We start from the raw sequence: 47,035 nt of genomic DNA, 5'->3' as shown, positions 1-47,035 counted from the left end.
TTTACTAGCCAAGAGTCACTACAATCTATGATGATGTAATTGAACTGGCGACAATGAGCTACTAACATCAGTGTATTATTAGACCTCTTTTATAAACACTTTACTAGCCAAGAGTCACTACAATCTATGATGATGTAATTGAACTGGCGACAATGAGCTACTAACATCAGTGTATTCTTAGACCTCTTTTATAAACACTTTACTAGCCAAGAGTCACTACAATCTATGATGATGTAATTATTCAGATAAACCTCTGCAATAACATCATCCTTAATGGTGACAACACCTTTAACCGTATAATCGCATTTATGACCACCAGCTTATGGACCAACTTAAAAACGATAAGGGAAGCGTAAACTAATTTGATAATCCGGTGAATCTTCAGTTAAACCGGCACCAACACTAGTCACCATTGAGAAGTTTTCTGTTAAAGCCAGTGTTGCCCCTAAACCTAAATTCGCTGTATTGGTGTCGGTTCGAGCAATATCTTGCCATTCACCACCAAGAGGCCTTTGTTGAGTCTTAGTGAAAAATCGCTGGTTAAAGCTCATACCAATGCTCATCCGCTCAGACACAGCAAAGGCCAATCCAAAGCTGTAATCGATGTAATCACCCAGATCTATCTCTCCAGGTGAAAGACCCGGAAGGCCCGAAAGATCGCCATATTCTTCTGGCAAGAAGGTGCCATAATTTAAGTTAAAGAAGACAATAGCCGGATCATAGGTTTTAGCTAAGCTAAATCCAGTTGAAAATCCCCATACGCCAGCACCTGTGGCAATTTGGTCTGGATAAGTCAGATTGCCAGACTCTGACGACTCTAAGTTAATCCCAAATGGGTCAGTACCTGTAGGCATACGCGCCCTAACATTCCAAACCCAGTCAGGCCATCCATTACCTTCGGTCATGATTCGATAATAAGCAGCAACACTCATATCGCCAATCTGCCCGCCTTCCACATCGGCAGATTCATAAAGTTGACTCGAGTTACCTTCGCCCACCGACTCATACTTATTCAGGCGGTACACAAATGGCATCGCCATTTCAAACTGCCAACTATCGTTTAAGGTATAACGCGTAGTGAGATCGAGCTGAACCGTATTTGAACGAATTCGGTCTAAATTTAGGTTACCCAAGAAAATAGCATCCAGTGCTAAAAAGCCACGCAAGATAAGATCTTTACGACCGTAATAGCTGTAAGTCAAAGAAGGTTCTATTGTGAGTTTACGGTCAAACACGTTGTGGGCTTCTTGCAGTACATCTTCAGTACTGCGAGAACGTTCAGGTTCTTTCTTAATTTGGGTTTCAGTTGCTGCTTGTGAACTCGCTATCTGTGTCCCCTGCTGAGGTGGTCTTGCTACAGATTGAGCCTGTGCTTGTGCTTGTGCTGCTTGTGCGCCATTGTTTTGCGTCAATGTAGCCTCTTTGGATAACACTTTCTGTGCCATCTGGTTGATGGCTTTTTGCTGCATCTGTAATTGCTGATTTAGCAAAATAAGTTGCTTTTTTAGCAACTGTAGCTCTTCAGCTTCTGTCATCGCGGCTTTAGGGCCATCAGCCCCGAAGCTAGAAAAATGCAGGCAAGAAATGGAAACAAGTAACGCCACTTTAGTCCATTTAAAATCCATTTTTGTCATCCTTTATTATGCTTTTAAAAACTATAGACCAATCCCGATAATATCGCGTACTTGTTGACCGAGTAATTGGCGCTCTTTAACACCAAGATCGATACCTTGATAACGGATCAATGACGTGTTCGATATTTGATGAAAAGCCCCTTCAACTTGAATTGATTGAACTAGCTGTCCGTTACCGTTTTGGGAGCTAACGCCTTGCCCAAAGGAGGCCGATGACATGCCCACGTGGTAACCCAATTGCCCATTCGCCGTAGAGTAAACAACCTCACCACTGCTATTCACTAAATTTTGACCTATGACAATCTCTACGCCATTGGCGAGTGGGTTTAAATTACCCTGCTCAAAATTCAATTGATTATTAACCTGATTAAAATCACCAGCAATTTGGATCCTCTGCTGTAAACCCGTTTGCTGACCACTGGCCGACAAGTCAAGGCTATCCCCCGTTGAAGAAACGGCATCAGCTACAGTAATTCGCATTGCTGGACCACTGCTGGCATTGGACATTTCAACCTGCATCTGTACTTGCTGCGTCACTCCTTGCTCGTTGATATAGTGTGTTTGCATGTGTAGGCCAAAATAGAAGTCCTGACCATTTTCAGTGTACTTACCTCTTAACTCAGCTAATTCTTCATCTAATAAGGGAGCCTTACCCTCAAAAACCTCCAAGGGCGTATTAGATGCAAATACCGAATTAGCTAACAAAATCCCTGTTATCAAGCAAAATCTCATTTTGCCTCCTAGAGCATGTCTGCATACTCAAAGCCAAACTCTAATAGCTCGGCGTCTGATAGCGGTTGCATAGGACCAAGCGTGTTATAAGTCAGCTGAGCCCGTGGTTGAAGTAGCGGATTATCTTTAATGTATTCGTTACCGATAACGACAAAGACAATACCATTCCACTTTTCGGTAAATTCGTCATATGTTAAAATCCGATTACCCAATGCAGGATCACCCAAAAAAACTTGTTTTTCAGTGAACCTTCTCATCACAACAAAATGGCTATAGCCCCCATCGTTTAACAACACAATCGCGGGGATTTTTAACTGCCGTAGTTCTTTAACGCCAACACGGTAACCCCGGCCACGCATATTTTGCGAACCCAAATACCGCTTCATATCCAACAAAGAAAAACCTTGTTCCTGCACAATAGCCATGTCAGAAACCTTTAACATGCCCAACAGCACATGTTCTTCAGTTATGTCAGCTTTGCCGTAGCCGTATTTGAGAATGCTTGCCAAGCTTGCGGCGCCACAGGAGAAGTCGGTTCTTTGCTGCACCACAAACTCAAATTTTCGCTCTCGTATACTTTGGATATTTTTACTGTAATTTCCCATTCCGGGGATCATGCCTGTTAACATGATTTCAGCAGCAAACAAGCCTGGAGAAATCCAAGCTATTACACCAATAAGTAGATATTTGTTCATAACACATCCTTGTAGCAGTAGCCTGAAACCAACTCAGGCTACTGTGGATACCAAAATGAAGATTTATGGATTTTCAGAAACGATTGCTCCTCCTGTCATGCTGGTTAGTGATAAGTTATTAGACTGTAAGTTACCGTGACCAGAAGCCATATTTACGCCAATGTTGCCCGACGCATTTTGGAAGGCACTGCCACCAATTGATGCTGTGTTGGTGGTTTTTTGGGTGACAGTTTCGATGTAAATAGGTAGCTGACCACTCACTGTACCCGCCAATGCCATGTCACCACTCTCATCAAAACTCAAGCCATCAGCTCCGGTTGGGTTTTGATTATCCATATCAATATGACCCCATATAGACGCACCAGGAGTGTTATGTGCACCGTCACTATCCTTCCAGATCTCAGGATAATAAGCGGCATTTTGATCTGACGTACCAGAATATGTACCTGAAGCATTCAACGCAAAATTAACCGCAACAGATTCAGTCGTATTTTGCACAACACTGGTATTCATTACCTTGCTATAACCGGTAGACTGGGCGTTCAATACTGTCGCTTCTCCCATGCTGCCCTTGTGAGCTGAAGCCGCCATATTATTGGCCTGAACATTGTTGCCACCCGAAGCAACGTTTACCCCAATATTACCCGAGGCACCTTGGAAAGAACTTCCTCCCACACTAGCACTGTTAGTCGAGGCATAGTTATCGGTGTAGTTGCCCATTGCAGATTGAGTACTAAAGATTTCAGCGTCACCCGCCCCAAAGGCAAATGATGCATCAATAGAGGCAAGAGCCGCCGAATTAGCCTGCACGTTAAAATCACCAGCCGCTTGGTTGACACCAATATTACCGCTGGCGCCATTAAATGCAGAACCAGATATACTGGCATCGTTCTCTACATAAGAATTATCAATCCAGTTTGGCCCTGCAGACTGTTTATTTTCAACTACCGCCATGCCCAAGCCATCGACTTTAATGACACCTAAAACAAGGGCGCCACCTTTAAAAGTCACATCTTTTGTGACTTCAACATCTTTGGTTAAGGTCACGCTACTATCTGACTCACCATTAGAACCGCCGTTATGCTCCCCGTTAGCAAAGGCACTACCACTGATTGCTGCACCAATACAGATCACTAGGGTTAATTTCTTCATTTCCATTTTCATATCTCCATTTAAGTAACTTAATTCCCACTAGGTAACTGCAGCGAGAACTGATTTATGGCGCTGTTTCCATCACCAGAAATTTGATTGATTTGCACAATTCCTTGAGCATTTTCAAAACTATCTGAAGCAATAACGGTAAGGTTCGTATCGTGATGTTCGAGTGGCAAAGCGGTAGGGCTTACAATATTATCAAGTGCACTATCATCTAATCCCAAGCCAATCACGGACTGCAAAGCAATTGCGCCAAGATTAGCTTGAATATTCCCCTGCCCACTCACCTGATTAACGCTAATAAGACCTTGTGTATTTTCAAAAGCCAGTGCTTCAATATATGAAAGGTTTTGTCCATTAGAGGGTTCAGCTAACGATAGGTAGGGATTTTTTTGATCTGATAATATGACAACTCGATCGCCAATAGCATGGCTATTGGATTGTAGATTGCTGCCGCCTGCAGCCTGATTGATTGCGATACGTCCACTGTTGTTGCTAAAAGACTTTGTACCGATCGTCGCATTATTATCAACATGTTGAATGAGGGTGGTATTACCGCCGTTCGACCAGGCAACAGATGCAAAGCCTGCTAGGCAAAGAAATACTCCTCCTTGAATACTGCTTAATTTCATTCAACACCCGACAATTTACTAAAACCGTACAGAGAGTTAGCAATCACCAGGCCAAACGATCAAAAGTAATGATTTCAGAGAGTTAAGATTAAACAACTCAGCACTTGTCTCAATTGTAAGACTAATAAAAGCTAAGTTGTTGATATTGAAGTAATCACAAATGGTGTTCGCGATCTCACTATTGAGATCACGACTCTAGAGAGCTGATCTCATGTTTATCAATGAGTCGGTATAACGTGGCTCTAGAGATTTGAAGGTCTCGAGCAACACGTTCCATTTTGCCGTTATAGCGCTGAATTGCAGTCACGACGGCATTTTTCTCGACCTCATCTTTGATATTTTTTAAGCCTTGAGTCAGCTCCGAGCTAACGAGTTCTTCATTTAGCTCCAAGTCTGCAGCTTGAATAATGCCGTTTTCACATAAAATAACCGCACGGCGAATTTTATTAATCAGTTCTCGCACGTTACCAATCCATGCATGCTCGAGCATTGCGCCCTTAGCTTGCTCACTGAAACTGCATAGCCGTGTATTAAACTCACCAACGTATTTCTCACAGAAGTGATCGGCCAAAGGAATAATATCTTCTTTACGTTCTCGTAAAGGGGGTAACTCTAAAGTGATCCCATTGAGGCGATAAAACAGATCTAAACGAAACTCACCGCGCTCAATCGCCGCCTCGAGATCGATATGGGTTGCCGCCACGATACGTACATCAGCAGTTTGGGGTTTGCTGCCACCGACACTATCAAATGTCCCCTCTTGCAAGAAGCGCAGCAAATTGACTTGCTGCTCAAGTGGCAGGTCGCCTATTTCATCTAAAAATAACGTGCCACCATCGGCTTGCGAGATCTTCCCCTTATGACTGCTCACAGCCCCGGTAAAGGAGCCTTTCTCATGCCCAAACAGCTCTGACTGCACTACGCCTGAGCTTAATGAGCCACAGTTGACCGCAATAAAGGGGCCACAGGTTCGGGAAGAGTCTTGATGGATTTTCTTGGCGATAAGCTCTTTTCCGGTACCACTTTCACCACGGATAAGAATCGGGATATTTGTCGGTGCCGCCCTACTAACCTGTTTACTGAGTACCTGCATTGCATTAGAGTTCATCACTGTCTTAGCATCATCACATTGGTATTGTTGCTGCTCATTTTCACATTGCTGACGAAGCCTTACCAAGCCTAAAGCATGACCAATCAACCTTAACAATCTATCAACATCCAATGGCGCGGTGTGATAATCCCAAGCATACAAACTAATCAATTTTTGCGTGTAAGAAGATCTAAGTTGGGGACGTTCGATAAGCATAATCACCAATGTCGCCTTGTGGCACAGCTTGATTATTTCTTCAGCCCAACGGGTATCTTCCTTGCCCCTCAAATCAAGCAACAATAAATGGCAGTCAGAATTAAACTCGTTAAGGTTAGCGCTATTGTAAAAGTCTACATATATCCCTTTTCTCTTTAACTGTTGACACAAATACTCATCATATAGATGCCCTATCACGCTTACGTATTTCATCATCTACTCCTTAGACTCACATCTCCTTGCACACAAGCAGCCCATCAACCGTTTAATTCTCAGCAGCTAACAAACTCTTTTGTGGTCACTAAGCCCGCCAATCCTCTCCAGTCATAATCTGAAAGCTCATAGAGTATAGTTATCAAATCGACGATAAGATAAACAAGTCTGTAAATTTTAGCGCTAGTAAAACGGTTGCACAACCTGAAGCTAAATACGATAAACAGTGGGCTATAGCCTGTTAACCATCAGAATTGAAAGTTAAAAATGGCAAGCAACAGTGTCACTTTCAATACCGTTTATAGTGGTGCATACTGAGCAACTTAATCTCTCGAAAAACAATATAAAACTGCAACTTATCCAGTAGAAAAATAAATAGCGATATAAAGTTGTAGCAATAATAAGAAAGGACTTGGCAATGACCACTTTCAGCACTGCAATACTTGTTAGCGCGCTGACCTCTGTAACACTCTTTCAACCCGCGTTTGCAACACTTGATGCTGAGGAATCGCGCCTACCAACGGCAACTCAAGCGATGCCCGATGTTGTCAGTCGCTATCAGGCATTTATCGGAAGTTTAGGCGAAAAATATAGCCAACATTCTGATGAGTTAAAAATCACTCAAATGGTCGCTCATCAGGGGCTTAGGTTATGGCAGCAAGCAGTTAGAGACGTGCAGTCTGGCCATTTAGATGATCGCTCTTTATATTGGAATCGCTTAGCGATGCGGGAACTTCTGAAGACGCACAAACCCAACTTTAATATCGCAGGCTGGCAACGGGATATTTTGCTCAAGGCAGTCGAAAAGTCATCTCGTGGCTTTAGCGACCTGAACTTCAAAGATGACGCCCAGATAAAAATTCTACTAACAGGCTTCGACCCTTTCTTGCTTGATCGCAATATAGACCAGAGCAATCCCGCAGGACTCGCAGCGCTGGCACTAGACGGTTACCGCTTTAAAATTGATGGCAAACAAGCACAAATTGAAACGGTAATGATCCCAGTGCGCTTTGCCGATTTTGATGAGGGCATGATTGAATCCCTGCTCACGCCTATCTATCGTGATAATAGCGTGGACATGATCTTTACCGTGAGCATGGGCCGTGATGATTTTGATATTGAACGTTTCCCCGGTCGTAACCGCAGTGCGGCGGCCCCAGATAACCTAAACGTACTCACCGGCGCAACCAAACAGGCCCCTATCGCGCCGAAGTTCAACGGCGGCACACTCAATGGCCCTGAATTTGTCGAGTTTTCATTACCGATTGCCGCGATGCAAACAGTAAAAGGTCCATGGAAAGTCAACGATAATCACACAGTATCGACATTAGAACGTGGTGAATTCGAAGCTAGCTCATTGGCACAACTACAAGCTTCTCAGTCAGTTGAAGGTTCAGGTGGCGGCTACCTATCAAATGAAATCTCTTACCGCGCTATTTTGCTGCAAAAACAGTTTAACAGCGGCATTCCAGTTGGGCATATCCATACTCCACGTATTGCAGCGTATGATGTCAAAACCGAAACTGAGATCGTCAATCAAGTCAGAGACATGGTCGTCGCAGCCGCAACAAGCCTCTAGCTGAATAGGATCGATACCGTCCAATCGTACCGGGTTTTGCTGGTTCACCAAACCACTCTAGGTTAAAATACAAGGCTCATACTTTATATAGTGTGAGCCCTGTCTTTTATGGCAACTGTATTTACGGAGACAGTATGTTACGAGGAGGGTATTTTTACTGAGTACGAATAGGCTAACGGAGCAATAAGGTTTAATGTTCAAAGCGATTAACCCATTCAAGTCGTTACAAAATACGAGGCAAACAGCTAATAGCCACCCTGTCATGACATTTGTCGACCCACTGCAACAACACATCGCGCAGCAAGTTGAACATTGCTATCAAATTGCTGAAAACACACTTAGCAAACGATTCCCAAGGCCTGTAATTAGTTTTGCTCTGCGGGGAAAGAGCGCCGGTACTGCCCACCTGCAGCTAAACAAGCTACGCTTTAACGCTAAACTGCTTAACGATAACCAACAAGCCTTTTTAGATGATGTCGTGCCTCATGAGATCTGCCACCTTTTGGCCTTCCAACTCTATGGCCGAGTAAAGCCACACGGGCTTGAATGGCAATATCTGATGCAGCATCTGTATGGCAGAACGCCACGCACCACCCACAGTTTCGATACCACAGCTGTGGAAGGCAAGACATATGAATACCACTGCCTTTGCGGGCCTATCAAGCTGAGCATCCGTCGCCATAACAAGGTGCTGCGCGGCCAAACCCATTACCGCTGCCGTAAATGTGGCCATAAGTTACACCCCAAGTAATAGCAACTGATATCATTTCCAGTTGATCCCCAAAATTGATCCCAAAAATTGATATCACCCACAGCTAAGCAGGATACATTGCTGTTAATTAACCCTATTATCTCCCCTTTGCATCGCTAGCATTGCGACAAAACGACGCCTCACTTACAATCCCCCGCCAGCGAACAATCGATTCGTGATTACCGTATTTTTTTAGGATTTTTTAGATGTCATTTATCAAGGTGCTTACATTAGCGCTTGGCCTTATGTGGCTGTTACCCCAAATAGCTCAGGCTTCACCAGCTCACCCAACCAGCTTTAATCAAGCCAAGAAACACGCAAGAAATATCTACCTTAAGCACTTGCCCCAAACCAGCTTCTATTGCGGCTGCGATATTAAAGTTAAAGGTAAGAAATGGACCACAGATTTTGCACGCTGTGGCTATGAAGTACGCAAACAAGAAAAACGTGCAGCGCGCATCGAGTGGGAACACGTAGTTGCTGCATGGGAATTTGGTCATCAGCGCCTTTGCTGGCAAGAAGGCGGACGTAAAAACTGCGGCCGTAAAGATAAAACCTTCAAAAAAATGGAGTCTGATCTACATAACTTAGTGCCAGCCATTGGCGAGGTGAATGGCGATCGCAGTAATTATCGATTCAGCCAGTGGAACGCTAAACCAACACAGTACGGTCAGTGCCAAGTCAGTGTTGATTTTAAAGGCCGTAAAGTTCAACCACCAGCACATACTCGTGGCCAAATCGCACGAACCTATCTATACATGCAAAAAACTTATTCGTTGAAAATATCCAGCAGCCAATTAAAGTTATTTAAAGCATGGGATAAAACCGATCCAGTTGATACTATTGAATGTCGACGCGACAATGAGATTGCCAAGGTTCAAGGCAATCACAATGAGTTTGTACAGGCTCAATGTCAGCGCTTAAAAGACTCGCAAACATACGCAGAATAAGGCTAGTAATATCATGAGAGTGCCAAGAATTTATCAAGAATCAACACTAATTGTCGGCCAGTCGGTAGCATTAGATGATGAAGCGGCGGGTCATGTTGGCCGCGTACTGCGCATGTCTGTTGGCGAGCAGGTTAGTCTTTTCAATGGCGATGGTAATGACTACCTTGCAGAAATTGTCAGCGCCAGTAAGAAAAATGTCGAAGTAAAGGTCCTCTCTTGCGAGGCCAATGACAGTGAGTCACCACTAAATCTACATTTAGGCCAGGTGATCTCTCGCGGCGATAGAATGGACTTTACCATTCAAAAATCAGTCGAGCTTGGGGTCAACACTATCACCCCACTGTTTTCAGAACGCTGCGGCGTAAAGCTTAGCGGTGAGCGCTTAGAGAAAAAAATCCAGCAGTGGCAAAAGATTGTTGTCAGTGCATGCGAGCAATCAGGCCGCAGTGTCGTGCCTGTGGTTCGCCCCGCCATGCAGTTAGCTGACTGGTGCGCGGAGCCATCTATTGCGGTAAAGCTTAACTTGCACCCGCGTGCCTCTCACGGGGTAAATGGCCTATCGCTGCCCAATAATCGAGTCAGACTAGTGATCGGCCCTGAAGGCGGATTGTCTGCGCCGGAAATCGCCATGACCGAAGAGCACCACTTTACCGATGTGTTGCTTGGCCCTCGCGTACTGCGCACAGAAACTGCCGCACTAACGACAATCAGTGCACTGCAGCTCAAGTTCGGTGATATAGGCTAAATACTCAAAGTTCAGATAAACCCAGACGCGGTGGCCAAGATTGGACATCGCCAAGTACAAAATGAGTCCGTTAAGCGCTAGAAATCGGGCGTTAACGCCCCCATATTTATCGTTGAAACGAATACAAGATAAGGAATACGCTCCATGATTAAACTCGGCATCGTGATGGATCCCATCGGCGAGATCAACATCAAGAAAGATTCTAGCTTTGCAATGTTAATGGCAGCGCAGTCTCGTGGTTACCAGCTTTTCTACATGGAGATGAAAGATCTTGCCATGGTCAACGGCCAAGCAATGGCAACCATGAGTGCATTGACCGTTAAAAACGATCCACAGCAGTGGTATCAGCTTGAAGAAGCCGTTGATACGCCACTTGCCGATCTAGACGTGATCTTGATGCGCAAAGACCCACCGTTTGATACCGAGTTTATCTACGCGACTTACATGCTTGAACGCGCAGAAGAGCAAGGCGTGCTAATTGTTAATAAGCCGCAAAGTCTACGTGATGCTAACGAAAAGCTGTTCACCGCTTGGTTCTCTGAGTTTACTCCTGAAACCATTGTGACCCGCTCAGAGCAGCGTATCCGCGCTTTTCATCAAGCAAAGGGTGACATCATTCTTAAGCCTCTCGACGGTATGGGCGGCAGCTCTATTTTTCGAGTGAAAAAAGATGACCCTAACTTAGGCGTTATCATCGAAACCTTAACTAGCGAAGGTCAGCAATACGCGATGGTGCAGGCCTTTATTCCCGATATTACAGCTGGCGATAAACGCATCCTAGTCGTCGATGGTGAACCAGTTCCTTATTCGTTAGCGCGTATTCCGCAAAAGGGCGAAACTCGCGGTAACTTAGCTGCGGGTGGCCGAGGTGTGGCGCAGCCATTATCTGAGTCTGATTGGCATATCGCTCGCACGATTGGCCCAGAACTTAAAAAGCGCGGCCTTATCTTTGTCGGCCTGGATGTGATTGGCGACAAGCTCACCGAAATTAACGTCACTAGTCCAACGTGCATCAAAGAGATTGAAGCTGCATTCGATGTGGATATCACTGGCATGTTAATGAACGCCATTGAAGCCCGTATTAATAAATTAGCTTAGCCAAAGGATCCGGCATGAACCTAACAAAAACATTAACTTGGGCCATTAGCGCCCTCGTTGTGTTACCTCTATTTGCATCGGCTAACGTCGATATTCATGACGTGCCCTCGCGTCCAAAAAACATGATTATCATGATAGGTGATGGGATGGGTCCGGCGTATACCAGCGCTTATCGCTATTACCAAGATAACCCTGACACCGAAGAGATAGAGCAAACTGTTTTTGATCGGTTACTTGTCGGCATGGCGTCCACCTATCCTGCAAGACAAAGCGGCTATGTGACTGACTCTGCCGCCTCTGCGACAGCGCTTGCCACTGGCGTTAAGAGCTATAACGGTGCCATCTCTGTTGATGTAAACAAACATCCGCTCACCACTATCATGCAGATGGCAAAACAGCGTGGCATGGCAACCGGAGTGGCGGTGACCTCTCAAGTTAACCATGCAACCCCGGCAGCATTTTTGGCCCATAACGAAAGTCGTCGCAACTATGATGAGATAGCCAAAAGCTACTTAGCATCAGAGGCTGACGTCATCTTAGGTGGCGGTCAAAAGTACTTTCCAGAGGAGTTGTTAGCGCAATTTAAAGCTAAGGGCTATCAATATATTAGCCAGCTGAATCAGCTCGATACGTTAACTCAAGGCAAGGCGCTAGGCTTATTTGCTGAGGTACAACTACCTTGGGTAATAGACCAACAGGACTCAACGCAACTAAGTGTGCTAACCCAAAAAGCCTTAGATCTATTATCGCAAAATGAAAATGGTTTTGTACTACTGGTTGAAGGTAGCTTGATTGATTGGGCCGGGCATAACAACGATATCGCGACCGCTATGGGTGAGATGCACGGGTTTGCTAACGCCATTGAGGTTGTAGAGCAGTTTGTCCGCGCAAACCCTGACACCTTAATGGTGGTCACTGCCGATCATAATACTGGCGGCTTATCTATCGGTGCCAATGGAGAATATGCCTGGGATACCGGCTTACTTCAGGGGATACAAGCAAGCCCAGCGGCTATCGCAGAGCAAGCCATCGCGGCTGATGACTGGCAAGTTCTGCTCAAGCAAAAACTAGGCTTTGACGTTAAGCCAGATGAGCTACAACGCCTTAGCAATGCACGCATGCAAGGCAAAGCCGCATTGGAAACCAGCTTAAAGCAGCTAATCGATACACGCAGCTTTACGGGCTGGACAACCAGCGGACATACTGGTGGTGATGTTCAAGTCTTTGCTGCGGGGCCGGCGGCCGATCTGTTTAAAGGTAATCAAGACAATACCAATATTGCCGAAAAGATGATGAGTTTATTGCCAAGAACACAATAAACCCTTGATGTGACTCGCCCAAATTAGTGCTATCAAATAAGGCCGCAGCATCTGCGGTCTTTTTTATACTGATTGGTATTGCCACCAAACTCGCATTCGAAAGCGGTTGGGGTATAATTGCAGGCAATTACACTTCGACCTTGAATACTCATGCTAACCAACGCTTCGCAAGTCCTCCTCAGAAACCGTGATTTAGTCAAAGACCAATCAGTATTGGTGCTTAACTATGAAAGCGACCATCTCCCAAAAGAGCTATTAAATACCGCGAGTAGCGTATGTGGATTAGCATTAGATTATCACCATCATCTGATGATGCTGCCTTATGCCGCAGCAGATCTAACCCTGCATTTTGGCCATCAACTCCCCAACGATGAGTGTTTTGATACGGTTATCGTTTACTTCCCTAAAGCCAAATCCTTAGCGCCGTATCTATTTAACTTGGCGGCAAAACACTTAAAGCCGCAAGGACAGCTAATTGTTGTCGGGGAAAATAAAGGCGGTATTAAGTCACTAGCTAAACTGCTTCCTAGCTACTTTGATGCACCATTTAAAGCAGATAATGCACGCCACTGTATCGTATTCTTAAGCGAGCTGAACAGCGAAGCACCTGAGCTTAAGCTCAAAGATTGGCAAACTAAGTATCAACTCGATACCCCTCAAGGGCAGATTACTATTTGTAATTTAGTCGGTGTTTTTAGCGAGAAAAAACTTGATGAAGGCACAAAACTGTTACTCGAAAACCTACCCAAAATGCGCGGTAAAGTACTCGATTTCGGTTGTGGCGCAGGCGTTATCGCCGCAGCATTACTCAAGGCTCAGCCAGAGCTAACACTAGAATGTGTTGATATCAACGCCATGGCACTAGCCTCTTGTGAGCTCACACTAGCCGCTAACGGTTTTAACGCTAAGGTATTTGCCTCCGACGGTTTAGACCAGACCAATACTCGCTATGACGGTATTATCTCGAATCCACCATTCCATGATGGTCTTGCTAGCACAACGAGTATTGTGACTAATTTTGTAAAAGATAGCCTAGCAGCTCTAGCTTCTGGTGGATTATTTCATATCGTCGCTAATCGCCATCTACCGTACTCAGATACGATTGCTGAAAACTTCGGTTCAGTGAATGTGGCTGCTGAAAATAATAAATACAAAATTTATTCCAATAAAAAGTAATTATTCCCCTTCAAACTCTCTATAGGTCTAGTGAGCCCAACGATCACTCACTGGACCTGAAACATCTGCTTAATTATTTGATTCACAATATTTGACTGTGACACTTTTTAACCCGTCTTTTATATGGTACTACTCCCTTAGTAATCCCTAAAAATAATAATTAAAGACGGGAATGTTATGCTGCACCCAGAGCTCATAGAGTTAAGCCAAGACAAGCACAAAGCCGAATTTAAAATCGTTCCGAATAACCACGGGCCGATTACAGAAAACGATCTGCTGCAACTATTAGCCTTGCCGGGCTTTAGTTGCCTATTTCCATTACAGCCCCAAATCACCCAAGCGGTTATTAAAGTCAATCAGCTACACCACCAAAAAGGCGGAGACATTGAACTTTTTTTCGAGCTTGCCGATAGGCGCAACGCAACAATAAGCTTTGATATCTCAGACGATAAAATGCATGCCAGCATGACATTGACCGCTGCCTATGGCGGGAAAACGCTTGGTATCAGAGATGTGCTGCAAAATCTCAAGCTGCAACGAGTCAGCATGGGCCTCAGTAAGCCGAAAATCGACGCATTATTAGCTGAATTTGCCAAGCTATCCCCTGGAGCGACATGCTGCAGTGTTATCGCTAATGGACGCGCGCCTATTAATGGCAGCAGCGCAAAATTAGATCGCAAAGTGTCTCTCGCGAGAGAGCGATTACTACAGCCCCAATCAAATAGCGACGGCACCGTTGATATGCGTAACCTTGGCGCGATGATCATGGTCAAACCGGGCAATGTGCTTATAGAGAAAACTCCTGCTACTCAAGGAATTGACGGGTATAACGTCTACGGCGAAAAGTTAATTGCAAAACCAGGCAAGGATTTTAAACTTACCGCGGGTAATGGCACCGAGTTAAGCAAACAAAACCCAAATCAACTGATTGCCACCGTAGCCGGACAACCCGTTGAAACCCTGACCGGTATGCAGGTCGATGACGTACTACAAATTAAAAATGTCGACGTGGGTTATGGCCATGTCGACTTTAAAGGCAGCGTGCTGATTACGGGGGATGTCGGTGAAGGCATGGTAGTTAAGAGTGCTGGCGACATTACCGTAATGGGCTTTGTCGACTCAGCGACATTACTAGCTAAGGGCGATATTACGGTGAGTAAAGGCGTTATAGGCAGGCAATTAAAAGACTTAAGCTTATCGACTAAGTTAGTTGCTCGAGGCCAAATTAGTGCTCAATTTGTACAATATTCTCAGCTTGAAGCACAAGGCAACATCTTGGTGACTAAGCAGCTGTTACACAGTCACACTCGCACTCAACAGCAGCTGATCGTCAGCGATGCTAATGGCCGTCGTGGTGACCTTGTTGGTGGTAAGGCCGAGGCGAATAAAGGCATCAAAGCCGTGGCTCTCGGTGCAACGGCAGACACAAAAACTGAAGTGTACTGTGCAATGGAACTAACTGATTTAAAGCTGCAGCTAAAAACGTTAGATCAAAGTATTAAATCAATGGTGGTGGCTACGCTCAACATTGAGGCGCAGCTCAGAAAACTGCCCCCAAAAGCTCAGTGGCAAGATGACGCCATGATGGTCGAACAAGTCACTGTGATGCTTGATGAAAAGCGCAGAATCAACACAACAAGGGCGCAAGAAGAGCTCGAGTATGACAGCCTAAAACTTGAAGTAGAAAACTACTACAAATATTACCGTATCGATGCGCTCAAGCATGTATTTTCCAATGTTGAATTACATATTGGTACCGCCTTTCAACGCACCCAAAGAGAACACGGCCCCTGCCATATCCGCAATCAAAACCAAGAGGTTAGCTTCGATTATAGCCTTTAACGCTTAAGAACTATCGACTAAGAGGGATTCCAGAGCCTTTCGACTTTCCTTAGGGTGTGGATTCACGGCATAATTAGGCGACTTTTTGCCTTTGAGATATGACGTGGAATTATTGAAAATCGATTGCCTTGGAAAACCGCTACGCCTAGAAGGCTCGCTTGCGGGATGGCAACAACTGTTTTGGGGTGACTCCTTAGTCTCTGTTATTCAAGCCAGCCCTGATAATGAAGGACTTAAGAGCCATAGTTTTGAATTATCGATTCAAGATCCAGCCCTTGTACCCGCCATTGATGGCGAGCCGATACCATTGCAGACAATCAAAATCACCTTAGAGACAGACTTACAATGGCAACCCTTTGTTATTGATTATCGCCTGCTCAAAGGTGATGAAGTGCTCACCACAGGTCAACGCACCACCAAAGACATTGAACGCCAAACGCCAACGGCTCCAATTGCCGAAAAGCGGCAATTTAGTGTGGTTGGTCTCGCTTCGCTGGGCTTTAAGCTACTCAAGAGTGCCAAGGTGATTAAGGTGCTATTGGCAGGTGCCAGTGTCGCGGCTTACTCTTGGTTATTTTCATTCCAATTTGCTCTAGCCCTTATCGCCTGTTTAGTCTTTCACGAGTATGGCCATATCAGGGCGATGAAATACTTTGGTATGAAAACCAAAGGCATCTACTTAATTCCCTTTATGGGCGGCTTAGCTTTAAGTGATGAGAAAATTAATACCCGCTGGCAAGATGTAGTGATCTCTATCATGGGTCCAACCTTTGGCCTATTTATGTCGCTAGCCTCTCTCGCCGCCTACTGGGTAACTGGAAATATCTTCTTTGCTGGTTTAGCCACGTTTAATGCCTTGTTAAACCTATTTAACCTACTGCCGATTTTGCCGCTTGATGGCGGTCATATCCTGAAAAGCATTAGCTTTTCAATGAACAGCAAAATGGGATTAGTGGCCTGTATTCTTGGCGCTGCTGTTGGTGTGTATATCAGCTATTCATTAGGCCTGGCATTACTGGGCTTCCTACTGCTTATCGGTAGCGCGGAGATTGTGTTTGAATGGAAAACCCGTCATCAAAGCCATTTACTGCCACTCGATAGATATGGCCAGATATTTTCAACGGTTTGGTACCTAGCAACCGTAGGCGCCTTGATTGGCATCATCTGGTACTTTGCCGGCAGCGGCGATGAGATGCTAGCGCTACCGCTTGAGATCTTAAAGAGTTAGCAGTCCTACTTTCATCTAAACATAAACCGGCCAAGTGCCGGTTTATTTCATTAATCGTTTCAGCCTAGAAACGAATTTCAACTCGACGATTACTCGCTCGCCCTGCTGCGTTGGTGTTACTGGCTATTGGCTCAGCTTCCCCCGCACCTTTAAGGCTTATCCTCGATGCACTGATGCCCTTAGCGTTAAGGTAATCAGCAATCGACCCTGCGCGAGCTTTTGACAGTGTGAGATTGTAAGTCTGTGGGCCAACTGAATCCGTATGATCAACTATCATCACCTTCAAGGCATTAGTAATAAGCAGATAAAATTGCAGGTACTGGATGATGAAAGATTGCAGGGAAGGTGCGCTAAGCCTAGCATAGCCAAATTTCAGGCATAAAAAAACCTGCTCGATGGCAGGTTGTTTTGTTGATAATGGTACCTGAAGACGGACTTGAACCGTCACTCCTTTCGGAATCGGATTTTGAATCCGACGTGTCTACCAATTCCACCACTCAGGCATTATCAATAACACTCACTTAAATCTGCTCGACCTCAGTAAGTGAACGGAATTATACCTACCAGCAGATGAATGGCAAGCACTTTGAATTGAGTTTTGCATCAACTGAGCATTTTTCAGGCTTAACTGCCACTAAGTGGCTACTATCCACGCAAAAACGATTATATTTAGTGATTCATACTCAATACCACGTAAATTAGCAAAACGCGATCTACATCATAACCATTAACAATAAAACCCCATGCATTTAATAACCGAGAGCCTTTTTGATTGAGATCAAAAAACGCACCGCATGCTAGGCGTATTGTTAACAGGAATTAAAAAGAAAGAGGATTTCGCAAATGGCATTCTGGTTAGATTTGATGTTCGGCAACCCAATAGGCTTGCTCTCGATGATAGTAATCTTTAGTACGATTGGCATCATGTCGTATCTAATGTGGATGTTCTATACCAAGTCTGCGGATCCCGAGAATTAGTTTTCTATCATCTTTCTAATGCAGGGGGCTATCAGCCCCCATTTTTTTGTCTATTTGTTAAGCGAGGTTCTGTACGTCAGCAACATTAAGCAGCATGCTTTCGTGGAGTAACAAAACTATTGACGAAGTGTGGGCGCGCCTTAATCAAGTTCTTCATATCTTCAGGGCTAGGCTCTCCGACAGGAAAGCGTAACACTTGACGGTTAAGGTGAACACGAGCTCGCATTGAAATCTTAAAATCAGCGGTCGACCCTTGGATAGCATAATGTTTTTGGTTACCTAGATTCTCTAAGATACCCGTCTTTAGTAAGCTTTTAACTGCTGTCTCTTGCTCTGGTAGGGTCAAGATTGTTTCACCTTGTAAGAAAAACTCCCTTAATAAGGCTCTCTCTGTTGGGTCTAGCAGCTTTACTTTTTCCTCAATAATTTCGATAGAACGCTTGTTACTTAAGTGACCAATCGCCTCATCTAGAAAATAATTTAAAATCTGCGTCAATAAAAAAGCAGCACCAATGATTAAACCCAAGCCAATAAAATGCGCATGCTGTTGTGAAAACTCATTAAGGCTCAATGAGGCCAACAACGCTTTAGGGGCAAATAATAATGCAGCGCACGCCAATGCAAGCCATAGCATTGCTGTAAAAATTAACTTTTTAGGCGACATCATTTGAAAAGAAGTTAGTTTGAAAGCCACTTTTTGCATACCCATATACCCAGTGTCAGAAATCTGTTCCTACCTAGATAAAAGCAAAAATAGTGCCAACATTTAATAGTAAGTGGCTAATGTTTAATAGCTAATATTTAATGGTCAATGCTCAATATTACATTTCATCCAAAGAGGATGACCTTTTTCCTAAAAAGTACTGCTTCCTGGCTGGAAAACAAAAAGGCGCCTAACAGGCGCCTTTGTATATTAGAGACTCGCTTCTGCTATGTATTGGCTTTTGCTGCTAACTTAGTTAACACCCGACTTGTTGCTACAAATCCAAAGGTTCCTGTCACTACAGTCACCGCACCGAATCCTGATGCACAATCCATTCTCATGCTTCCCTCAGCCGTAGCCTTGGTGCTGCATACAGAGCCGTCAGCTTGTGGGTAAACCAGTTGCTCAGTTGAAAACACTGCTTCGATTGAAAAGCGGCGAGCAACATTTTTAGAAAAATTATATTCACGCCTTAACTGGTTACGTACTTTAGCTAATAGCGGATCTTGGTAAGTCTTAGCCAGATCAGCAACCTGCACCTGAGTGGGATCCATCTGCCCACCAGCGCCACCAACAGTGACAATGGGTAACTTTTGGCGTTTACACCATGCGATCAAAGCTGTTTTAGCTTTAACAGCATCAATACAATCCACGACGTAATCAAGATCCCCGCCCTGCTTCTTGCCCTGAAAATATGTAGATAAGTTTTCAGGAGTAATGAAGTCTTCTACTTCATTAACGATACATTCAGGATTGATCTGTTTTAGGCGCTGCGCCATGACTTCTACTTTTGACTCACCAATGGTGTCTTTTAACGCATGAGCCTGTCTATTAGTGTTAGTCACACAAATATCATCCAGATCAATCAAGGTGATCTGGCCAATACCGCTTCTTGCTAACGATTCTGCTACCCAAGTCCCCACACCACCAATGCCAACAACAACAACATGGGCCGAAGCAAAAAAGCTAAGAGCTTGCTGACCATATAGACGACCTATCCCAGCAAAACGATTTAAGTAAGCGTCAGACAAAGTGTGATTATTCAAAATGATACTCAATGTAGAAAATAGAAAGCGAAACTGCGTTGATATTTTATCTTAAACACAACGAAAACTCTAAAAAAATAAACTAAGCGGCCGTAACATTTGTAAATCAACATAAACAACGTAAGCAACTAGACACCTGAATTGTTCCTCATGTTAAAGCGCCACTAAGACATTGTTTGTTAACGGTAAATAGCTATGACTAACATCACGATTCTTACGCGAAATGCGACCGGCATCACAAACTGAAATTCACATTCCGTGCCAAAATCTCGGCCGACAAATACAGCTTCACTTTTGTTGGCTCACAAAATAGGGCTGACGAATATTGATAGCCTGCAACTATAAATAGCGATTCGCTACGGGAAGATGAAAATGAAAAAAACTGTTCTGTCTGCCACTATTATTTCAGCACTAGCCGCCACCTCTTTTACAGCACTAGCTGATGGCCCAAATTTTTATGGCCGTGCCGATCTTGCAATCACTAACTCAGACTTAGGTATTGCGACGCAAAATCAAAAGTCAGGCACTGTCATTGAGAACAACTTCTCATGGTTAGGTGTTAAAGGTACTGAAGCTATCAATAGTGAGCTTGAAGTGGTTTATCAAATGGAGTTTGGTGTTAGCAACTTCGATAACTCAGGCAACACTTTCTCTGCACGTAACACCTTCCTAGGCCTGAAATCAGCGACTGCTGGTACTATCCTTGTGGGTCGTAACGACACAGTATTTAAAGCATCTGAAGGTGGCTTCGACCTATTCGGTAACACTAACTCAGATATCGATCTATTAGCTGCTGGCCAATCTCGTAGCGCCGATGGCTTTACTTACTACTCACCAAAAATTGCTGACTTAGTGACATTAAATGCAACCTATTTGATGGACGACAACTATGCTCAAGAAGTTGACGGCAAGAAAGTTGACGCTGACAACATGTATGCTCTGAGTGCAACAGTTGGTGACAAGGGTCTTAAAGCACAGAACTACTATGTTTCTGCTGCATACAACGACAGCATCGACAACGTAAAAGCTTACCGTGGCGTGGCTCAAGTTAAACTTGGCCAAGTTATCCTAGGTGGTTTCTACCAGAACAGTGAGCACGTAGACAGCAAGTACTCAAACCTTGAAGGTAATACTTACTTCGTCAACGCTGCATATGTTATGGGTGACCTAAAACTTAAAGCTATGTACGGTAACGATGATTCAGGCTTAGGTAAGTATGTAAGTCGTTTTGTTGGTAGCACTGACGGCGCTAACTTAGAAACAGTTAGTGATGTTGGTCTACAGCAGTTCAGCGTGGGTGCAGACTACCGCCTAAGCAAAAACACCTTAGTATACGGTCACTACACTAAGTACGATGGCGACATGAAGTTGAGCGGCGCGAAGCAAGATCTAAGTGATGATATCTTCACTGTTGGTATGCGTTTCGACTTCTAAGTTGTTGCTTAGCGAGTCAAATAGACTCAAACAAATAAGCTTTAATAATTAAGCTTTAATAAATAGACTTAAAAGGCAGCACTCGCTGCCTTTTTGTTTTAGCGTCACAGCTAAATCAATACCTCGCCTTTCCCCGCAAAACATGAAAAAAAACAAAACCCCAAAACGTGACTTTAAAATAGCCATTACTAAATGAAATGCATTTTATAGATGATTTAATTCTAGGTATGGGCAAGTCACCAGCGGACAAGAGATTCACAACAAAAACTTAACATTTAGTGCTATTCCCCCTAGTTTCTACTTAAAACCCTCACAGGTTAATTTTGCAACAACAAAATATACCCAAAAACAGCTCGATTTCAGCCTTAGCAAACACTAAATAAGCAAGAGGCGCGTACTTGCACCCTACAAAAATACTACTTTAGTGATAGTTCGAAGTATTTGTTTCTATAGAAATCACCAAATAAACAACGAAAGCTCTCCAATCGTCACAAAAAAGTAGCAAATTAATCTTGAACCCCTAAAAACATGATCTAGTCCACATTCTTCATGCCATAAAACTGTAATATTTAGCCCCACAATTGTTATGAGCTCGGATGCTTGTAGCAAAAACAAAAGTTTATGTAAGAAACCATAAGAAACGAATAGGAACTTAGGTTCTGGGAGCAAATGAAATGAAAAAGACACTAATCTCTGCGTCAGTGGCATCAGTTTTAACCCTAGCTTCTTTCGGCGCGCTAGCCGATGGTCCAGGCTTTTACGGTCGTTTAGATCTAGCTGTAACTAATGCAGATACGGGTGCAACGACTCAAAATGGTAAAGAAGGGACTGTTTTCGAAAACAACTTCTCTTTCGTAGGTGTTAAAGGTACTGAAAGCCTAACTAACAACATCGACGTTGTTTACCAGATGGAGTTTCAAGTTGAAAACACAACTAACTCTGGCGAAACCTTTAAAGCGCGTAACACTTACCTAGGTCTTAAGTCTCAGGCAGGTACTGTACTTGTTGGTCGTAACGACACTGTATTCAAGCAGTCTGAAGGCGGCGTTGATATTTTTGGTAACACTAACGCCGATATCGACCGTCTAGTGGGTGGTCAATCACGTTCTGCTGATGGTATCTGGTACTACTCACCAAAGATTGCCGATCTTGTGACGCTAAACGCGACTTACCTAATGGAAGACAACTATGTTGATGCTGATGATAAAGACGCTGTTAAGTCTTATGATGCTCAGTACGCATTAAGTGCAACTATTGGTGATAAGAAGCTTAAGGCGCAAAACTACTATGTAGCTGCGGCTTATAACACTATCGGTGGCATCGATGCATACCGTGGTGTAGCGCAAGTTAAACTAGGTGAGTTTAAAGTGGGTGGTTTATTCCAGAACACTGAAAGCCAAACTACAGACCAAGAAGGTAACTCTTACTTTGTAAACGTTGCTTACAACCTAAACGGCGTTAACCTAAAAGCTGAATACGGCATGGACGAAGGTGGTTTTGGTAAGTACTACCAAAACTCTGTAAAAACAGATGCTGGTAAACTAATTGGTGATGATATCAGCGTTCAAGTAATCACAGTTGGTGCTGACTACAAGATCTCTAAATCAACTATGGTATATGGCCACTACGCTATGTACGAAGGCGACCACAAAGTGGGTACTGCTAAAGTTGATCTAAAAGATGACAACGTATTCACTATCGGTATGCGTTACAACTTCTAATCGATTGGGTCTTAAGACTCTGTAACGATTTTAAGCCATAAAAAAGCGACCTTAGGGTCTCATGCCGATCATTTAGTGATTTATCGTTCGGTTGACTGATCTTCTAGATGCTTCAGAATCCGAGTCCTACTCATAGGTCTCGGATTTTTTATGGACGTTTCTCAAGCTCTCAATATCATCAACGAATGGAAACCTAATCAGGTTTAAACATTAGCCGATTTACTCCCGCTCGAGTTAATTGGTGAAGCATATTCGCTCACTGATACCGTCACCATGCGCAAACGTAAGTTGGCGCATTGACCTCAATGGAATGGCCTAACTACCCTAAGTGTTGATGGTGTTGTTTGGCGCCCCCCTGATAGCCTACAGAATAACCCAGTATTTTCTCGTCAAAAAAACACAATATCCTCAAGTAAGAATGGGATGTCAGATGGCATTGAGCAGTCACTTGTTCACAGGTAGCGCCTTCGATGATTATAAAGTCAATGAGATGCTGCTTGCTGAGAAATGGATAGAGACCACGCCAGATCACAGTGTCACCTTGTTCGACAAAGGCTTTTACTCATTAGAACATCTACATAAATGGCATCAAACAGGTACTGAACGGCATTGGCTTATTCCGCTAAAAAAGAACGTTCAATATGAGGTTATTCAAGCACGAGGGCGTAATGATAAGTTAGTCGCTCTACGCAGTAATCTTAGAGCGCGTAAGCTTTGGCCAGAGTTACCCGAAACCCTAGTAGCACGTCTTGTGACTCGGAGAATAAAAGGTTTTCACAATATGACAGAGAGCTTAATTCTAGAGGGACTGCGAGAGAGAACAATCCCTCGAGCAGTGAAACCTAGGCCACAAGGGTATGGCAGAAATAAAAATGCCGCTCACCTTAAGTGAACGGCATTAGCTAAATGGCGGTTTTTTTTATGTATTACTTAAGTAAGAATTAGAATACTAATTCTTAAAATACTAATTCTTAAAATACTAATTCTTAAAATACTAATTCAACACCAGCAAAGTAACCTTTAAACTGCATATCAGCCGTTACGCCATCGAAACCATTAACGTCAAACTTAAAGTCACGGTAACCGGCGCGAATACGGTAATCTAATGCTGTGCCATCAAAATTCCAGCCAAGACCCAATGAGTAGTCATAAACGCTAGACTCGTCAACGCCCATCATGATGTCTGCAAAACCATAAAGACCAAGGCCAGGAACGCCTACTTGCGCGTCGATATAACCCATAACGATGCCGCTATCGATATTTTTAGTTTCTGGGTGACCAGCATCAGATACGCGGAACTTTCCATCCATCTTCTTATAAGCCGCACCTAAATCCAGCGCTACGATATCGTTATCTAGGATCTCGTAGTAAAGTACGAAGTCGGTGTTGCTTAAATCAGTGCTGGTATTCACATCACCTTGAAAGTTATGACCGTTATAGCTGAAATCGGCACCGCTCATCTTGCCATCAGCATCTAAGCTATTTTGTCTAATCTTCACATTTGGCACTAGCGGAATTGGATGCTCAACAGCAACCCAGATGCTTCCTTGCGAAGAGTCTTTATAATTAAACTCTTGCTGCGCTTGACCCTTCTCAGCAAAAGTTCCATTAGTATCAGCCTTCCAGTAGTCGCCACCGACTTTAAAACCTAAAACAGTAGCAGCCTGAGCTGAAGTGCCCATAAATGAACCTAATAGGGCACATACCAATAACGTCTTTTTCATAGTTAACCTTGAGTCAATAAGTTAGTTAGATCGATAACCGCTGCATTTGCGCGGGAGATGTAGTTTGCCATCACCAGAGAGTGATTGGCGACAACCCCAAACCCAGAACCATTAAGGATCATAGGGCTCCATATAGGTTGTTGTGTTTCTTCTAGCTCACGAATAATCTGACGTAGACTAATTTGAGCATTTTTCTTTTCTAGTACATCGGCAAAATCAACTTCGATTGCCTTCATAAAGTTCAGTAACGCCCATGTGGCACCGCGTGTCTCGTAAAAGACATCGTCAATCTCCCACCAGCTGGTTTTAATCTCTTGCGCATCATAACCAGGTGTTGATTGCCTTGCAGAGCTATCGCCTGCTAAATCAGTATTTAATCGCTCCTGCCCTACACTTGCTGATAACCTTTGAGACATGCTACCTAAGCGCTTTTGCACCTCTTTAAGCCACTCGTTGAGGTTATCGGCGCGAGCATAAAACTGGGCATCAGGGTTTTCTGAGGCCGTCATTCTGGCACGATAAAGCTTTAACAACTTTACTGCGTCACGGTATTCACTTTCAGCACTAGGAACAAGCCAACTTGTATGTTCAATATTCAGTTTTGAATGCGCCGCTAATAAATCTTTATCAGCAGTTGATTGGGACTGTGAACGGCTAAACTCTTTGCGCATGATCAAGGCTAAGTCTCGCGTTTGCTCAATAGCACCGAACTCAAATGCAGGCATGTTATCCATAAAAATAGCAGGAGGAGTCACATCATTTGACAGCCATCCACCAGGCTTATCTAGCAAGCCTTCAATAGTCAAAATCAATGCACTCGTTGTTGCATAACCAATCACATTGTCGACACTCTGTTGGTTATATGCATTTGGCTCAATAGGATCGGGCTCTACACTCCACCAGACACTAATTAGATAACCAATCAAGAAAACAACAATAACGGCCGCTAAGACTTTCTTCCATGTCACTTGCATTTGACTTGCTCCTTAATGGTGGTGATGCTGATGAGCACTATCATTTTGCGGTGCTTGCTTCTTAACGGGTAAGCTAATCTTTTGCTCTGACCCATCCACAAACTTAAGCGTCATATCAACTTTAGAATCAATCACTAACGGCGATATTAAGTCCATTAACATAATATGGTTTCCAGATTCAGATAGTTCGAGACGACCATGAGAGTCTATGTCAAAGCCGTCAACTTGGCGCATTTTAACCATGCCGTCTTCTTCAATCAGAGTGTGTAATTGTGCCTCTTTAGCGAAGGGAGCATCGACGGCGACTAATCGAGTCGCATCACCATGATTCTCCAGAGTAATATATGCGGCGCTGTTCGGCACGGTTGCAGGCATAGCACGTACATAGCCATCAACCAATACTACTTGCGCATAGGCAGTAAAAGATAGGCAGCTTAAAAGACCAAGGTTAAACAGTTGTTTGAATATTAGCTTCAATGTCATAAACTCCATGTAAACCCAATTCGTAAAATGAGGACATCACGAATGAGCACGATTCAAGTTAGGGACGATAATGGGGTACGTATTATTACGTTTAATCGTCCGGATAAGCGTAACGCGCTTAACCTACAAATGTATACACAGCTAACAGAATACCTTATCCAAGGTGAGTCGGACAATGAAATTCGAGCCTTTATGTTTCGCGGTCAAGCAGATTGTTTTACTTCCGGTAATGATGTTGCTGACTTTTTACAAAATAGTGGTTTAGGTGCTGAACACCCTGCTTTTCGTTTCCTATTTTGCCTGTTAGACCTTAAAAAGCCAGTCGTTGCAGCAGTAACTGGGGCAGCCGTTGGCATAGGTACGACCATGCTACTACATTGCGATTTAGTTTATGCCGATAATAGCGCTAAATTTCAACTGCCTTTTGTACAACTTGCTCTCGTCCCTGAAGCGGGCGCCAGTATGTTACTGCCCCAAGTGGTAGGGCAAGCAAAAGCGAGCGAGCTGTTGATGCTGGGAGAAAGCTTTAATGCTACTCAGGCTCTGTCTTACGGATTAATTAACGATATCATCGACAGTGAAAGCATTTTTGATTTTGCTTTTAGCCGTGCACAGAAATTAGCGGCCTTGCCACCTATATCGCTGCAAACAACAAAAAAATTGGTACGCTATAACAAAGAAGCCGTGCGGGCGCAGATGGAAAAAGAACTGATAGAGTTTGAGGCTAGACTTGCAAGTGATGAGGCCAAAGCGAGATTTGCTGCATTTTTAAATCGTTAGTGAGTTTAGGTTTAATAAATGTACTTCAATGCCCTTGCGCTTAGTAGACTTGATACGGATGCTAATTGTCGATTGTTAGCATCCGTGTTAAATGGAGTATTATCACTTGAGAATGACAATGCGCTTGATAACGAATTGAGGCGATGTTTTTCAAGCTAGTTAGTACTCTCATTCAATTTTCCTCTTGATCACTAGGCTATACGCTCGCATTAACATGACTTTTCCCATTTAGGCAGCACTAAAGCTAATACAAAATAGGTGACTAAGCCCATTGCAGGGTTACAAAATATCGCCACAGCGCAAACGACTCGGGTCCACATGCAAGACCAATCAAACTTATCAGCCATTGCAGCCGTTACACCGCACACCAATGAACGTGGATCTTTTAAACGTTCAACAAAATCACTCATTTCAAACTCCCTTTCTATTAATCTTCTAACTTGTGCCACTCAAGTGAACACACTAAACAAGCAAACATAACTAAACTAATCACGGGCAGTAGTAGCAATGCTATAAACTGAGCAAAGAACCACATAGTTAATCCTTAATGACAGCGCTTGTTACCAATGATTTATTATTCTGAGTCGCGGTTAACTGTTCATTAGTGAGTTCATGCTCAGTGTCTAAATCGAACATCATTTCAGACATTTGAGATTGAATAGAAAGACTCAATTCCGTTTGCGCTTTACTCATCATATCTTGCATTTGCGAAGAGATATTCTTCTCAATATTGTTAGCGACATCGCTAATGATAGAGTTTTCAGCTTGAGCAGTAGCGCTTGCACCTAACAGTACTGCGGTTAATACAGAAGCTTTAACAGTTTTTAATACAGTTGAATTAAACATAATGGATTCCTTTTCTAGTTTGGCTAATTACAGGGTTCTTAATTACAGAGTGTTAATTACATCTTTCTCTAAATTACATAAGAACTAATACAAGCAGTGTGCCAACTTTTACAAACCAGCTTAAGCCACTGTTTTAAAAAGGGAATTGATATATAGGGGAGTTAAGGGGGATTGGTGGCTATTTAAACAACAAAAGATAGTTAGTGAAATTCACCATGGGCAGGTGAATTTCACTAAAGTAGATAATTACAGACTTACAATACCATTCATTTCGGCTCTAGCTTGAGTCACAACCTCAATACCTGCACCTTGTTTATGGGCATTTTCACTAAGATAACGGCGCCATACCCGCGAGCCCACTTCACCTTGATACAGGCCTATGATGTGGCGAGTGATATGATTTAGACGGCCGCCTTGCTGCAGATGTTTCTCTATATAAGGAAGTAGTTTCTCCAAAACAGCATCTCGACTCATAACCGGCGTATCCATGCCACAAAGCTGTTGATCGACTTCAGCCAGTATATACGGATTTTGATAGGCTTCACGGCCAACCATAACACCATCTAAGTGCTGCAAATGAGTCTTACATTCTTCTAGGGTTTTAACACCACCATTAATGCTGATGTTTAACTCTGGGTAATCACGCTTAAGCTGATACACGCGCTCATAATCAAGAGGCGGAATTTCGCGGTTCTCTTTTGGACTCAACCCCTGCAGCCACGCCTTACGGGCGTGAATAATAAATTCTTCACAACCAGCCGCCTTAACAATGTCGATAAACTGAGTTAAAAACTCATAGCTATCTTGCTCATCTATGCCAATACGGGTTTTAACGGTAACCGGGATATCAACCACTTGCTTCATCGCCGACACACACTCGGCGACCAGCTCTGGCTCAGCCATTAAACACGCGCCAAATCGTCCGTTTTGCACTCTGTCTGATGGGCAGCCCACGTTAAGGTTAATCTCATCGTAACCGCGCTCGGCAGCAAGCTTGGCACAAGCCGCTAAATCAGCAGAGTTTGAACCACCTAATTGCAAGGCAAGGGGATGCTCTTCTTGGTTATAAGCGAGATAATCGCCACGTCCATGCAAGATCGCACCAGTCGTTACCATCTCGGTATATAGCAAGGTTTGAGAAGACATCAAACGTGCAAAATAACGGTAATGCCTATCAGTCCAATCCAGCATGGGGGCGATTGAGAAGGTGCGGTTGATTGGTGTAACTGACATAAACTATTTATCCAACTCTATATAATGACTTTTCTCACCGAAACCTAAGGGAGTGTCTATTTAGTAAAATACTCGCTCCCTAACCAAGCCTTGATAGAGACCAGGGCAACAGGGTTATCAGGGAAGAGTAAAGCAGGCGAAGCGCAATAATGGCGCATTATAGCACTACATCCCGAGTTAGAAGAAAGCCTCACCGCGAATGTTTTGCAACGCATAACGAGGGGCTACTTATGAGACTTCACAATATAGGCCTCTAACGTCTGTTGTAGCCACAAAGGAGCAATCACCTTTTTATCCAGTGATCGTTTAAGCCACAGATACACGGTGGGATGAGAAAAACCTTCCAATAAAGACTTATCTTGGCTGTACTCTATTTTACTCACATGTAAACCGTTAATGTTTGATAAGAAATCTACAGCACTCTTCACACCAATAATCATAAACGCGTTTGAATTTAGCAAGCTGCTTGCCGCACTGCCTAAATCTGGCGCCGTCGCGTATACCTGCATTGGCTTATCTTTCGCCTTAGCGTAAACCCCTATCGGTGAGTTGTTAGCAGGAAAAGGCATAGTAACCAGCTTTACCATGGGATAGTCAATCATATTGTCGATAGTTGGAGCATCCCAAATAGGGTGCTCGGCTCGAGCAATTAGATGGCCACCTCGATGCTGAATAATCGACTTTGATAACAGCTCTTTTCTCGTTGATGGCTTAAAGCAAATAGCGGCATCAACGTCACCATCAACCAACTCTTGTTCAGTATTCTCTGACCACGCAACTGTCGAAATAGCAAAGCTGGGATTGACACCATGATGAGCGGACTCTCTGATAACTTGTTGAGCTAAGCCTATTTCTAATTGAGGTACCGTGCTAATCACTATCGGTGGCTCTGGCACTGCAATACTGTTAATAGCTGCGGTTTCTACCGAAGTGGTACATGACATAATTTCAGAGAAAGAGGGATATAAACTATGGGTCAGCTCAGTAGGTACCAGTTTATTATTTTTACGAATAAACAAGGGATCATCGAACACCTCCCTTAACGCATTCAATGCGCGACTGACTTTAGGTTGTGATAACCCTAGTGTGTTAGCCACATCTGTGGTGCTATTTTTAAGGTATAACTGACATAGAATTTCAATCGTACCAATATTGATACTAGTTAGCTTTTTCATTATAACCTCCACCTTGTGAGGCCATGTTGGCTTTTATATAGTCTTCAATCTCGTTACAAATCCAATCAGGGTAAGTGTTATTTTTTCGCTCTTGCGTTAAATAGTAGTGATAACGGCCACTTCTTTGGTTTATCAATTCGCTAAGCTCTGAGCCCAGCTTTAGCGCACCTATATTCCCTCGCTGACATAAAAATGCAATCGCATCTCGATGGCACAAGAGCGTCACCGCATGACTTTGCTCCAGTTGCAACATCAGATCGGCCAGCAAACAAACCTTACCCATCAGGTTTAACTCTCGCTCAGCATCTAGGGCGTAACATTCTAGAGGAGTCGTCACGTCATCGTGCTCGTCATCAGAAAAACTGATATAGGGATGATCAAATATATCGTCAACCTGCAAAAGCGGACTCGTGTTCAACAAGGGATGGTCTCGCCTAGCAACCAGCACATAAGCGTCTGACTTCGCGATTAAACTAGAGGTCAATTGCTCTGTATTATAAGCGCTATAGGTCACTGCGATATCCACATATTGCTGCTTGATAAGTTCAGCAACATTGCTAGTACAAGGCTTAATATGAAACAGATAGTTTTGCCGTTCTTGAGTCGCCCTTTGTTGCAGGTGGCGCAAAAGGTTGAGTGATAATGTGGGCGGACAAGCAATAATCACCTCACGGGTTCTGGTGTCATCGTGGTTAACATCTATATGCTCACACATTTTCGCTAACTCAATGATCCGCTTCATTTTTGGATAAATTTCGTTAGCTAAATCGCTTCTCTCAAACCCCTGCTGCTTACGTATAAACAAGGGGGCATGCAGTGAATGCCTTAATGACTTCAAACTCCGACTGACTTTAGAGCCGGGAACCTCTAAGGTTTGGCTAACCGTCGTGGCGTTTAATGATTCGTACAATAATACAAATACTTGAATATCAAATAAGTTATTAGCGTTTAGCTTATTCATTCAACCTCAAATCAAAGTCGTAAATCATTATTAGTTAATCTAAAGCAATCCTCAAAGCTTAGGTATAGACTCCGTCAATTTTCGCGATGCTAATATTAGTTAATACTCAATTTTGTGACCCCAGTTTAAGGTTTTACACCGCTTATAGGTCTCAACTTTCAGATTTGCAAAATATGAATTTTACATTTCCACACCCCGCAATACAGACAAAACAACCAACACGCAAGCCGCGCTCAATCGTTAACACTAGAATGCGCACCTTAAAGCAGCTCAAACACGACAAGCAGTGAGCAGGCGCAGTGTAATCGACCGATAGTAAGCAAGTGAGTAAAGTGATCAACTTCATATCAAGCAAACGTCATTATCAATAACATTTTAGCAACCAAGAATGGTTGCCTTTAAGGAACGTATGATGATGATGATAATGAAAAGAAAAACATCGTTAGCCCTGTTGATTAGTTCTGCATTTCTAATCTCTGGCTGTTCAGATGGTGAAGATGGAAACAATGGAGAGGATGGCGCGCCAGGTGGCGGTGGAGAACCTGGTACTTCAGGCCTTCATATTGACATGGCTGCAGAGGCAATGGCTGAAATCAGCAATGCAACCTATGCAGACGGTATCATTACCGTTGATTTTGATCTGGAAAATAAAGAGGGTGTAGGTCTACATGGTCTTAGCGCTGAAAATGAGTATCATGATTTCCGTTTCTCATTAGCCCAGCTAAAAACCAATGATGGTTCAGATCTTAAACAGTGGATCTCTCTGTTAAATGACGCAACAAACGATGCTGGAACCACTTTCGAGCAAGGATTTGAGCAGATAAAGAACTGTGCTGAGTGCCTAGTTGATCATAAAGATGGTACTTATACCTATACCTTTAACACCAACTTAACCACTGCGGTTGATCCTGCTGGAGTGGTATTTGATGCATCCTTGACTCAGCGGATTGCTATCGAGATGCAGTTCGAATATGCCTCGGGTCATGAGCTCGCTGAAAATGCCCATTATGACTGGATCCCTGCAACGAATTCGACAGAAGGCGTTGAGACTCGCGATCTCGTCACACTCGAAACTTGTTATACCTGTCACCAACCGGACAGCCTAAAGGCTCACGGTGGTCGTAGACTTGATCTGGAAAACTGTCAGTCATGCCATAACGGCATAGTGTCAGATCCAAATGATGTGTCTGTTGAACTAGGACACATGGTGCACGCCATCCACATGGGTCCTAACCGTGAAGGCAAAGACGCCGAAGGTAATGTGGTTGCAATGCCTTATACCATCGCAGGTTACGGTGGCGATCATGCCTTTGACTACCCAGCATTCCCGACAAAACCCTTTATGGATTGTGCGACTTGTCACGTGGAAGATGAAACGCTTGCCGATAAAGACTTATGGTTAGCCAATGCCAACGCCAATGCGTGTACCGGTTGTCATACCGACTCGCCAGCACAGCATAAATCAGATAAGAACCCTGAGTTGGTTTGTACCGATTGTCACAGCGCAGCAGTTCATACGGATCATAAGAAACCTTATGAGGCCGCTGAAAACTACGACGTTGAAGTCAGCAAAGTGAGCATAGACGCTGCTAATCTGATTCAGTTTGACGTAAAAATAATGGATGCAGATGGTGCACTCGTCACTAAGGAAGAAGTCTACAAGCAAGGCTATAGCAAGCCCTATATGGTTGTAAGCTGGGATGTAGAGAAAGATTATCCTGACTACAATCAAGCCCCTTATAGTGAGCGCCGTATCGACTTAAAAGATGAGGCCAAAGCCACTTGGAATGCCGACAACACAGTAAGCGTTGCGGTAACTATGAACTTCCCAAGCGACATCGCTTCTCGCTCTTTAGAAGTCCTACCTGTACTTAAGGTCTGCTTTGAAGAGGGCACTGAAATACGTACAGACTGTAGTGCAGACAACGCCTACCCAGCTTATGTGCAAACTGAAGCTTACAGAGCAGTACTTAGCGATGCTGATGCAGTCGTTGCCGAACGCCGTTCTATCGTAGATACAGCAAGCTGTTTTGGCTGTCACAGCAAAGAGTTCTACCATGATTCAAATGGAGTGAACTGTATAGCTTGCCATACTAATGACAAGAGCCTTAAAGGTAATGGCGAAGCCAGCAATGGCGTTGCATTATTGAAATCGACTAGCTTCATGTACAAGGCGCACAAAGCGACTGGACATGATAATGGCCACGGTGGTAGCGGTACTATCTTGAAGACAGATTGTACGACTTGTCACTCTGCAACCGAAGGCTATGGTGGCTTGAAGTATGGCTTCGAGTTAGGCCGTAATGCGGGTCAAGCTCATACCATTCCTAACACTCAAAGCCCTGCAGCCGATGAGGAAGTTGTACCTTGGTACGCCTCTTCTGATGCTGCTGCATGTATAAGCTGTCACCAGAAATACCTGTCTGATGCTGCCATGTCGCATATGGAATTAAATGGTGCTTACATTGGTGTCGACAAAGCAATGGCAAAAGAAGCTAAAGAAGCTTGTGCAACCTGTCATAGTCCACAAAAAGTCATGGAGCATCACGGTTTTAGCTTATAGCTTTATGCAACAATTTTTACCATGTAACTTTTTTCTTGCAACTCCCTCCAGTAAAACCCTGAGGTGCTAATTAGTCCCTAGCGCCTCAATAAGTTCCATCCCCTGCAAAAGTCAAAGGCACCGAAAGGTGCCTTTTTTGCGTTTTCAATGAACGAATCTAATAACCACCTTAGAATGGTTGATTCACCATGATCCAGAATTGGTTTGATTCTTCGCTAAACGCGAACTCCGCACGCACAACGATACTTTCAACTTCAAATCGCGCGCCAAAACCTGCCGACCACTTTAAGTCATCATGTAACGCGTTGGCGCTAAAGTCATCACTCACCTGCCCCGCTTCGGCAAATGCCACCCACTGCCACCAAGGCACATCATATAAGTTAAACACTGGCCACTCTTGCAATGGCTGCCATCTAGGTTGGACACGATATTCGGCACTGTAAAGCACAGCTGAACGGTCGGTAAAGCGTTTGCTGGTGTAACCACGAAGACGCTCAAAACCTCCTAAGCTCACGCCGGCAAAGCTAGGCGGACGATGGAAATCACCTTGCGAATCAGAGGTCCAAGTTGGGGTGTCGGCTAAGTAAAAGTTAAAGGCCAGAATTTGCTGACCAAACCATTCATTGGAGTCGATAGAAACAAACGCGCTCTGCTCAAACTCCCAAGTGGTCCAGCTATTGCGCGACCCCGTACCAAAGTCTCGGGTCATTTTTAAGCTTGTTTGCCCACCTTGAGTGCTGTTTTTACCGTTATCACGGTTATCCCAATCAAGCTCTACTGCAAGTCCCTTAGCTTGTTCTGGTAAAAATTCATAGCCTTCTAGTTCACGACTATGGGTAAACGGGCTGAATTTAACGCTAGTCACACCCGAGTCCAGCGGGTTCCAGCTGATATCACCTCTTGCACGGCCAAGGCTGCGTACCGCACCTTGACTACCTCGACCAATAGGCAAAATATATCTGGCATGAAACTTAGTGTAAGACTCATCACCAAGCGTGATTACTCTCTCACTGTCACCATAAGGCGCGGCTTGTTCAGGCACATAATAGACCCCCTCTTTAAAGCGGGCTTGATACGTTTCTAACGAAAATAACCATTGGTCAACAGAGGGGAGCTGAAAGTCATTAAAACGCAGGTAGCTTACCCAGCTGTTGTTAGTGCTATATACGCCAATGCCCAAAATAGAGGACTGGATCTGCCCGGCATGTTTGAGTACACCGGCACCGCCAAGAGCAGTGCTCAGGCTTTCGCTCGAAAACACAAAAGGTACCGCGGCAAACTCAGCTTGGTAATCCGGTATCTGATCTTCGGGCAACTTAGATTTAGGTGAAACCGACTCTGAAATAATGTTTTCTTCGCCAAACTGCTGAGCATCATCCATCTCTGTCGGTGCGGAGCCAGCAAATGCCAGCGGCGACATCAGGCCAAAGGCCATAAATACGCTGTGTAAATTAATTTTCAATTTAAGACATCTTCTACTGTAACGGGCATCCCGCCTCAAATTACAGCATCACATAAGTTGATTATTTGCTCAGTCTAGGCAAACAGCGACTCGTGGAGTCAATTTTGTAACAAGCTCGTAGGCGATTGTCCCGATATGCTCTGCCACCTCCTCTACTGGAAGGTCTTTCCCCCAAAGCACGGCATCATCACCAACGCAATCTCTAGCATCGGCACCAAGATCCACCGTCAACATGTCCATTGAGACACGACCAACGATAGGCGCTAATCTACCATTTACGAGTACTGGAGTACCCAAAGGTGCGTTGCGAGGATAACCGTCACCGTAACCAATAGCCACAACGCCGAGCTTAGTGTCTTTATCTGCAATCCAATAACTTCCATAACCAACGGCTTGCCCCGCTTTATGATCGCGAATAGCGATAAGCTGTGACACTAATTCCATCGCGGGGATCAGCCCATGCTTAGTGCCGAGATCACCAACAACAGGCGATACACCATAAAGTGCGATACCCGGACGGATCCAATTAGCTTGGCTTTGTTGCCAAAACAATGCTCCCGCCGAATTAGCTAATGTTCGATCACCTGGCAAATCTTTGGTTAGTGCATCAAAAGTGGCTAATTGTGCTGCGGTGTAAGGATTATCAGGCTCATCAGCACAGGCAAAGTGGGTCATTAAATTAATTGGCTTTGCAATATTATCGCAAGCCAATAAGCGCTGATACACGCGATGAAACTCATCTGGTACGAAGCCTAAACGATGCATACCAGAATCGACTTTCATCCATACGGTAACCGGGTGGCTTAACTTGGCTTGCTCAAGCATTTCAATTTGTGACTCATGATGAACCACAGTCTCAATATCATGCTCAACTAAAGTGATTAAATCCGTAGCACGAAAGAAACCTTCCAGTAATAACAGTTTAGCGTTAATGCCGCCAGCACGAAGCGCCAATGCTTCTTCTAGGCGCGCTAAACCAAAACCATCGGCATTATCTAAGCATTGAGCCACATTGAGTAAGCCATGACCATAGCCATTAGCCTTTACGACCGCCATCACTTTACTCGATGGGGCAAGTTCATGCAGTCTGGCCAAATTATTCTTTAATGCCTGGCGACTAATTTCTGCTCGTGGGAATGGTTTCACAACTGACCTTGTTCTATCTAATCTAAAAATAAGAGCCTCATCGAGGCTCTATTGTAGGTAATCATGGTCCTAAAAGGCACTTATAGACAATAATTAATCTTCTTCAAATTGCGGACCAGAGTAATTATCAAAACGCGAGAATTGACCTTGGAAGGTTAAGCGGACACGGCCAATTGGACCGTTACGCTGCTTACCAATAATAATTTCTGCCGTGCCTTTGTCTTCAGAATCATCGTTATACACTTCATCACGATAAATAAACATGATCAAATCAGCATCCTGCTCAATTGCACCCGATTCACGCAAATCGGAGTTAATTGGGCGTTTATCAGCACGTTGCTCCAATGAACGGTTAAGCTGAGATAGCGCGACTACCGGAATTTCGAGCTCTTTTGCCAAGGCTTTAAGTGAGCGAGAAATTTCAGAAATCTCTAAAGTACGGTTATCTTTAAGCGCTGGCACCTGCATTAACTGAAGGTAATCGATCATGATCATCGACAAGCCGCCGTATTCACGTGCAACACGTCTTGCACGGCTACGAACGTCCGTCGGCGTTAAACCAGAGCCATCATCGATATACATCTTACCTTGCTCTAGCATGATCCCCATGGTTGAGGAAACGCGTGCCCAATCATCATCATCTAACTGACCGGTACGAATTTTAGTTTGATCGACGCGGCCGAGTGAGGCCAACATACGCATCATGATCTGCTCCGAAGGCATCTCCAAACTAAAAATAAGCACGGGTTTATCTTCATTCAGCGCTGCCTGCTCACACAAGTTCATCGCAAAAGTGGTTTTACCCATAGATGGACGCGCTGCCACAATAATCAAGTCACCAGACTGGAAACCTGCGGTCATTTTATCTAAATCACCAAAACCGCTTGATACCCCTGTGACACCGTTAGTTGGGTTATTGTATAGCTGTTCGATTTTATCTACCGTTTTTTCAAGAATCGTTTTTATGCCTTCAGGGCCTTCATTGGCATTAGCGCGCTGCTCGGCAATTTTAAACACTTTGGTTTCGGCTAAATCGAGCAATTCACTCGAATTACGCCCTTCAGGGTTAAAGCCCGCATCAGCAATTTCGTTGGCCACTTTGATCATATCGCGAACAACGGCACGCTCACGCACAATGCTGGCATAAGAGAGAATGTTACCGGCGCTCGGTGTGTTCTTGGCAATTTCACCGATATAAGCAAAACCACCGACATCTTCGAGTTGATCTTCTAGCTCTAGCTGTTCAGAGACGGTAATTAAGTCAATGGGTTGACCCGCACTGACCAAAGTCTGCATCGCGGTAAAAATCATGCCATGGGCACGCGAATAGAAATCTTCTCTTACTACAGCTTCAGCCACTCGGTCCCAAGCATCAGAGTCCAACATCAACCCACCGAGAACCGATTGCTCAGCTTCAATTGAATGCGGCGGCATCTTCAGCGCGTCCATCTGAAGATCTCTTGGTTTCTCTTTGCCCTTAAAGGCGCGTTGTTGTGACATTAAATCTCCAAAATTCCAACGTTTAAGCAAAATGTGGTATAAAACTGGGGTCAAACAAAGCAGGCATGTAACATCTAACGACCTGCAACGAAAAAACACTATAACAATATTAAGGAACGAACATGCGCAATGCATTGATTGCCGCCATCGCTCTCTCGACAGGGATGCTGCCATCAGCCGTAGCATTGGCCGATGAAGGACAATGGCAACCCTACCAAATGCCGTCTATCGCCGATAAGCTCAGCGAACGTGGTATCAACATTCCAGCTAAACAGTTAGCGGACTTAACCCGCTACCCCATGAATGCGGTAGTCGGACTGGGCTATTGTACCGCCAGTTTTGTTTCGCCCCAAGGCTTAGTTGTGACAAACCATCATTGCGCCTACCGTGCTATTCAATATAACAGCAAAAAAGAGCATAACTATCTTGCCGATGGCTTTTTAGCTAGCAGTAAAGATCAAGAGCCGACAGCGGGCCCCAATGAGCGCCTGTATATTACCGAGGCGGTCACCGATGTATCCCAGCAAGTCAAAAAAGATATTGGCGAAGATCCATTAAAGCGTTATGAAAATATTCAAGCTAATCGCAAGGCACTGATCAAAGAGTGTGAAAGCGATGATAATTACCGCTGCTCAGTCAGAAGCTTCCATAACGGCCTTGAATACTACCTAATCAAACAGCTGATTATTCGCGACGTACGCTTAGTATACGCACCACCTGAAAGCGCTGGGGCGTTCGGTGGCGATATCGACAACTACGAGTATCCACGTCATTCAGCCGATTTTACCTTCTTACGCGCATACGTAGGTAAAGATGGCAGACCTGCCGCCTTTGCCGAAGACAACGTGCCTTATGTACCTAAAAGCCACTTAAAGATTAACGCCGATGGCGTTAAAGCCGGTGACGGTGTATTTGTAGCGGGCTACCCAGGCTCGACTAGTCGTTACCGTTTAACCAGTGAACTTAAGTTTGCTAGTGACTGGTTATACCCAACGCTCGCGACTCGTTATCAGCTACGCATTGACACTATCGAAGCCATGAGCGCTAACGATAAAGACGTTAAGATTAAATACGCAGGCACATTAGCAGGCATGGCAAACCGTATGAAAAAATATAACGGTTTGTTAGATGGCTTTAAAGCCACCGATATCGCAGGCATTAAGCAAAGCCGCGAAGATGATTTTCGCGCATGGCTAGCAAAAGATGCTGAGTATCAATCATTTCAAACTCAGTTTGATGAACTAGAAACCTTACTGGTAGAGCAGCGCCAGCAGCGCCAAGGTCGTTACTACTTCAAAAACGCGCAAAGCAGCGAGCTACTCGCTACAGCAAATAAGCTGTATCGCTTAGCCAAGGAAAAGCAAAAGAGTGATGAAGAGCGTGAAGAAGGTTATCAAGAGCGTGACATGAAGATGTTTAAGGCACGCCTTAAACGTTTAAATTCAAGCTTTGCCATTAGCGTCGACAAGACAATGTGGATGCAAGACCTAGAAGCCTATCTTGCTCAAGACAACCGTGTTGCTCAGCTTGATGCCATGCTTAACGAAAACGATAACGAAATAAGCTTGAGTGAAAAACTTGATGCACTCTATGCGCTCACGTCACTCACGGACAAAGACAAGCGCCTTGCCTGGATGGATGCCGACGCAGCTCAGTTTGAAACCAGTGCCGATCCGTTTATTCGCCTAGCGGTTGCTCTGTACGAGCAAAACATGCAGGCAGAGAAGGATGCTAAGACCTTGGCGGGTAAGCTATCAAAAGCCCGTCCTGACTACATGAAGGCTATTATCGCCTACAACAAAGCCAATGGCTGGCCAGTATACCCAGATGCAAACGGTACGCTACGTATTACCTACGGTATGGTTGATGGTTATCAATCAGCTGATTCACTCTATAAGCAGCCATTTACGCGTTTGGAAGGTATTACGGCTAAGCATACGGGTGTTGAGCCGTTTAACGCGCCGACAAAGTTACTTGAGGCGATTGAAGCAAAACGTTATGGCGCTCATGCAGTCGAAACCGTTTATCAAGATCCAGCCTCTTGGTTATGCCGCTTATTTTCTTGTTTAGACAAACCAGAAAACTTCGGCTCAGTGCCGGTTAACTTCCTATCGAGTGTTGATACCACAGGTGGTAACTCAGGCTCCCCCGTGTTTAACGGTAAAGGAGAATTAGTTGGGCTAAACTTTGACTCCACTTACGAAGCCATTACCAAAGACTGGTTTTTTAATCCAACCATTACGCGTGCCGTCCATGTCGATATTCGATACATCTTATGGATGATGGATGAAGTCGACAATGCTAATAACCTGATTGAAGAGTTAGATTTAGTGAACAACTAATCCGGTGCTATTGCACACTTAAAAGGCATATGAGCTACGCTTATATGCCTTTTTTATTTATAGCGTTACTCATACTTCAACTTCCTGCTTATTCTCGAACCTTCTTTATAAACTCATCTCGATATCTAGTTAGCTATTTGACCAATAAACCTGTCTTTGTATGTTGTTGATTGAGTTCAACATAAAATTCGGCCGATATTGACGGGCTAAAGCCCGACCTACAACAAAAGCCCTTCCCTCCTCACCGTCTTCCCTAGCTTGCTTTTCCTGCTTTTCCTGCTTTTCCTGCTTTTCCTGCTTTTCCTGCTTTTCCTGCAATGCTATTTTTTAGGCATAAAAAAACACCGCGCTAATAAATTAGTGCGGTGTTTTTATTAAAGCATTTGCTTAGCGCAAATTATTAAGCTTCTGCAACAACAGAAACTTTAACGATTGCTTTAACTTCAGTGTGAACTTGAACTTCAACTTCGAATTCACCAGTAGTGCGGATAGCACCTAGTGGAAGACGAACTTCGCTCTTAGCTAGTTCAACACCAGCAGCTGTAACTGCATCAGCGATATCACGGTTGCCAATTGAACCGAATAGCTTGCCTTCGTCACCCGCTTTAGAAGCGATAACAACAGACTCAAGTGCAGAGATTTTCTCAGCGCGTTGAGTTGCAGCAGCTAGGTCAGCAGCTAACTTAGCTTCTAGATCAGCACGACGTGCTTCAAAAACTTCAGTGTTAGCAGTGTTAGCAACAACAGCTTTACCTTGTGGTAAAAGGAAGTTACGTGCGTAACCCGCTTTTACAGAAACTTGGTCACCCAAGTTGCCTAGGTTAGCGATTTTATCAAGTAAAATAACGTTCATTTTATATTCCTCTAAATTAATGCAGTATTACTGATGTAAATCAGTGTACGGCAGTAGAGAAAGATAACGAGCACGCTTGATAGCGCGAGCTAGTTGACGTTGATATTTAGCATTTGTACCAGTGATACGACTAGGAACAATTTTACCACTTTCAGTGATATAGTTCTTCAAAGTTACGATATCTTTGTAATCGATCTCGGTAACGCCTTCTGCAGTGAAACGGCAGAACTTGCGACGACGGAAATAACGTGCCATGTGACAGTCTCCTAAGTTTTCAATTCGACATTTTCAGCGTGTAAAACCAAGCGATTTTGACCATTTCTGCTCTGTTGCAGATTAATGAAGCCTTCGACTTGTATTTCAACGCCGGCTTTCAGATTTTTTGAAACACTATTAAAGTGTTCACCACTTAATACAACTTGGATTTGGCAATAAACGTTGCGTAACATTCCTGCTTCGTAACGCTGCGATTTGTGTTCTAACATCACTACCGTATGGGCAATGCCTGCAGGACTATCAAATTGCCTGGAACGCGTAATGGTTCCTGCTAATACCAAATTGTTTGTGGTCACAAAAAAACTTACTCAGCAGTGTTTTCAGCGCTTTCTTCAACTTCTTCAGCAGCTTCTGCACGAGGTGCATGCTCTTCAGATGAACGACGTGTGTCGCGCTCGTCTTTAGCTTTAGCCATTGGAGATGCTTCAGTGATGGCAGCTTTAGTACGCATAACCATGCTACGCAAAACAGCGTCGTTGAAACGGAAAGCTGTTTCAAGTTCTTCAACCGCTTCTGCAGTAGTCTCTACGTTCACAAGAACATAGTGAGCTTTATGCAATTCGATGATTGGGTAAGCCAGTTGACGACGGCCCCAGTCTTCTAAACGGTGGATTTGACCGCCAGCTTGGGTAAGAATACCCGTGTAACGCTCGATCATACCTGGCACTTGCTCACTCTGATCAGGGTGAACTAAAAATACGATTTCATAATGACGCATTTTTTTGCTCCTTACGGTTATCTAGCCTCGTTGTTGGCTCAGTCAAACCTAATAGAGGCAAGGAACTAATTAAAGTGACTGAATTAAGCCGCGAGATAGTACATAAATCCAAGCCATAATTCAAGCCATAACTTAGCCTAACGGTGAGCTATTTACGCCCTATAGATAAATACTCCTCAGAAAACGGCTAAGTGATAGCTAACCCTGTATCACTTAGGAGATCACATCTCGGGTATTATCGGCTGATAAGCTTAAGCAATCTAGTTTGCCTCTAGGCTGATTCTAGGTATTATGTCGCAACGCACCACCTCCGTTTAAAAAACACCAAGAATAAGAATAATGCTAAAAACTCTCATTGTTGTAGTTGCTCTAATGTTCTCACAGGCAGCGATTGCCTTAGTACCGCCGGATTATCAAGAGCCTCCTAGCGATCTAACGGCTGAAATTGAAGCCGGTTTTCAGCTAAATACGGGTAACACCGAATCCAGTAGCTTTAACGGCAGAACCAAGTTGGTTTACGACACCAACACAACTCGGCAAGAGGGAACGGTTAAAGCTTACTTTGCTGCAGATGATGAGAAAACAACCGCAGAGAAATACGATCTTCAGTTGCAGTCTAACTATAAAGTTAATGGTGGTTACTTTTTTGGACGTGGTGACTTCACCTGGGATCAATTTGGTAGTTACACCCGCATAGCAACGGTTTCGGGTGGTTATGGTTTCGACACGATTAGCACCTCTAAAACCAAACTAAGTTTAGAAATCGGTCCGGGTTATCGTTATAACTTACCGATAGCAACTGATGACGCCCCCAATCCAGAAGCCTCGAAAGACATCATTTTGCGTACAGCGGCCAAATTTGAGATGAAACTACAAGAATACACCAGTTTAAATGCCGATTTGATCGCAGAGACAGGTGAAGATAATAATACTCTCACCCTAGATTTAGGCTACAAGAACACCCTATTTCAAGACTGGGCATTTAAAATCGGCGTTAACGTAAAATATACTCAAGTGGTACCTGAAGGGTCAAAGCAAACTGATACCATCACAGTGTTTAATCTACTCTATACCTTCCAATAGAGGCTTGCAGCACTCGGTTATAACGTTTCAAACTCACATCAGATTACATTACTCTTAATTGATGAGTTGAGTAAACTCGATATCAATTCGTATCTACCCGCTCCGTTCAGTATCAATCTGTAGATACAAAAATGCCGATAAGAGTTTACTCTCATCGGCATTTTTAAGCTGATTCTAACTTCAAAACTCAAGTTCCAAGCTCAAACCTGAAACTCAAAGTTCATCACGCCCAAGCATTACGCAAGACGTTGGCGTACCGCTTCAAATAAGCAAACGCCAGTCGCAACTGAAACGTTTAAGCTCGATACACTACCCGCCATTGGGATCGACACTAATGTATCGCAGCTTTCACGAGATAAACGGCGTAAACCTTTACCTTCGGCGCCCATCGCGATTGCTAGAGGGCCTGTCAGACTTGCTTGGTAAATCTCACAATCTGCTTCGCCTGCTGCGCCGATGATCCAGATACCTTTTTCCTGCAAGCTACGCATAGTGCGCGCAAGGTTAGTCACTTGATATAACGGCACCACTTCTGCTGCGCCACAAGCAACTTTGCTCACAACTGGCGTTAAACCAACAGAGTTGTCTTTAGGTACAATAACGCCGTGTACGCCAGCGGCGTCTGCGTTACGCAAACACGCGCCTAGGTTATGCGGATCGGTAACACCATCTAGGATCAGTAAAAAAGGCACATCTGTCTTTTCTAGCATTGCAGATAAGTCGTTATCATTAAGAATCTTTGCCGGCTTAACCTTGGCAACGACACCTTGGTGTTGGCCACCTTCAGACTTGTCATCTAATGCTTTACGCGAAGCATACTGTACTGACACGCCCCACTCAGCCGCCATGGCAAGAATTTGAGTGAGTCTCGCGTCGTCACGACCTTGCAATACCCACATTTCAATTACGCGCTCTGGGCTGTTTTTAAGTACTGCTTCAACAGCATGTAATCCAAACGTCATATCTTGCTTTTTCATTTATTTCTTACTCACTTTACGCTTGGCTGACTTAGCTTTACTTGCTGAAGATTTTTTTGCCGAAGCTTTGGTCTTGGTCTTTTTAGCTGCAGCGCTGCTGCCGCTGTTATATTTACCGCTGCTAGGCTTACGCTTAGCACCTGTTTTAGATTCTGATTTGGAATCTGCATCGACGCCTTTATCACGTGAAGACTCGCGTCTACTACCCGCCTTGGCACCTTCGCGGTTAACTCGCTCACGCGCGGTTAACGGCTTAGTCGGTCTGCGGCGCTTACCACCTGCAGAGTCCCCTTCCATCATCAGATCAATCTGACGGTCATCAAGGTTAACCCCAGCAACTTTTACCGTTACCGTATCGCCAATTTGATAAACTTGGCCAGAGGCTTCACCGACCAAACGCTGGCGCATATTATCGTATTGGTAATAATCACTACCCAGACTTGAAATATGCACTAGGCCGTCAATAAATAGGTCGTTAAGGCGGACGAACATGCCAAAGTGAGTCACTGATGCAATAACCGCTTCAAATGTGTCACCGACATGGTCTTGCATAAACTCACATTTAAGCCAGTCATTCACATCGCGAGTCGCTTCATCAGCGCGGCGCTCAGTGGTTGAACACTCTTCACCAAGCAGATCAAGCTCTTCAATCTTATAGTTATAACCGCCATCAGCAGTCCACTGATCCGTTAAGTTGCCTTCTTGCTTAGCAAGGAGGTAACGGATAACGCGGTGTAAAACCAAGTCAGGGTAACGACGAATTGGCGATGTAAAGTGAGAATACTCCTCTAATGCCAAACCAAAGTGACCTTCGTTATCTGGTGTATAGGTTGCTTGGCGCATTGAGCGCAGCAACATAATCTGAATCAGTTCTGCATCGGGTCTGTCAGCAATCTGCTCCATTACCGCTTGGTAGTCTTTAGGCTCTGGATCTAGACCGCCTTCCATCGTTAAGCCACGTTCTTTAAGAAAATCCTTAAAGTTAGTTAACTTTTGCTCCGATGGCGACTCGTGTACACGGTATAACACTTCACCTTTATTCTTTTTAACGAACTTAGCAGACGCAACGTTGGCTAAAATCATGCATTCTTCGATGATTTTATGCGCTTGATTACGATTGCGCGGTACGATCTTGTCGATCTTACGCTGCTCATTGAAGATAAACTGAGTTTCAGTGGTTTCAAAAGCAATGGCACCACGCTCAGCGCGAGTTTCTTCTAATGTCAGGTATAGCGACTGTAATGTCTGCAGATGCGGGAATATCGGCTTGAGTTTATCACTCACCTCTCCGCCCTCAAGCATATCGGCAACCTGGGTATAGGTTAAGCGCGCATGTGAATGCATCACTGCCGGGTAAAACTTATAGCCCGATAGCTTACCTGCCGCTGAGATAGTCATCTCTGCAACCATACACAGACGGTCGACTTCTGGCATCAAAGAACACAGACCATTAGAGATCTTCTCTGGCAGCATAGGGATAACTTGCGATGGGAAATACACCGAATTACCACGCGCTCGCGCTTCTTTATCAAGTGCCGACTCGGTGCGAACATAATGGCTCACATCAGCAATCGCCACCCATAAACGCCAGCCGCCAGACTTTTTCTTTTCGGCGTAAACGGCGTCATCGAAATCGCGTGCATCTTCACCATCAATGGTCACTAATGGCAAATTACGTAAGTCAACGCGACCTTCTTTATCGGCCTCGGTCACTTCATCAGGGATTTTACGTAGCTTCTTCTCGATCAGGCCTGACCAAGTATGCGGCAGATCGTAATTGCGCAGTGCAATTTCAATCTCCATGCCTGGCGCCATCTCTTTACCAAGTACTTCTGTCACTTTACCAGCCGCTTTTACGTAGCGACCTGGACGACGAGTTAGCTCAAGTACCACAATATCGCCCTGACGCGCACCGAGGCGGTCTTCTTCAGGGATAAGGATCTCTTGCGTAATGCGTCTATCATCGGCTATCACAAAGCCCATGCCTGCATCTAAGTGGAAACGACCCACTAATGCAGCGCTGCGCTGTTCAACCAAGCGCACTATACGTGCTTCACGGCGGCCTTTACGGTCAACACCCGCTTTTTGCGCCAGCACGCGGTCACCGTGGAAATACATCAGCATGTCACGGTTATTGATATAAAGGTCGTCGCCGCCCTCTTCTAACTTTAAGAAGCCAAAACCATCACGGTGACCAATCACGGTACCAGTTAACAGGTCCATTCTCTCAGGCAAGCCATATGACTGGCCACGAGTAAACACTAGCTCACCATCACGCTCCATCGCACGTAAGCGACGACGAATAGCTTCTAGCTGCTCTTCACCTTCAATTTTTAATGCTGTAGCAATATGCTCACGAGTTAACGGAGACGTTTGCGAGCGCAAGTATTCCAAAATATACTCACGGCTTGGGATAGGATTTTCGTACTTTTCTTGCTCACGCTTAATATGCGGATCTTGTATCATTCATTTTCCAAATTATTGACATGACCTCTCTTGAGTCATGTTTATTGTGGCGTTCTAAGGTGCTCTTTCTTTGCCCTAGCAACTGCGCTGGGCGGCATCTTTGCCTCTAACACCTTTAACAAATTAATTGCTTCGGCTTGCGTAGATTCATCGCTAAACACTTCATTGTATAGCCAATGAAAGCCCACTTCGTAATCTCGAGGACTACCATAGCCCTCACCAAATAACCGAACCAACATCATGCGCGCAGGCAGGTCGCCCGTCGCGGCGGCTGGCAATGTATATTGCACAGCGCGTTGTTTATCTTCGATGACAAACTTACCATCGCGATAATACTCAGCCATTCTAACCATGGCTTCAGCACTCCCCTGCTCGGCAGAGGTTTTTAACATAGAGATGCCACGCGGCGGATTGGCCTTTACGCAGATCCCATAGTTGAGCATTTCCGCCCAAAGATACTGATACAAAGGCTGCTTTAGCACCTCAGCCCTTGCTTCAATATCCTGCACTATCTGGCAGTCATCGCCTTGTACTTG

43 protein-coding genes, 1 tRNA gene and 1 pseudogene (1 of these 45 only partly in view) are annotated in these 47,035 nt (G+C 44.3%); 17 read left to right on the top strand and 28 right to left on the bottom strand.

Translation table 11 applies throughout. From position 1 onward, the window contains the following. Positions 1–332: 332 nt before the first annotated feature. The 6 genes from ACVBIL_RS04850 to ACVBIL_RS04825 all read right to left on the bottom strand — a co-directional run bounded on the left by ACVBIL_RS04850 (position 333) and on the right by ACVBIL_RS04825 (position 6,367). Positions 333–1,625: a transporter gene (locus tag ACVBIL_RS04850; RefSeq protein ID WP_447165860.1), complete on the bottom strand. Its 1,293-nt coding sequence runs from the start codon at positions 1,623–1,625 to the stop codon at positions 333–335. A 30-nt stretch (positions 1,626–1,655) separates the two neighbouring features. Then, a complete protein-coding gene (locus ACVBIL_RS04845; protein ID WP_447165859.1) occupies positions 1,656–2,366 on the bottom strand; it encodes a hypothetical protein in 711 nt (236 codons plus the stop codon). A gap of 8 nt (positions 2,367–2,374) precedes the next feature. Continuing rightward, on the bottom strand, positions 2,375–3,061 hold the full coding sequence (locus ACVBIL_RS04840; RefSeq protein ID WP_447165858.1) for a C39 family peptidase: 687 nt from the start codon (positions 3,059–3,061) through the stop codon (positions 2,375–2,377). Between the two features lie 63 nt (positions 3,062–3,124). Continuing rightward, a complete protein-coding gene (locus ACVBIL_RS04835) occupies positions 3,125–4,219 on the bottom strand; it encodes a hypothetical protein (protein ID WP_447165857.1) in 1,095 nt (364 codons plus the stop codon). A gap of 23 nt (positions 4,220–4,242) precedes the next feature. After that, on the bottom strand, positions 4,243–4,848 hold the full coding sequence (locus tag ACVBIL_RS04830; protein WP_447165856.1) for a hypothetical protein: 606 nt from the start codon (positions 4,846–4,848) through the stop codon (positions 4,243–4,245). A gap of 187 nt (positions 4,849–5,035) precedes the next feature. Continuing rightward, positions 5,036–6,367: a sigma-54-dependent transcriptional regulator gene (locus ACVBIL_RS04825; RefSeq protein ID WP_447165855.1), complete on the bottom strand. Its 1,332-nt coding sequence runs from the start codon at positions 6,365–6,367 to the stop codon at positions 5,036–5,038. Positions 6,368–6,785: 418 nt separating this feature from the next. Between ACVBIL_RS04825 and ACVBIL_RS04820 the strand changes: the two genes are divergently transcribed. The 9 genes from ACVBIL_RS04820 (at position 6,786) to ACVBIL_RS04780 (ending at position 17,055) form a co-directional block, all read left to right on the top strand. After that, entirely contained in the window at positions 6,786–7,946 is a 1,161-nt protein-coding gene (locus ACVBIL_RS04820) for a hypothetical protein (protein WP_447165854.1), read from the top strand. A 193-nt stretch (positions 7,947–8,139) separates the two neighbouring features. Then, on the top strand, positions 8,140–8,697 hold the full coding sequence (locus ACVBIL_RS04815) for a SprT family zinc-dependent metalloprotease (RefSeq protein WP_447165853.1): 558 nt from the start codon (positions 8,140–8,142) through the stop codon (positions 8,695–8,697). A gap of 245 nt (positions 8,698–8,942) precedes the next feature. Then, positions 8,943–9,647 (top strand): endonuclease, encoded by a 705-nt coding sequence (locus tag ACVBIL_RS04810; protein WP_447165862.1) that lies wholly within the window; start codon positions 8,943–8,945, stop codon positions 9,645–9,647. 13 nt (positions 9,648–9,660) lie between these two features. Then, on the top strand, positions 9,661–10,392 hold the full coding sequence (gene rsmE / locus ACVBIL_RS04805) for a 16S rRNA (uracil(1498)-N(3))-methyltransferase (protein ID WP_447165852.1): 732 nt from the start codon (positions 9,661–9,663) through the stop codon (positions 10,390–10,392). Between the two features lie 144 nt (positions 10,393–10,536). Then, positions 10,537–11,490: a glutathione synthase gene (gshB, locus tag ACVBIL_RS04800; protein ID WP_447165851.1), complete on the top strand. Its 954-nt coding sequence runs from the start codon at positions 10,537–10,539 to the stop codon at positions 11,488–11,490. Between the two features lie 14 nt (positions 11,491–11,504). Then, positions 11,505–12,809 carry an alkaline phosphatase gene (locus tag ACVBIL_RS04795; RefSeq protein ID WP_447165850.1) on the top strand — a complete coding sequence of 435 codons (1,305 nt, stop codon included), beginning with the start codon at positions 11,505–11,507 and terminating at the stop codon, positions 12,807–12,809. A gap of 150 nt (positions 12,810–12,959) precedes the next feature. After that, on the top strand, positions 12,960–13,985 hold the full coding sequence (locus tag ACVBIL_RS04790; protein ID WP_447165849.1) for a methyltransferase: 1,026 nt from the start codon (positions 12,960–12,962) through the stop codon (positions 13,983–13,985). 177 nt (positions 13,986–14,162) lie between these two features. Continuing rightward, on the top strand, positions 14,163–15,827 hold the full coding sequence (locus ACVBIL_RS04785) for a DUF342 domain-containing protein (RefSeq protein WP_447165848.1): 1,665 nt from the start codon (positions 14,163–14,165) through the stop codon (positions 15,825–15,827). A gap of 103 nt (positions 15,828–15,930) precedes the next feature. Further along, entirely contained in the window at positions 15,931–17,055 is a 1,125-nt protein-coding gene (locus ACVBIL_RS04780; protein ID WP_447165847.1) for a site-2 protease family protein, read from the top strand. A gap of 64 nt (positions 17,056–17,119) precedes the next feature. Here the strand turns inward: ACVBIL_RS04780 and ACVBIL_RS04775 are convergent, their stop codons facing one another. After that, positions 17,120–17,503 carry an OmpA family protein gene (locus ACVBIL_RS04775; protein ID WP_447165846.1) on the bottom strand — a complete coding sequence of 128 codons (384 nt, stop codon included), beginning with the start codon at positions 17,501–17,503 and terminating at the stop codon, positions 17,120–17,122. Next, a tRNA-Leu gene (locus tag ACVBIL_RS04770) sits at positions 17,474–17,558 on the bottom strand. Before ACVBIL_RS04770 ends, ACVBIL_RS04775 begins: the two co-directional genes overlap by 30 nt. A gap of 340 nt (positions 17,559–17,898) precedes the next feature. On the opposite strand from ACVBIL_RS04770, the gene ACVBIL_RS04765 reads away from it, so the two are divergent. Next, a complete protein-coding gene (locus tag ACVBIL_RS04765) occupies positions 17,899–18,033 on the top strand; it encodes a DUF3149 domain-containing protein (RefSeq protein ID WP_447165845.1) in 135 nt (44 codons plus the stop codon). A gap of 85 nt (positions 18,034–18,118) precedes the next feature. On the opposite strand, the gene ACVBIL_RS04760 is transcribed toward ACVBIL_RS04765, so the two are convergent. Together ACVBIL_RS04760 and tcdA are read right to left on the bottom strand one after the other, a co-directional pair. Next, the gene (locus tag ACVBIL_RS04760; protein ID WP_447165844.1) at positions 18,119–18,736 is read right to left on the bottom strand and encodes a superinfection exclusion B family protein; all 618 of its coding nucleotides are present in this window, start codon (positions 18,734–18,736) and stop codon (positions 18,119–18,121) included. Positions 18,737–18,963: 227 nt separating this feature from the next. After that, positions 18,964–19,782 (bottom strand): tRNA cyclic N6-threonylcarbamoyladenosine(37) synthase TcdA, encoded by an 819-nt coding sequence (gene tcdA / locus ACVBIL_RS04755; RefSeq protein WP_447165843.1) that lies wholly within the window; start codon positions 19,780–19,782, stop codon positions 18,964–18,966. Between the two features lie 372 nt (positions 19,783–20,154). Here tcdA and ACVBIL_RS04750 point away from each other — a divergent pair, with 372 nt between their 5' ends. From ACVBIL_RS04750 to ACVBIL_RS04740, 3 genes and pseudogenes are all read left to right on the top strand, one after another. Beyond that, on the top strand, positions 20,155–21,216 hold the full coding sequence (locus ACVBIL_RS04750; protein WP_447165842.1) for a porin: 1,062 nt from the start codon (positions 20,155–20,157) through the stop codon (positions 21,214–21,216). Positions 21,217–21,890: 674 nt separating this feature from the next. Next, a complete protein-coding gene (locus ACVBIL_RS04745) occupies positions 21,891–22,937 on the top strand; it encodes a porin (RefSeq protein WP_447165841.1) in 1,047 nt (348 codons plus the stop codon). Between the two features lie 150 nt (positions 22,938–23,087). Further along, a pseudogene (locus ACVBIL_RS04740) lies at positions 23,088–23,709 on the top strand (IS4 family transposase); the annotation flags it as partial. A 214-nt stretch (positions 23,710–23,923) separates the two neighbouring features. Here the strand turns inward: ACVBIL_RS04740 and ACVBIL_RS04735 are convergent. The 3 genes from ACVBIL_RS04735 to ACVBIL_RS04725 are packed head-to-tail and all read right to left on the bottom strand — an operon-like array spanning position 23,924 to position 26,127. Beyond that, on the bottom strand, positions 23,924–24,661 hold the full coding sequence (locus ACVBIL_RS04735; RefSeq protein WP_447165840.1) for a TIGR04219 family outer membrane beta-barrel protein: 738 nt from the start codon (positions 24,659–24,661) through the stop codon (positions 23,924–23,926). A 2-nt stretch (positions 24,662–24,663) separates the two neighbouring features. Then, on the bottom strand, positions 24,664–25,635 hold the full coding sequence (locus ACVBIL_RS04730; protein WP_447165839.1) for a DUF2333 family protein: 972 nt from the start codon (positions 25,633–25,635) through the stop codon (positions 24,664–24,666). Positions 25,636–25,647: 12 nt separating this feature from the next. After that, positions 25,648–26,127, bottom strand: a complete 480-nt coding sequence (locus ACVBIL_RS04725) for a copper chaperone PCu(A)C (RefSeq protein WP_447165838.1) — start codon at positions 26,125–26,127, stop codon at positions 25,648–25,650. A gap of 33 nt (positions 26,128–26,160) precedes the next feature. Here ACVBIL_RS04725 and ACVBIL_RS04720 point away from each other — a divergent pair, with 33 nt between their 5' ends. Next, complete coding sequence (locus ACVBIL_RS04720) at positions 26,161–26,898, top strand: enoyl-CoA hydratase-related protein (RefSeq protein ID WP_447165837.1); 738 nt, start codon at positions 26,161–26,163, stop codon at positions 26,896–26,898. Positions 26,899–27,107: 209 nt separating this feature from the next. Here the strand turns inward: ACVBIL_RS04720 and ACVBIL_RS04715 are convergent, their stop codons facing one another. From ACVBIL_RS04715 to ACVBIL_RS04695, 5 genes are all read right to left on the bottom strand, one after another. Then, positions 27,108–27,308, bottom strand: a complete 201-nt coding sequence (locus ACVBIL_RS04715; RefSeq protein WP_447165836.1) for a PspC domain-containing protein — start codon at positions 27,306–27,308, stop codon at positions 27,108–27,110. 127 nt (positions 27,309–27,435) lie between these two features. Beyond that, positions 27,436–27,744 (bottom strand): hypothetical protein, encoded by a 309-nt coding sequence (locus tag ACVBIL_RS04710; protein WP_447165835.1) that lies wholly within the window; start codon positions 27,742–27,744, stop codon positions 27,436–27,438. Positions 27,745–27,990: 246 nt separating this feature from the next. Then, complete coding sequence (gene dusA, locus ACVBIL_RS04705) at positions 27,991–28,977, bottom strand: tRNA dihydrouridine(20/20a) synthase DusA (protein ID WP_447165834.1); 987 nt, start codon at positions 28,975–28,977, stop codon at positions 27,991–27,993. A gap of 224 nt (positions 28,978–29,201) precedes the next feature. Continuing rightward, positions 29,202–30,152 carry a LysR family transcriptional regulator gene (locus ACVBIL_RS04700; protein WP_447165833.1) on the bottom strand — a complete coding sequence of 317 codons (951 nt, stop codon included), beginning with the start codon at positions 30,150–30,152 and terminating at the stop codon, positions 29,202–29,204. Continuing rightward, positions 30,136–31,113 (bottom strand): LysR substrate-binding domain-containing protein, encoded by a 978-nt coding sequence (locus ACVBIL_RS04695; protein WP_447165832.1) that lies wholly within the window; start codon positions 31,111–31,113, stop codon positions 30,136–30,138. The genes ACVBIL_RS04700 and ACVBIL_RS04695 overlap by 17 nt, the downstream gene beginning before the upstream one ends. A gap of 424 nt (positions 31,114–31,537) precedes the next feature. Between ACVBIL_RS04695 and ACVBIL_RS04690 the strand changes: the two genes are divergently transcribed. After that, positions 31,538–33,676 (top strand): OmcA/MtrC family decaheme c-type cytochrome, encoded by a 2,139-nt coding sequence (locus ACVBIL_RS04690; RefSeq protein ID WP_447165831.1) that lies wholly within the window; start codon positions 31,538–31,540, stop codon positions 33,674–33,676. A 169-nt stretch (positions 33,677–33,845) separates the two neighbouring features. Here the strand turns inward: ACVBIL_RS04690 and ACVBIL_RS04685 are convergent, their stop codons facing one another. The 3 genes from ACVBIL_RS04685 to dnaB all read right to left on the bottom strand — a co-directional run bounded on the left by ACVBIL_RS04685 (position 33,846) and on the right by dnaB (position 37,784). After that, positions 33,846–35,138, bottom strand: coding sequence for a hypothetical protein (locus ACVBIL_RS04685; protein ID WP_447165830.1), 1,293 nt, complete (start codon positions 35,136–35,138; stop codon positions 33,846–33,848). 69 nt (positions 35,139–35,207) lie between these two features. Continuing rightward, complete coding sequence (alr, locus tag ACVBIL_RS04680) at positions 35,208–36,284, bottom strand: alanine racemase (protein ID WP_447165829.1); 1,077 nt, start codon at positions 36,282–36,284, stop codon at positions 35,208–35,210. A gap of 93 nt (positions 36,285–36,377) precedes the next feature. After that, the gene (dnaB, locus tag ACVBIL_RS04675; protein ID WP_447165828.1) at positions 36,378–37,784 is read right to left on the bottom strand and encodes a replicative DNA helicase; all 1,407 of its coding nucleotides are present in this window, start codon (positions 37,782–37,784) and stop codon (positions 36,378–36,380) included. 122 nt (positions 37,785–37,906) lie between these two features. Here dnaB and ACVBIL_RS04670 point away from each other — a divergent pair, with 122 nt between their 5' ends. Further along, complete coding sequence (locus ACVBIL_RS04670) at positions 37,907–40,126, top strand: S46 family peptidase (RefSeq protein ID WP_447165827.1); 2,220 nt, start codon at positions 37,907–37,909, stop codon at positions 40,124–40,126. 400 nt (positions 40,127–40,526) lie between these two features. Here the strand turns inward: ACVBIL_RS04670 and rplI are convergent, their stop codons facing one another. From rplI to rpsF, 4 genes are read right to left on the bottom strand one after another with little or no spacing between them, the layout of a single operon-like run. Further along, the gene (rplI, locus tag ACVBIL_RS04665) at positions 40,527–40,979 is read right to left on the bottom strand and encodes a 50S ribosomal protein L9 (RefSeq protein WP_447165826.1); all 453 of its coding nucleotides are present in this window, start codon (positions 40,977–40,979) and stop codon (positions 40,527–40,529) included. Positions 40,980–41,006: 27 nt separating this feature from the next. Continuing rightward, positions 41,007–41,234: a 30S ribosomal protein S18 gene (gene rpsR / locus ACVBIL_RS04660; RefSeq protein ID WP_005497284.1), complete on the bottom strand. Its 228-nt coding sequence runs from the start codon at positions 41,232–41,234 to the stop codon at positions 41,007–41,009. Between the two features lie 11 nt (positions 41,235–41,245). After that, complete coding sequence (gene priB / locus ACVBIL_RS04655; RefSeq protein WP_012278733.1) at positions 41,246–41,551, bottom strand: primosomal replication protein N; 306 nt, start codon at positions 41,549–41,551, stop codon at positions 41,246–41,248. Positions 41,552–41,559: 8 nt separating this feature from the next. After that, positions 41,560–41,973: a 30S ribosomal protein S6 gene (gene rpsF / locus ACVBIL_RS04650; RefSeq protein WP_447165825.1), complete on the bottom strand. Its 414-nt coding sequence runs from the start codon at positions 41,971–41,973 to the stop codon at positions 41,560–41,562. 339 nt (positions 41,974–42,312) lie between these two features. Here rpsF and ACVBIL_RS04645 point away from each other — a divergent pair, with 339 nt between their 5' ends. Then, a complete protein-coding gene (locus ACVBIL_RS04645; RefSeq protein WP_447165824.1) occupies positions 42,313–43,056 on the top strand; it encodes a DUF481 domain-containing protein in 744 nt (247 codons plus the stop codon). Positions 43,057–43,292: 236 nt separating this feature from the next. Here the strand turns inward: ACVBIL_RS04645 and rlmB are convergent, their stop codons facing one another. The 3 genes in view from rlmB to ACVBIL_RS04630 are tightly spaced (at most 41 nt apart) and all read right to left on the bottom strand, a layout consistent with a single transcriptional unit that may run on beyond the window. Further along, a complete protein-coding gene (gene rlmB, locus ACVBIL_RS04640; RefSeq protein WP_447165823.1) occupies positions 43,293–44,033 on the bottom strand; it encodes a 23S rRNA (guanosine(2251)-2'-O)-methyltransferase RlmB in 741 nt (246 codons plus the stop codon). Then, positions 44,034–46,499, bottom strand: a complete 2,466-nt coding sequence (gene rnr / locus ACVBIL_RS04635; RefSeq protein WP_447165822.1) for a ribonuclease R — start codon at positions 46,497–46,499, stop codon at positions 44,034–44,036. 41 nt (positions 46,500–46,540) lie between these two features. Beyond that, on the bottom strand, positions 46,541–47,035 hold the 3' portion of the coding sequence (locus tag ACVBIL_RS04630) for a tetratricopeptide repeat protein (RefSeq protein WP_447165821.1). Its footprint extends 129 nt past the window's final position; only the last 495 of its 624 coding nucleotides appear in the window; its start codon lies off the right edge, out of view — the gene reads right to left on this strand; the stop codon is at positions 46,541–46,543.

The sequence above is a fragment of the Shewanella sp. 125m-7 genome (genome assembly GCF_052977045.1).
This window is presented reverse-complemented; position numbering and strand designations above follow the sequence as displayed.

Coding starts and splice junctions, on each gene's coding strand:
- ACVBIL_RS04700 (WP_447165833.1), bottom strand. CDS start 30,152: ATGAAAAAGCTAACTAGTATCAATATTGGTACGATTGAAATTCTATGT.
- rpsF (WP_447165825.1), bottom strand. CDS start 41,973: ATGCGTCATTATGAAATCGTATTTTTAGTTCACCCTGATCAGAGTGAG.
- ACVBIL_RS04760 (WP_447165844.1), bottom strand. CDS start 18,736: ATGCAAAAAGTGGCTTTCAAACTAACTTCTTTTCAAATGATGTCGCCT.
- ACVBIL_RS04725 (WP_447165838.1), bottom strand. CDS start 26,127: ATGGAGTTTATGACATTGAAGCTAATATTCAAACAACTGTTTAACCTT.
- ACVBIL_RS04815 (WP_447165853.1), top strand. CDS start 8,140: ATGTTCAAAGCGATTAACCCATTCAAGTCGTTACAAAATACGAGGCAA.
- ACVBIL_RS04810 (WP_447165862.1), top strand. CDS start 8,943: ATGTGGCTGTTACCCCAAATAGCTCAGGCTTCACCAGCTCACCCAACC.
- ACVBIL_RS04765 (WP_447165845.1), top strand. CDS start 17,899: ATGGCATTCTGGTTAGATTTGATGTTCGGCAACCCAATAGGCTTGCTC.
- rsmE (WP_447165852.1), top strand. CDS start 9,661: ATGAGAGTGCCAAGAATTTATCAAGAATCAACACTAATTGTCGGCCAG.
- ACVBIL_RS04730 (WP_447165839.1), bottom strand. CDS start 25,635: ATGCAAGTGACATGGAAGAAAGTCTTAGCGGCCGTTATTGTTGTTTTC.
- ACVBIL_RS04745 (WP_447165841.1), top strand. CDS start 21,891: ATGAAAAAGACACTAATCTCTGCGTCAGTGGCATCAGTTTTAACCCTA.
- ACVBIL_RS04750 (WP_447165842.1), top strand. CDS start 20,155: ATGAAAAAAACTGTTCTGTCTGCCACTATTATTTCAGCACTAGCCGCC.
- ACVBIL_RS04670 (WP_447165827.1), top strand. CDS start 37,907: ATGCGCAATGCATTGATTGCCGCCATCGCTCTCTCGACAGGGATGCTG.
- ACVBIL_RS04835 (WP_447165857.1), bottom strand. CDS start 4,219: ATGGAAATGAAGAAATTAACCCTAGTGATCTGTATTGGTGCAGCAATC.
- ACVBIL_RS04845 (WP_447165859.1), bottom strand. CDS start 2,366: ATGAGATTTTGCTTGATAACAGGGATTTTGTTAGCTAATTCGGTATTT.
- dnaB (WP_447165828.1), bottom strand. CDS start 37,784: ATGTCACAACAACGCGCCTTTAAGGGCAAAGAGAAACCAAGAGATCTT.
- ACVBIL_RS04720 (WP_447165837.1), top strand. CDS start 26,161: ATGAGCACGATTCAAGTTAGGGACGATAATGGGGTACGTATTATTACG.
- ACVBIL_RS04790 (WP_447165849.1), top strand. CDS start 12,960: ATGCTAACCAACGCTTCGCAAGTCCTCCTCAGAAACCGTGATTTAGTC.
- rlmB (WP_447165823.1), bottom strand. CDS start 44,033: ATGAAAAAGCAAGATATGACGTTTGGATTACATGCTGTTGAAGCAGTA.
- rplI (WP_447165826.1), bottom strand. CDS start 40,979: ATGAACGTTATTTTACTTGATAAAATCGCTAACCTAGGCAACTTGGGT.
- ACVBIL_RS04795 (WP_447165850.1), top strand. CDS start 11,505: ATGAACCTAACAAAAACATTAACTTGGGCCATTAGCGCCCTCGTTGTG.
- ACVBIL_RS04825 (WP_447165855.1), bottom strand. CDS start 6,367: ATGAAATACGTAAGCGTGATAGGGCATCTATATGATGAGTATTTGTGT.
- ACVBIL_RS04830 (WP_447165856.1), bottom strand. CDS start 4,848: ATGAAATTAAGCAGTATTCAAGGAGGAGTATTTCTTTGCCTAGCAGGC.
- ACVBIL_RS04690 (WP_447165831.1), top strand. CDS start 31,538: ATGAAAAGAAAAACATCGTTAGCCCTGTTGATTAGTTCTGCATTTCTA.
- ACVBIL_RS04715 (WP_447165836.1), bottom strand. CDS start 27,308: ATGAGTGATTTTGTTGAACGTTTAAAAGATCCACGTTCATTGGTGTGC.
- gshB (WP_447165851.1), top strand. CDS start 10,537: ATGATTAAACTCGGCATCGTGATGGATCCCATCGGCGAGATCAACATC.
- ACVBIL_RS04840 (WP_447165858.1), bottom strand. CDS start 3,061: ATGAACAAATATCTACTTATTGGTGTAATAGCTTGGATTTCTCCAGGC.
- ACVBIL_RS04785 (WP_447165848.1), top strand. CDS start 14,163: ATGCTGCACCCAGAGCTCATAGAGTTAAGCCAAGACAAGCACAAAGCC.
- ACVBIL_RS04850 (WP_447165860.1), bottom strand. CDS start 1,625: ATGGATTTTAAATGGACTAAAGTGGCGTTACTTGTTTCCATTTCTTGC.
- dusA (WP_447165834.1), bottom strand. CDS start 28,977: ATGTCAGTTACACCAATCAACCGCACCTTCTCAATCGCCCCCATGCTG.
- ACVBIL_RS04710 (WP_447165835.1), bottom strand. CDS start 27,744: ATGTTTAATTCAACTGTATTAAAAACTGTTAAAGCTTCTGTATTAACC.
- rpsR (WP_005497284.1), bottom strand. CDS start 41,234: ATGGCACGTTATTTCCGTCGTCGCAAGTTCTGCCGTTTCACTGCAGAA.
- ACVBIL_RS04645 (WP_447165824.1), top strand. CDS start 42,313: ATGCTAAAAACTCTCATTGTTGTAGTTGCTCTAATGTTCTCACAGGCA.
- ACVBIL_RS04695 (WP_447165832.1), bottom strand. CDS start 31,113: ATGAATAAGCTAAACGCTAATAACTTATTTGATATTCAAGTATTTGTA.
- ACVBIL_RS04735 (WP_447165840.1), bottom strand. CDS start 24,661: ATGAAAAAGACGTTATTGGTATGTGCCCTATTAGGTTCATTTATGGGC.
- rnr (WP_447165822.1), bottom strand. CDS start 46,499: ATGATACAAGATCCGCATATTAAGCGTGAGCAAGAAAAGTACGAAAAT.
- ACVBIL_RS04820 (WP_447165854.1), top strand. CDS start 6,786: ATGACCACTTTCAGCACTGCAATACTTGTTAGCGCGCTGACCTCTGTA.